Genomic DNA, 55758 nt, shown 5'->3' with positions numbered 1-55758 from the left:
GGCAAAGGTGTTCAGCCGTCCCAGGGGAAAGCGCACCCAGCTGTTTTCCCAGACGGCATCCGGACCGGCCTCCAGATAGCGTTCAAGCTCAAGGAGCGTATGGCTCGACGTGTCCCCGGCCACGGTGCGCCGGGCCACGTTCTGATAAAAGCTCGATTCCCGGATTCTGAGCGGCAGGTCCACGCAATCCGGGCTGCCCATGACCGCGACCTGCAACTCGCTCTCGCTTCCGGCCGTGGCGTCGTCAGGACCGAAAGGGAGCACGTCCAGGAGGCGGTCGTTCCACCCGCCTTCAAAACCCATCTTGTCGGCCAACCGCCCTTCCATGCCCGCCTGCATCGTTGTTGTATCGAAAAACATGCACACCACCTTGTTTGAATGCCTTGAACAAACGAACATGAAGAGGATGCGAAGAATTCGTGACCGCCCGGTGACAGCTTTCGGGGCGCCCCATGGCGAAGGGCCCGGGCTGTCACCGAAGCGTCACCTGTCCGTCACGGGCAGGTTTGAGGCTCGCGGCAAAGACAGGTCATGGATATGAACACCATTACTCAATATGGCCCCCTGGCCATCGCACTGGGCGCTTTTGTGGAGGGGGAAACGGCGGTGCTTCTGGGCGGCGCGGGGCTGGCCCTGGGGCTGTTCGATTTCTGGACCGTGGTGGGGGCGGCCTTTGCGGGCAGCATGGCGGGAGATCAGTTCTTCTTCTGGCTCGGCAGGCTCAAAGGGTCCGCATACCTTGCGGGACATCCGCGCTTCGGGACCAGGGCCGCCCGCGTCGGCGGCCTGCTTCTGCGCCATCGCCTGCCGCTCCTTGGCACCTACAGGTTCATTTACGGCATGCGCGGAGTCATCCCCTTTGCTTTTGGCGTCTCGGATCTGTGCTGGCGCTTCTTTCTCGCCGCCAACCTTTTCACGGCAACACTATGGTCTGCGCTCATCACCCTGCTCGGACTGCATGCCGGAAAATTCCTGACCGATCCGTCCGTCGTTGCAAGATTGCCGCTACTCGGCGCGGTCGCGGCCCTGCTTTTCGGGCTGGGGATGCTGGTGCGCGGTCACTTCAAGGCCCGGCCCTGAACGCGCGGGGGCCTCGCAATGCATGGGCCATCGAAGCGTGATGGCGGCTCAGGACTCGGCTTCGGTCGAAACAAGAAGCGCGGGCGCGGCCTGACGCGGCGCGAAGCGCGCCAGTTTTTCCGCGCGCATGGGTTTGGTGCCGTCAAAGAAGTCACAGGCCATGTAGTAGCGAAGGTCGGAAAACCAGAGGCCGGGCAGCTCCGGGCGGGATGAGAACCTGCGCATCACTTCCAGAGGATTGGAGAGCGCCATCCCGAAGGGCCCGAGCAGCTCGGACGGGTCCCGGAAGCATTCCCAGTCGCAGCGCCGACAACCCGGCTCGCCGTCGGGCAGATCCTGCAATTCCCAGAAAGGCCCAAGGTCCTCAGCGCTGCGATAGCCGCACGGATAGGCGTGTCCGGCCGTGGCATCCACGAAGAAGAAATCCAGGCCTCCGCGACAGGCATATGTCTGTCCGGCCTCCCCGTCGGCCTGCCGCACCAGGGCGTCCAGGGAGGACAGCGGCGTGAAGAGGCGGATGCGCGACCTGAAATCCGGCACCACATCCTTGAGCGCGAGCAGCATGGCCCTCTTCTCCTCGGGGCTGAAACGGATGAACGGATCCGAGGAGGTGGCCTGGTAAACGGCGAGGTCTTCGTCGCTCATGGGGTAGCAACAGTTGGCGATGGTAAAGCCGAGTTCCGTCGCAAACGTGAAAAAGCGGGTGAAGGCCTCGGAAAAACCCTGCCGAAAACCGTGCGCATCGAAGGGGGCCTGCAAGGCCGGAATGCGCCCGCCGCAGAGGCGATTGATGCCCAGATTGACCGATGGGTAAAGGCCGCGTTCGTGAAAGATGGGCACAGCCTTGGCCATGCCCCGCACCACGCCGGGCAGGCCCCGGTTTTTCTCATGGATGTCCGGATCGCTTGAATCGAGGCTGATCCAGAAATTGCGGATGCCGCTCTCAAGCAATTCGTCGGCCGTGCGGCGCATGCGATCCGCAAAATCCGGGGCCTCATGGCGCTGAAAGATGAACCCGTTGGTGCCGGTGCGGATGTAGGGGATGCCGAGCTTCTTGGCGCGGCGGATCATGCCCGTCAGGCGCCCGAGATCCAGCAGGGGCTCCCCGCCGGTGAAGGACACGGCCTGCATCCCAAGCCTGGCCACGGTATCGAGAACGCGGTCCACGACCTCGGGGTCAAGACTGTGGCGGGCAAAAGAATTGTCCGCACTCATGCCGCATTGCACGCACCGGGCGTTGCAGCGGGTAGTGATCTGGATCACGGCCTGGCCGGGAAGGCGCCCCCGGAACAGCGCGCGACAGGTGGAGAGAAACTTCATGAAAGGCTCCTTTGGCCGAAAATTTCCGAGACGCCGCCGCGCAAGTCATGGGTTCAGCAGCTGCCGCAGTCCCTTTGCCGCCTTGAAGTGAACCCGCCTGCGCGCCGGAATGGCGATGCTCTCCCCGGTACGCGGGTTTCGACCCATGCGCGCGGCATGAAGCGTCACGGAAAAAGAGCCGAGCCCCGGCAGAGAAATACCCTGATCCAGGGTCAGGGCCTCGCGGATGACCGCATAGAGGGCCTTTTGCGGGGAAGAATGGGAAGTATGGGTCGTATAGGGCTCATGGGACGTATGGGTTGCAGGAAGTTCTGTGTTTTCGTTCGTCTCATTCGGCCCATTCGTCCTATAGGTCCCATAGGTCCTATCTTCTTCCGCTTCTTCCCCTTCTGCCGCTTCTGCCGCTTCCTTCAGCTCATTTTTTTTTTGCTTCGTCACCCAGGGGAGGCGAAGACAGGATTGGGGCTTCAAGTTGTGTTGCCACCGGGGTCAGCGGCTGCATCTTGTTAGGCACCCAGGAGAGCTTGAGTTCAAGCTTCTCCTTGTCGCTTTTCTGCTTTATTTCGAGCTCCGCCTCGATGCTGTCCGAAGGCCTTAAAATCAGAGGCCTTTCTTCGTTGTCGAGGATGAGCGTGCCCTGTTTCAGACCCGAGAGCACGGTTTCAAGATACGCGACCAGATCATCCCTGGTCATGATGTTCTTGGATTTGAGCTTGTCTTTTCCCATGAGAACCTCCTTTTAAATATCACGCCAGGGAGATGAGGGCCTGGCAGAGCAGGTGCGGGTCGATGGCGCCGGTTTTCGTGTCGGTCAGGGGAGTCTTGATGATCTGGACGCCGAGGGATGCCAGCTCCCGCTGCGGATTCTTTGCGTCCGGATAGCTCACGGACGGATCAAGCAGTACAAAGTCGAGAACATCGCTGATGGCGATGCTGTCCGGGGCGTCGGCGCGCAGGTGCCGCAGCAGGGTCCTGACCTGGCCCGCCAGGGACAGGCCCACGGATTCAGGGTCGCTGAACGTGTTCGGGATGAAGACCTTGGGACAGGGCGTCTGACTCACGGCCTGCCCCACTCCCCGGGGCAGCAGGTTGGCGACGATGGAGCTGTAGAAGCTGCCCACCGGATAACAGATGAGGTCCGCGCCCTGGATGGCCCTGCGGATCTTGTCGCGGATGAGCGGGCGCACCGGCGCGTTGCCCTTGGCGGGATCGACGAGGGACAGTTCGGACACGGCGCGGGTCAGGGGCAAAGTCTCCTTGCCTGTCAGCAGATGCTGGCCGACAAGGTGGCCGCCGCCTTCGAGCACGGCCCGAAGTTGCAGGTTGGAATTGATCAGCAGGCGGACTTCCCCGCGCACCTGGACCAGTTTGGAATAGATGTAGACGATGGGATCGATGTGCCGCCTGTTTTCAAGATATCCGGCGGTCAGGATGAGATTGCCGACACTCGCCCCGCGCAGGTCGAAATCCGGGCCGATGGATTTCTCGAAGAGTTGCAGATGATGGCGGATGATCTTGCGCATGGGGTCCGAAACCCGGGTAATGAGCGGATGGCTGCCTGCGACCAGGGCGGAGAGTTCGTCCAGCAGCTGTCCGGAACTTGCGGTCTTGGGCAGACGGTGGGCAAAAAGCTCGAAAATCTCTGGGTATCCATGCAGGGTGCGATCGGCCAGGGCCATGAGCCGGTTGCGCAGATCACCCACGGCCGGCATGTCGAAATAGCGGCGCAGCACGGCCGAACTGCCCCCCGAATCAAAGGGCGTGACCAGGTGCACGGAGTTGTGGGTGTACCCCACCAGGGCCTGGCTGGTTTCCTTGAGAGCCGTGCCGCCGGTGAAAAAGAGGATTCGCGGCCCAAGGTCGGGACTGCGCAACGACCTGGCCACGCGTACCGGATCCGGAACGTTGACCTCCCGGGTGACCCGTATGGCCGTCATGCCTTTTCCAGCAGCCGCAGACAGCCATCCGCGGCCTGGTCAAAGTCCACGCCTCCGCTGATCTCGAACACCCTGCACCCCGCCAGCGCCTTGGCATAGTCGTCTTGCGTCGGGGCATAGCCGTTTTCGGCGGTGAAAAAAAGGCCGGTGTCCTTCATGAAGGCTTCCAGCAGATCGTGCCGTGCATTGATGTCGATCTCCTCGAAGCGCGTGGGCGAGCCGTCCCGGTGCCAGTTCAGCAGCACCAGATAACGCATGGGGCACTGCAGGATGAACCTGTCCGGGCCAAAAAGCTGGTCGATGAGGGCGTCGTATTTGTGCTCCAGACTCCAGAGTTCCTCCGGTGGCAGGCTCTGAAAGTGCGCCGTGTCCTCGGGGGAGATTATGCCTGTCAGATCGGGATTGTGCAGGGCCGTGCCGGGATTGATGCGCGGGTGCTTGGCCACGCCGAACATGACCGGGCCGGAGCTTGCAGGACTGATCATCAGGCGGTCGTTGCTGACAAAGGTCACGCCCTTGCTGACCAGATGCAGGGCCAGGGTCGATTTGCCCATGCCCGAAAACCCGGCCATGGCCATACCGGTCTCGCACACCGCCACTCCGGCGGCATGCGCCAGAAGACAGCCTTCGTTCAACTTGCGCTCGATGAAACGGTTGTTGATGAAATTGACGACCTGGTTGGGATTGGCCTCGCAGTCCCCCACGGCCAGATTTTCCCCGTTTCCGAAGAGAAAATGCATGCCGGTCAGACGCTTGCGGATGACCCGCCCGCCTTCGATGTCGGCCCACTCCTCTTTTATCTTGGTCTTGCCCGGGTCCGGCTCCTTGACCTGAAAAATCAGCCCCAGATCAGGAACCTCGCCCTGCAGGGCCGTGATGGATATGTCCGCCTCCGACCCGGAGTTCAGGAATGGCGCGAAATATCTGGTCAATTCCCGGGCCAGATTCCCGGAATTGGTCATGACCCGAAAACGGCAGTCGCCCACGCTCAGGCAGACCTGGTGCGGTGTCGCGACGCCGGCGCTCAAAAGATGCACGAGTCCGCGCAGAGTGCTGTCATTATTCACGAATCTTCTCCATGACATAATCGGTGTACATGGCCGCGGCATCAAGACCGCAGGCATCCTGGATGCCACGGAACCCGCCGAAGGCCGAAACCTCGAAGACCACTGGCCCGGTGGCGGCTTCCACCACATCGACACATGTGAAATCGAGATTGAACAGGGCCTGGGCCGCCTCGGCCGTGCGCATGGCCTCGGGCGAAGGCGTGGCCGGGGCGTATTTGCCTCCCGACTCGGTGGTCGTGTTCCAGGCCCCCGTGCCGCAACGGGCGTAGGTGGTCAGGTACTTGCCGCCCAGAAAGACGATGCCCAGATCCTGCCCGGGCAGCTCGATCTTCTGCTGCATGTACATGATGGGATTTTCCGCGTGAAAGGCCTCGATGGCGGCGCGCGCCCCGGCTCCGTGGTCAATGACCGTCATGCCCCGGGCCTTGGAGGTGAAAAGCGGCTTGAACACGGCCGCGCCATAGCGTTCAACCGCGCCCAGCGCCTCGTCCACGGACTCGGTGATGGTCGTCGGCGGCATGGGGATATTCCCGAGACGCAGGGTCACGGTGCAGCTGAGCCTGTCCAGGACGCGCATGATGGACATGGGCGAGGAAAAAATGGGCAGCCCGCGCTGTGCCAGAAAGCGCAGCACCTCAAGCCTGTCGAGAAGATCCGGAGAATAGCGCGCGCCGATCTTCTTGATGATGAGGCCGTCAAGGCCGCCAAGATCGACCCCTTCGGTCCAGACCTTGCCGCTGTCCAGGTCCATGCAGACCTGCTCCATGTCCACCAGCAGGCGAAATCCGGTCTTGGCGGCCACCGTGTCCGCAAGAAGTTCCGAAGACCACCCACCGCGCGTTCCGACCACTCCTATCTTCATAAAAAAATCCTAATAGTTGAGTATTTCCAAGGGGAAAGAAAAATCAGCCGGAGACTTCAGTTCATGTTCCGTGAGCCGCTCCATGAGAAAAAGACAGCGATTGTACATGGCATGGGCAAAGGCCCGGTTCAGCTCGAAACGGGTCGAGGTATAAAACGACCTGGCCACACCGAGCCCGAGCCGGATGTCGAAGCTCTCGTCGCCATGGGCCCGGGCGAAATTCCTGGCGAACTTGTAGAAGCTGGTGATGGTTTCGCTGATGCGTTCGCGCGATTCCCGGTCAAAAGCGGGCAAGCGGAAGTTGGAGACGAGAAAGACCGAGACGTCCTGCACGTAGTCGGCATGCTGGGAGCGATACAGATCTATGAAATAGACCTTTTGATCCAGATGACTGTAGATGACGTTGTTGATGTTGAAGTCGCCGTGGATGAAGACCGAAAAAGGCGCCGGAAATCTGGCCTCGATGTCCATGCAGCCCTTGATCAGTTCCCCGGCCGAGGGGATGGCGATGGAGCCTATGCCCATCGCGGGGCGCATGAGCTCCGGATGGACCTGCAGGATAGAGGACATGCGGTCCAGGGCCTGACGCATCATGTTCGTGGACAGGGCGTGCTCGCTCATGGTCTGTTCCCAGATGTGCTGCACGGTCTGCTCGAAGATGAAGAGGGCGTTTTTGAGGATCTCCCGGTCCGGATTGAAAATGGTCTCATCCAGGGTGCAGCCGGACAGGAACTCTGTCAGCAGCGACGCATTCTCCCCGTCTTCCTGATAGCTGAAAACCCTCGGTACCAGCCCGGGAAATATTTCGTTCCAGCATTCGAGGTTGATCTTCTCCTGACGGATCTTGCGCAGGTTGCCTTCCTTGAAGATGGAATCCCGGGCCTGGGGGGATTTCTTCTCTTCCACGCGAGCGATGCGGCAACCGGAGCGCGAGCCCCAGATTCCCTGGAAATCCACATCCGTGACGTCCCCCTGCATGCCCGACTTGTTCAGGTTGCGTTGCAGGGCCTGGAACTGCTGGATCTTGATGCGTTCGCCGATGATGACGAAAAGCAGCGCCTCCCCGATGTTGAGCAGGCTGTCCCCGATGCGCTCCATGTACCGGATGATGAAAAGCGAAGTGATGTGATCCTCCACGTTGCGACCGATGCGCAGGTGGATCATGATCTTGTCAAAATTTTCCTTGTACATGGTATCGAGCTCGTCCTCCATGCGGCAAATGGACAGCGCGCCCGACAGGTTGGCCTTTTGCAGCACGGGAAGAATCTCGCTCACCGTATCGTGAATTTTCAGGAAGCTATCTTTATAGTCGAAATTCTCCAGAAAGCGAGGGGTGGACAGATAGCCCATCTGCTTGGCGATATTCACGCAATAGTCGCCGATACGTTCAAGGTTGATGCTGATGACATGCACGGCCCGCAGGCACTTCATCTGATCCGGAGCCAGCTTGGTCTGGTTCAACGTGGTGAAGCACTTGTTCTCTATGACGTTCTTCAGGTTATCGATGTAGTCGTCCTTGCTGAAGATCTTGTCATAGGTCGCCGGAGTCGGCTCCAGCAAAAATTGGAAGGTGGCCTTAATCTGGTTCTGCACTTCCATGATCAGGAACCTGAAATTCTCATCGAGCCCTTCGAAACTTTTGAGCATGACGCGTCCTAGGAAGTGATGGAAATGGTGCTGGATGCCGGGGATTCGTCGCTCTTGTCCTTCCAGGCGAACTTGACGGAGAGCTTGTTTTCAGAGCCCTTTTTCTTCACCGAGACCTGAAATTTCATGAAGCCGCTCGGGTGCAGACATATTTCCGACCCCTCGGAATGAAGCACTATCCGCCCCTGCGCGAAGCCGTCCTGCAAGGCCTGCAGATATTTCTGGATGGTCTGGCTGTCCTGTACGGACTCGAATTCAAATTTGTCGTCTTGAGACATGATCATTCCTTGTTTCAGCCCAGCAGGCGGTCACGATATTCCCGGATGACGATTTCCCGGCTCATGCCCGAAAGGATGAGCCGCTTGGAGATCTCCAGATCGTCCCAGGCGGGTTGATACCCGATCTCACGGTTCGCTTTTTCCGAATTGCGCTGTGAGACGTCCTTCACTTTTTCGCCCATGTGCGTGTCGTCGCCCATGAAGACCAGCTTGCGGCGCTGGGACAGACCCGCGCAGGCGTTGGCCCTGCCCACGACCGTGATCAGAAAATCCGTATAGCGCTGGGACTGAGGATTCCAGACCTCGTATCCGTCCACGTCGTAATCGGCCAGGAGGATGGGCCAGAACTGTTCGGGATGCGGGATGATGATCCCGCCGCCAAGGGCGCGGACCTCCTCGATCACTTCCGATGTGCGGTAGAAATAGCGCAGCGAAAAATGGATTTTGACGATGGCCTTGACCGCCGAAAGATACGTTTGGATGCGGTCGATGAGCTCGCTGTCGTACACGGGGCGCAGCGCGTTGAAATAGTTACGCAGCAGCTTGTTCTTGAGGGCGTCCTGGGGAAGGCGCGCGTGGTTGTCCTCCACCATGCGCTGCACCTTGGTCACATGATGGCGCACGAATTCGACCAGATCCAGATCGGCCCCGGTCTCCCGGGCGGCCTGTTCGATGCGGTCTTCCAGCGGGGCCGTGATGGTGTGCATGAAATCAAAGAGCTGGGAAGCGCGGTAGGTCAGGGTGTGCCGGAGCATGGCGCGCAGCGTGTGGGCATGCTCCAGACGGGCCGAGGCAAAGTGCAGCAACAGCTGCACTTTCTGGTTGAAACCGTGGGAGTAGCAGTCCACCTCCACGCCGCTGAAATCGCCGTATTCGAGAATTTCGTTGTGCTGAGTCGGGATGATCAGGCTCTCGGTCATGCCCGGAAACATGTTGTGAACGCGTTGTTCAATGACCGGCATGGGCACGAATTCAGGGTGCCAGTGCACGGCCATGACGCTCTGCTGAACGGGAAGGGTGAGCGACGGCGAGACCAGTTCCTTCAGTTTTTCATCATTGAGATCCGTGCTGATCACGCGCTCGAAAACAGCGAGATCCTGCTCGGTGATGGCCGGGTCCCAGGCCGCCGGATTCATGGGATCGAGAGAACGCATTTGCAAAGCCTATTTGTATCGGTCGTGGCAGGATTTTTTGGACTGGATCAGCTCTTCGACCACGGCGACGGTCGCGGCCTGGTCTTCCTGGTCGAAGGCCAGGCGCAGGCGCTCGCAGATTTCCGCATACGCAGGATAGTATTCGTCACCGTAGCCGTGATATGACATCATTCTTTCGGAATCCGAGAGAAAAACCGAGACAATCTCCCGCGAAGGCATCTCGCCGTTGGCGATGCTTTCCCGCATGGCCTTGAAGTAGATCTGCATCCGCTTCTTGAGTTTCGAGTAGCTCTCGCACACGACTCCCGATCCGCAGGGGTCTTCGGCTCCGCAAACCTTGATGCCCTTGCCCGTGAATTTGACCTCCAGCGCGTCCTCATGCCCCAGATCGACCTTGACCTTGAATTTGACAAGTTCCGCCAGGCTGATCCCGTATTCGGCCAGATCATCGGACTCCTGCTCCAGGGTATCCGCCAGTTTGCGAAGCAGATCCGCCGCTTCCGCGCGTGAGAGCAGCCAATTGTGTTTGAGTTTCGAGGCCATGCACGCTTCCTTGGTGAAAAGTGATATATAAATGCGGATTTTGTCTGTTAACAGCGCCATAAAGTCAATTCCCATACTGTGACATTTGCGTCACAGCTTTGTGACAGCCCTACCCCGGCCTTTCATGAACTCGATATCTTTATTGAATTGTCATGACCGCGTAACAAAAATGACGTCCATGCGGGATAACGTGCTTAAACCACAACGAGGTACGCATATGATCCCACAGCGCAAGGCGGACATGCATGTTCATTCCAAGTTCTCCAGCAGGCCGTCACAATGGATTCTACAGAAGCTCGGCTGTCCGGAAAGCTTCACGGAACCTGCCTTCATTTACGAGCGGGCCAAGGCCGCGGGCATGGACTATGTGACTATCACCGACCACAACGTCATCGACGGAGCGCTACAGATCGCCCATCTGCCGGGAGTCTTCGTGAGCGAGGAGGTCACCACCTATTTCCCCGAGGATCGCTGCAAGCTGCACGTCCTTGTCTATGACATCACGGAATGCCAGCATGTGGAGATCCAGCGCCTGCGGGAAAATGTCCATGACCTGTGCGGCTACCTGCGCAGCGAAAACCTGGTGCACGCGCTGGCCCATCCCCTGTTCGCGGTCAACGACAAGCTGGACATCGACCATTTCGAGCAAAGCCTGCTGCTCTTCGACATCTTCGAATTGAACGGTTGCCGGGACGATATGCAGAACACGGTGCTGCGAAAAATTCTGGCCGATCTGGACCGATCCACCATCGAAATCCTGGCCGACAGGCACGCAATGGCGCCGCAGGGCCGCAAGCCCTGGGAAAAGGGGCTGATCGGCGGCTCCGACGATCATTCGAGCCTCAACATCGCAAGCATGCACACCCTGGCCAGGGCGGACGGTCCGGACGATTTTCTGGAAGCGGTGCGCGACAGGAACTCCCTGCCGTCTGGACACGCGGCCACCGGACATGCGCTGGCGCGCAATCTGTACGCCATTGCCTACCAGTTCTACCGCGCCAAGACCCGGCGCTCGCGTTCCAAATTAGTCTGCATGCAGTTCGCCGACCGCATGCTCGGTGCCAGCGAAACGTCCGGGGACGGCTTCCTGGCCCGTCTGCACGCGGCCATCGGCACACGCAAGAGCAGCACCTACCTGCGCCTGGCCGACGCCGAAGGGATCAAGGCCGTGCTCCTGAAGGAGGTGACCCGAATCATCGAGAACGACCCCGTGTTCACGGCCATCGCCAGGGGCGAGACGGGGGCGGATCTCGACCAGGAATGGTTCCGCTGCGTCGGGCAGGCCTCGGACAAGCTCATCGCCACCTTCCTGGACCGCCTGCTCACCAGCGCGCTCGGCGCCGACATCTTCGACATCTTCAGCACCATCGGCACGGCCGGGTCGCTGTACGCGCTGCTGGCCCCTTATTTCGTGTCCTTCGGGCTCTTTGCCCGGGAAAGATCTTTCAGCCGCAAATGCGCCCGCGCTTTCGGACAGGCCAGGCCCCGTCCCCTCGCGCTCCTGCATTTCACGGACACCTTCGAAGACGTGAACGGCGTCTCATGGACCATCCGCCAGCAGCTGGACATGGCCCTCGAACACGGCAAGAACATGACCGTGATCACCTGCGGACAGGGCGAGAACGCGCCGGGCCTCCAGGTCTTCGACCCCATCGGCACCTTCGCGATACCCGAGTATCCCGAACTTTCCGTTTCCTACCCACCGTTTTTGCGCATGCTCGAATACACCCTCGAAGCGGACGCGAAGCTCATCCTGGCCGCCACGCCCGGTCCCGTCGGCCTCGCCGCGCTGGCCATAAGCAGAATTCTGCAGATTCCCATCCACGGCACCTATCACACGGCCTTTCCCCAATATGTCGCCTCCCTGACCGGCGATTCCGGCCTTGAAGACCTGACCCGCAAGTACATGGCCTGGTATTACAAGCAGATGGACGTCGTTTATGCCCCGTCCCAGGCCATCGCCGATGAATTGACGTCCTTCGGCGTGGAGCGCGGGGCCATACGGGTTTACCCTCGCGGAGTGGACACCGCGCGCTTCGATCCGATCAAGCGCAACGGATTCTTCAAGCGCTGGCGGGGCGTTGACCAGTTCAAGCTCATCTATGTCGGGAGAGTCTCACGGGAAAAGGATCTGGACATCCTCTGCGAGGCCTTCAAGTCGGCCCACGAGGCGTTACGCGGGCACGGGGTCAGCCTCGTCATCGTCGGCGACGGGCCGTATCGGGAGGAGATGGAGCGGGAACTTACAGGACTGCCGGCGCTCTTCACCGGAGTCCTGCACGGCGAGGCCCTGGCCGAGGCCTATGCCTCCGCCGATCTTTTCGTCTTTCCATCGACCACGGACACTTTCGGCAATGTGGTCCTGGAGGCCCAGGCCTCGGGGCTGCCGATCATCGTCAGCGACAAGGGAGGACCCATGGAGAACATCGATCCCGGCAAGACCGGACTCATCGTTCCCGGACGGAACGCAAAGGCCCTGGCGCAGGCCATGATCGAACTCTGCGGCGACCCATGCCGGGTCAAACGCATGGGCGAAGCGGCGCGCAGCTTCGCCGAGGAGCGCAGCTTCGGCTCCGCCTTTCTGGCAACCTGGGAGCTTTGCAAGGACGCGACATCGCCTGCCGCGTGAGGGAATCTCACACGCGGCAGACGGGGTATAAAGATTTGTGGGGAAAGGACCGGGCCGTTGGCGCCCGGAAAATCAGAGCCCAGTCTTGATGACCATGTCCGTGATGGGCCCACGCGAGCGTTCGCCCTTGAGGACGATGTGCCCGTATCCAGGCAGCCCTTTGAGCATCTTCACGGTCCAGTTCAGACCGTTGTTGGATTCGTTCAGATAGGGATTGTCGACCTGGCGCGTGTCGCCAAGGCAGATGCATTTCACGTTTTCGCCCATGCGGGTCAAAAGCGCCCGAGTCTCCGTGCGCGAAAGGTTCTGCATCTCGTCGATGATGACCACCGCGTTCTCAAGGTTCATGCCCCGGATGAAGGCGATAGGCAGAATCTCGAAGCGTTTGGGATTGTACCTGAAATTGCCGCTCTCGCTGTCGGCGAAGATGCGGTTGGCCGGGCGCAGGTCGTGCAGCTTCATGAGCAGATCGCCGATGTAGCGCACGTAGGGAGCCATCTTTTCCTCAAGATCGCCGGGCAGATAGCCGAGCTTGGCGCCGATCTCGATGACGGGTTTGACAAGGTAGATCTTGCGGTATGGATTGTCCTTCTTCTCAAGGGCCATGAACAGAGCTGCGGCCAGGGCCAGGAAGGTCTTGCCGTATCCGGCCTCGGACTGGATGGTGACCAGGTTCACGGCATCGTCGAGAAGCAGTTCCAGGGCCAGGTTCTGATAGACGTTGCGCGGCCGCACGTTCCAGACGTTGTGCTGAAAATCGATGAAGCGGGGCCCGGAGGTGGCGTGCATGTACGGCTGTCCGCCAACCCAGGCGAAGCTGTTGGCAATGGGCGGCTCGCCCTCGCGCACAAAACCGGTGTAGGACTGGGATTCGGAGCGGAAGGGATTTGAATCGCGGTACCCCTCGCTGGCGATGGCGTGGATGCGGGCCTTGAGCTGAAGGATGCGGTCGTTGGTGACCAGGATGGGCGCATCCACTCCGCTGTCTTTGAGTTCGTCAAGAATCAGGTCATCGCCGCTCTTGCTTTCCGCGTCCGTGAACGTCCGGGGCGGGAGGAACAGGACATCCGGGTCGTCCTGCAGGGCGGCAATGGCCTGGGCCACGATGTGGGCCACACGCGGCTCGCGCTTGAGCTTGTCCAGCTCTCGCAGAACGGTGTACGGCAGGATGACCCGGTTTTCCTGGCCGTTGCGCAGGGCGCGGATGCATTGGGGGTTGTCAATGAGCACATTGGTATCAAGTACGTAATTCTTCTGCATGGACGGCTCAATCCTTAGGGGCCGGTGGCCCCGGTCCGGACCATTGACGGGAGAGGGCGGCCGATCAGACTGCTGCCAGAACCCCGTCCCCAAGTCCGGTGCGTCCGAATTCTCCGGGATGCCTGTCGATCATCTCCTGGCACTCTATGCAGAAGAGCGCGCTCGGTATGGCCAGGAGCCTGCGGTCGGCAATATGCTCTCCGCACATTTCGCAGATCCCGTAGGAATCGTTGTCGATGGCCTTGAGGGCGACGGTGATGTCCCTCAGCAGCTTAACGTTGCGATTGTAGCGTATCATGTTCCAGTCCTGGGAGGAAGCGGTGCTGGCCTGATCCGCCAGATCCGGCTCAAGCTCCCGGTCCTGGCACATGGATTCCCGTAACCCCTCGTTTTCCCTTTCGATCTTCCTGAATTTTTCCCGCAGCCGAATCTCGATGTCCTGATGGATATGACAAACACGCGACATGGATACCTCCATTGTGTGTGGCAAGTCGGTCCACCCGGAACACCCGGATTCGAACTTCTTGCCGTTGAAGCACACTAGGATCCGCGTGTTTCGTACCGGAGACGAAGGCGAGGAGGTTTCATGACAGAGTCATCGGCCCGCATCCGCCAAAAGGCGATCAACTATGAGGCGCTCAAGGGCGGGATCGTCCTGCAGGGTCGGCTGGAGCACGAACTCGACCCCTGGAAATTCCTCCCGCAGGGCGGCGATCATTTCCGGAATGTCCTGCTCGATATGCACCCCGTTGTAGAGAAAGTACTGCATGACCACGATCCTGTCGCAGCCCTGCAAGGCAAGGGCGCGCACCTGGTCGGCCAGGGTCGGTTCGCCCAGGGAAAAAAAGGCCGGCAGGACCGGCGCGCCGCTGACTTCCCGCGCGACCCGCTCCACCATGGCCGTGAACTGCAAGGAAACCTCCCTGCGCCTGCTGCCGTGCCCAAGCACGATCATTCCGGTTTTACGCACGCACCCTCCCTGTAAACCTGTAAAGATGAAAAAAGGCCCCCCACTTGTTGCAGGCGGCCCTTGAACCGACGCGCTTCCGTCGATACTAATGCTTGTGATCCTCATGAGCTGCTGGAGGCTGCTCGTCGTGGACATGGTCGTGATCATGGTCATGGGGATGACTGTGGGTCAGATCCCCGTGGGTGTGTTCGTGCTCATGCTTGACCACGGTCGTGGTGGTCTTGCCTCTCAAACATCCGCAACCCTTGCACATACGGACCTCCCTTACGCCTTGAAGCAGGCTGTTTGCGATAAATATGGAGGTAAAGGTAATCCTTTCCCCGGCAATGGCAATACCGGGAAAAATGCAATATATTGCACATGCACACGTCTTGTGCAGCAACCGGCACGCAAATCTCCTGCAGGACGCACGACCACAAATCTCAACAAGCTGAAATAAAACAACTTAAGCTTTTGGCACGACGCCTGCTATGTGAGGTCCAACCAAAGACATTCCACTACCTCCAGAATGTAATTGCAAAGGGAGCCTTAAAATGTACCTGAAACACCTCATAATCGCCGCCTCGTTGGTCCTGGCCCTCGCAGCCGGAGCCCAGGCCTACAAGAGCGGCTGTCCGGGACAGGGACACTACCAGGACTTCATGTCCGGCCTGACCCCCGAACAGCAACAGAAAGTCCAGGCAGTGACCGACGAACACCACAAGGAACTCTTTGCCCTCCACAAGGAGCTCCTTGCCAAGCACGAAGCCATGGAAGCCCTGTTTGCGGCAACCCCGACCGACAAAGCCGCCATCGACAAGGCCGTGGCCGAAGTGAGCGAACTGCAGGCGAAAAAAGAGAAACTCAATGCGGACTACCGCGTGGAGTTGACTGAAATCGCCGGTAAGCCCGTTCCCATCGAATCCGGCAGAGGCTGCGGACGCATGTCCGGATGCGGAGCACACTCCAGCGGCGCCACCCCAGGCGTCGGCTCCGCTCCCGGATGCCCAGCCGCACAAACCATGTAAAACCTTCTCTCTCCCTCCCTTGAAAAGGGCAAAGGCCGTACCCCCTGCGGCCTTTGCCTTTTCCTTGAGAAAGGCAGGCCATGGAACTCGTTCTCCCGTCTCGCAGCGATCGCACCATCATGATGGCCACCATGGCCGTGTTTGTCCTTGGTCTGGCGCTGAGCTTCTCCACATGGCGCAATCTGCGTCAGCAGCAGGAATCCTTTCACGAGCACGCCCTGGTCACGGCGCGCGCCATCGCCACCGGGATCGAAATCAATCTGCGCCGGGAACTGCAGTTGCCCGCGACCCCCGAACACACCAACACGCTTCTGCACCTCCATCGCACCCTGGCCAAGGAACTGCTCCAGGACTACATCAAGCGCACCGACGCACGCTTCATCGGCCTCTACAACCCCCTCGGGCACATCCTGCTCTCCTCGCACAATGATCCAAAGGCGATCCAGGGCCAGCTGCCGACCATCGCCTGGGCGAGCATCGGCAACGCCGGGGAATGGAGCGGCGAAATGAACTTCGAAGGTCAGCCCATCATGGTCCTGGGACGCATCTCGCACCTAACTACCGCTCCCGCCTGTCCCGACGGCCAGTGTCCGCCGGACAAGCAGCCGCCGCTCCTGCTCATCGGCGTCGACATGACCCACCATCTGGCGGCCTTCGGCAAATACAAGCGCACGGCCATCCTGCAGACCGGGTACATCCTGGCGGTGACCATCGTCTTCTGGATTCTGCTCCTGGGATTTCTGCAACGCAACGAACAGCACAGACGCCTGCAACGCCTGGAATCCTTTAACGCCCGCCTGCTGGACAACATGCCCGACGGTCTGCTGACCCTCTCCGCCGACGGCACGGTCGTGGCGGCCAATCCGGCGGCCACAAGCCTCATGGGCGGACTCGGCCTCGTGGGGCAACCGCTCTCCAGCATTTTCTCGAACCTGGGTCTGACGCCGGACAGGCAACCCGGACAGGACTGGAGCACCCTCAAGACGGCCGATCGGCATCTGGAAATTTTGCAACTCCCTTTGAAGGATGGATCGGAGCAGCGCCTCGTGCTGATTCGCGACCGTACGGAACTGGCCGGTCTTGAGCGGGAGCTGCACCGCAAAGAAAAGCTGGCCGCCATCGGCCGCATGGCGGCGGGTGTTGCTCACGAGATTCGAAATCCGCTCTCGGCCCTGCGCGGATTCGCCCAGTTCTTCGCCAAGAAGCTTGCCGGACGCGACCCCGAAGAGCTGTATGCACGGACCATGGTCCAGGAAGCGGACCGCCTGAACCGCGTCATCACCGATCTGCTCTTCCTGGCCAGGCCAAGGCAGCTGAGCTTCGCCCAGGTGCCCCTTGCAGAGATTTTCCGGGAAGTGCATACTCTCTTGTCCATGGATGCAGGCGCCAGAAACGGTCGCCTGGAACAATGAACGGATGCCCAAACCGTGCAGGCCGACCGGGACGCCCTGAAGCAGGCGATCATCAACCTGCTCATGAACAGCGTCGAGGCCCTGCCCGAGGAAGGCGGCCTGATCGAACTCTGGTCCGAGCCCGCCGCGAGCGGGACGTGGATTCGCGTCCGGGACAACGGAACAGGCATGAGCCCTGAAGAGCGCGAGCACGCCCTGGAGCCGTTCTTCACCACCCGGAACAAGGGCACCGGCCTTGGCCTGGCCATCGTCCACACCATCATGCAGGAGCATGGCGGCAGCATCCAGATCGAAACGCCGGCGACCGGAGGCACCACCGTCTCCCTTTTCTTCCCCGCCAACCAAACCGGGAGCAGCACATGACCTCACAGTCCACAGTCCTCGTGATTGACGACGAACCGGCGCACAGGCTCATGGTCCGCGTCGTCCTCGGCGACGCGGGCTTCAAGGTGCTGGAGGCGGACAACGGCTCGTCCGGCCTGGCCACATTGCGCGCCAGGCCCGTGGACGTCGTCCTTCTGGACATGCGCATGCCGGGCATGAGCGGCCTTGATGTGCTGCAGAAGATGCACGAGGAAGGGATGACGACCCCGGTGATCATGCTGACAGCGTTCGGCAACGTCAGCAGCGCCGTCGAATCCATGAAGATCGGGGCCTGGGATTATCTGACCAAGCCCACGGACAATGACGAATTGCTGGCCGTGGTCAAAAAGGCGGCGGAACACGTGCGCCTGACCCGCGAAAACCGCGACCTCAAAAAACAGATCGGCCGGTTGCAGGATACCAGGATCATCGGCAACAGCCAGGAAATCCGCAAGGTCGTGGAGCTCATCGAACAGGTGGGCCCAAGCGAAGCCAACGTGCTCATCCTCGGGGAATCGGGCACGGGCAAGGAACTCGTCGCCCAGCAACTGCACGATCAGAGCACGCGCGCCAAGGGTCCGCTGGTCAAGGTCAACTGCGCGGCCCTGCCCGAGAACCTGCTCGAAAGCGAACTTTTCGGCTATGTGCGCGGCGCCTTCACCGGCGCGGCCCAGGACAAACCCGGACGCTTCCAGCTGGCCGGGGGCGGCACTCTCTTTCTCGATGAAATCGGCGAACTGCCCCTGACCTTGCAGGCCAAGATCCTGCGTGCCCTGCAGGAACGCATCGTCGAACCCCTCGGCGGCGTGACCCCGGTCAGCATCGACGTGCGCTTCATCGCGGCCACCAACCGCGACCTCCCGGCCATGATCGCCGAAGGCAAATTTCGCGAAGACCTCTATTACCGACTGAATGTGCTCGAAATACGCATTCCGCCCCTGCGCGAACGCATCGAGGACATTCCCCTGCTCGTGGATTATCTGCTGGACAAGCTCGGCCGCAAAAACAACCGCCCGATCCGCACCGTCAGCCGGGAATTCCTGGACGCGCTGGGCCGTCACGAATGGCGGGGCAACGTGCGCGAGCTTGAAAACGTCCTGGAGCGCGCGCTCATCCTCTGCCGCGGGGACATCCTGGACCTGCGGGACCTCCCGGATCACCTGCTGGCTCCCGCCCCGGCCGCCCGCCCGGCGCAGCTCGTCCAGCCCGGGGAAAGCCCGCTGGAGACCGCCGAGCGCCAAGCCCTTGAAGAGACCCTGCGCAAATATGCCGGACACCGCGAGCGCACGGCCCAGGCGCTCGGAATCAGTCGGCGCACGCTGCAATACCGCCTCAAGAAATATGGACTGACCACCAGATGAAAAAGGCCGGCCCCCTTCGCGGGGAGCCGGCCTTTTCATTTCTCATGAACGCAGCGATCAGATGCCGCAGGCATCCCGCAGATACTTCACACGCAAGTTCCGCGTGACCAGCACGGGGCAGTTTGCACCTTCGAGCACTCGCGTGACCACGCTGCCCATGATCACGTTCTCAAGCACCGACAATCCGCGCGAACCGATGACGATGAGATCGCAGTCCAGCTCGTCCTGGACATTCAGGATGACATAGTCGGGACGTCCGCTGCGCGAAATCAGCTCCACTTCCATGCCGCAGGGCTCCAGCATCTTCTTGTACTCTTCCAGGATCGCCATGGACCTGGCCTCGGCGTTGGCACGCAACTTCTCGGCCATGTCTCCGCCGATGGTCATGGTGACGGGCTCCCAGACGTTGAGCAGATATATCTTGGGGTGTCTGGAATTGACCAACTGCGTGCCGTATTTGGCCGCGTTTCTGGATGAATCGGAACCATCCACCGGAATCAAAACACGTTCAACCTTTATCATGGCAGTATCTCCGTGGCGGCAGGGCCGCCTCTTTGCTTGCGATTAACGGAAGAAAAGGAAGGTCATGAGCACGAAACAGGGGACCAGAATACCCACGGACCAGGCCATGTAGCCAAAGAAACTGGGCATCTTGATTCCGCTTGATTCGGCGATGGACCGGACCATGAAGTTGGGGGCGTTGCCGATGTAGGTATTGGCACCCATGAACACCGCACCCGCCGAAATCGCCATGAGGGTGTGCACGTGCTCCATCAGGAATTGCGCATCGCCACCGGCGGTGTTGAAGAAGACCAGATAGGTCGGAGCGTTGTCCAGGAAGCTCGACAGTGCGCCGGTCAGCCAGAAGTACATGGCGTTGTTGGCCACGCCGTCCACGGAGACCATGGCGATGAGGCCCGACAAGGCGCCGTCCATGCCCGCGCGCAGGATGGCGATGGCCGGAATCATGGTGATGAAGATACCGGCGAAGAGCTTGGCCACCTCGACGATGGGCTCCCAGTTGAATTCGTTGCGGCGGCGGATTTCAGCGGCCGTGGTCTTGAGACTCACCCCGGCCAGAACCAGCAGCAGCACGTCACGGGCGATGTTCTGCAGCTCGACATGCACGTGATAGATCACCACGCCGCCCTCGGGCTTCCACATGCCGCTCATGAGCACGCCGCCGACCACGCCGGCCAGCAGGAGCAGGTTGAAGGTGCCTTCCAGGCGCAGCTTGCCGTCCTGGCCCGCATCAGGCGACTCGGGGCGTCCTTCCTTGCTGAAGAGCACCGTGTCGATGACGAAATAAAGCGTCAGCAGAATGATCGACATGACCACGAAAGGCACAAACAGATGCTTTGTGGTCCAGAAAAAGGACACGCCCTTCAAAAATCCCAGAAACAGCGGCGGATCGCCCAGGGGCGTGAGGCTGCCGCCGATGTTGGCGACCAGAAAGATGAAAAATACGATGGTGTGAACCTTATACTTGCGGTGCGAGATGGCGCGCATGAGCGGACGGATGAGCAGCATGGCCGCGCCGGTGGTGCCCATCCAGCTGGCCAGCAGGGTGCCGATGAGCAGAATGACCGTGTTGACCACCGGCTTGCCCACCAGGGAGCCGCGCAGGCAAACGCCGCCAGCGATGGTGAACAGGGAAAAAAGCAGGATCAGAAACGAAACGTACTCCAGGGCGATGGTGTGCACCACGGAATACAGCGCCAGCTCGTAACCGTGGCCGATGGCGAAGGGAACCAGGAACGCCACGCTCCAAAAAGCTGCCACCTTGCCGTAATGATGGTGCCAGAAGTGCGGCACGGCCAGAGGCATGACGGCGATGGAAAGAAGCATGCACGCAAAGGGAACCACCCAAAGCACGCCCAAATGCTTGCCGATCTCCGCAGCCTCATGGTGCAGATCCCCCCCGGAGGCCCAAACATCCGGCAAGACGCCAAGAACCCCCAGCCCGATGACCGCCAGGCAAAAAAACCAGACAGAACTTTTTCGCATCCGATGTTCTCCTTATTGACCACCACCGGGAGGTGGCGACCAGTTCGCTGACATGAAAGGCGCCACGAAGACGCCCAGCCTCTCCCCTTTATCCCTTGCAAGCGAAAAAGCAGACCCGTCTCCGACGCGTGTCATCTCCGGACACCGAAAAAGATGAAATAATGAACTCTGCGGCCCTGTCCGGAACATGATTGCCCGGAAACGGAGGCGGTCGGTCGGCACGCCGCGACCGCCAAAGACCTGATTTTTCGCACGGCGGGTCAATATGCCATATCGCCGCACGCGGCAAGACCCCTGCAAAACCCCCTGCCTGTCTATGTAAGCGGGCAGTCCGCGTCTTCCTCGCGCGCCCTGCGAAGGAGGTCCTGTTTTCATTGACCAATTCGTACAAAAAAGATTCGGATTGAATCGCCAGGAGCGCACAAAAAAACCGGCCCCCTTGATGAGGGCCGGTCCTGATTCGATGTTGAAGAGGAGGTTGCCGGTCGTATTACAGCCCGCAAGCGTCCTGCAGATACTTCAGGCGCAGGTTACGTGTGACCAGCACGGGGCAGGTCGCGCCTTCGAGCACGCGGGTGACCACGCTGCCCATGATCACGTTCTCGAGCACGGACAGGCCTCGCGAACCAATGACAATGAGGTCGCAATCAAGCTCGTCCTGAACGTTCAGAATGGCGTAGTCTGGCCGACCGCTACGCGAAATCAGTTCCACGTCCATGCCGCAGGGCTCAAGCAGTTTCTTGTATTCCTCGAGCACGGCCATGGATTTGGCCTCGGCGTTGGCGCGCAGCTTTTCGGCCATTTCGCCGCCGATGGTCATGTTGATGGGCTCCCATACATTGAGCAGATAGATCTTGGGGTACTTGGAATTGACCAGATGCGCGCCATACTTGGCCGCGTTTCTGGAAGAATCCGATCCATCGACCGGAATGAGTACACGTTCAACTTTGATCATAGTCATATCTCCACGGCGGATATTCCCGCCTCAAAGGTCTTGATTAATGGAAGAAGAGAATGTTCATAAGAACGAAACACGGCACCAGAATGCCTGCGGACCAGGCCATGTAGCCAAAGAAGCTGGGCATCTTGATGCCGCCCGTTTCAGCGATGGACCGGACCATGAAGTTGGGGGCGTTGCCGATGTACGTGCACGCCCCGAAGAAAACCGCGCCTGCTGAAATGGCCAGCAGGGTTCCCACTTCGGTCATGAGGCGCTGCGCATCGCCGCCGGCCGTATTGAAGAACACGACATAGGTCGGGGCGTTGTCCAGGAAGGCGGACAGGGAACCGGTCAACCAGAAGTACATGGTGTGGTTGTCGAGGCCCTCGGCGGTCTTGACCATGGAGATGATGCCGTTCAGGGCGCCGTCCATGCCCGCGCGCAGGATGGAGATGGCCGGGATCATGGAGATGAAGATGCCGGAGAAGAGCTTGGCCACTTCCCGGATGGGCTCCCAGTCAAACTCGTTGCGACGGCGGATCTCCGGGGCCGTGATCTTGAGGCTCACGAAGGCAAGGGCCAGCAGCAGCACGTCGCGCAGGATGTTCTGCAGTTCAACGTGGACTTCATAGACGGTGATTTCAACGCCGGGCTTCCACATGCCGCTCATGAGCACGCCGGCGACCACGCCGCCCAGAAGCAGCAGGTTGGCGGTCCCTTCAAGGCGCAGCTTGCCATCCTGGCCTGCGTCGGGAGACTCGGGGCGACCTTCCTTGTTGAAGAGCACCGTGTCGATGACGAAATAAAGCGCCAGCAGAATGGCCGACAACACAGCAAACGGGATGAACATGTGCACCGTGGTCCAGAAGAAGGACACGCCCTTCAGGAAGCCCAGGAACAGCGGCGGATCGCCCAGGGGCGTGAGGCTGCCGCCGATGTTGGCGACCAGGAAGATGAAGAACACGATGGTGTGCACCTTGTACTTGCGGTGCGAGATGGCGCGCATGAGCGGACGGATGAGCAGCATGGCCGCGCCGGTGGTGCCCATCCAACTGGCCAGCAGAGTGCCGATCAGCAGGATAATCACGTTGACCTGTGGCTTGCCCACCAGGGAGCCGCGCAGGCACACGCCGCCGGCGATGGTGAAAAGGGAAAAGAGCAGGATGATGAAGGAGATGTATTCCAGAAACAGGACATGCAGCACATTGTAGACGGCCAGATCGAAACCGTACACCAGGGCGTATGGCACGATGAAGGCCGCGCCCCAGAAAGCGGCGACCTTGCCGTAGTTGTGATGCCAGAAATGAGGGATCGCCAGCGGCATGATGGCGATGGACAAGAGCAGGCCCGCGAAGGGCACGACCCAGAGCACGCCCATCTGCTTGCCGATTTCGTCCGCCGCATGATGCAGTCCCCCGGCAGCCCAGACTTCAGGCAAGACGCCAAGCACTCCCAGGCCCATGACTGCCAGGCAAAAAAACCACACAGAACTTTTCCGCATCCGATGTTCTCCTTCTTGTGTTGCCGCCAACGCGGCAGCCGGTCGTTTGTGATCAAGACTAAGGGGCATCAACAAAAATGCTCCGCCACAACCTTGATCAAGGATTTGGTCAAAAAGGCCAGGTCCTGGTCATCCGTGATGTATGGCGGCATCACGTACACCAAACGGCCAAAGGGACGAACCCAGACGCCCTCCTCGACAAAAGCGGTCTGAATTTCGGCCATGCGCACCGGATCCTTGAGCTCCACCACTCCGATGGCGCCAAGGATGCGCACGTCCGAAATGTAGGACAAATTTCGACACGGGGCAAGGCCGATTGTCAGCAAACGCCCGATCCGCGCCACTTGCGAGGCCCAATCGTTATCAAGAAGCAGGCCCAGGGACGCCCTTGCCACGGCGCAGGCCAGAGGGTTGCCCATGAAGGTCGGGCCGTGCATGAACACTCCTGGCTCTCCCGAGCAGACCCCCTCGGCCACGCGATCCGTGGCCAGAGTCGCGGCCAGGGTCATGTAGCCCCCGGTCAGGGCCTTGCCCAGGCACATGATGTCCGGGCTGATCCCGGCGTGCTCGCAGGCGAAAAGCTTTCCCGTGCGCCCGAAACCCGTGGCGATCTCGTCGGCGATGAGCAGCACGTCGAAGGCGTCACAGAGTTCTCGCACGCGCTTGAGGTACATGGGATGGTAGAAGTACATCCCCCCCGCCCCCTGCACCACGGGTTCAAGAATCACGGCCGCGATCTCGTCATGATGGCGCTCAAGGGTTTCGCGCATAGGGATGATGTCGCTTTCGTCCCACTCGTCGCCGAAGCGGCAGCGGGGACGCTGCACGAAATGGTGCCTGGAAAGAACGCCCGAGAAGCTCTCGTGCATTCCGTTCACGGGGTCGCACACGCTCATGGCCGCAAACGTGTCGCCGTGGTAGCCGCCCCGGATGGTCAAAAGGCGGTTCTTCCCTTCCCGGCCTCGGCAGATCCAGTACTGGTAGGCCATCTTGATGGCGACCTCGACGGCCACCGAGCCGGAATCGGCCAGGAAAACCTTGGTCAGGGGCGCGGGCGTCAGCTCGACCAGGGTCCGGCAAAGCTCGACGGCCGGCGCATGGGTCAGGCCGCCGAACATGACATGGGCCATGCGGGAGAGCTGGTCGGTGACGGCGGCGTTCAGAACGGGATGGTTGTAACCATGGATGGCCGCCCACCACGAGGCCATGCCGTCGACGAGCTCCCGGCCGTCCGCGAGCCGAAGGCGCACGCCGCGCGCGGAGACGACCTCGTGCACGGGCAGGGGATGAGTCGTCGAGGTGTAGGGATGCCAGATGTGCTCGCGGTCAAAATCAAGGATGTGGTTGGTCATGGGTTCGCCGGTGAGGTTTTGCACTGTTCGGAGGAATTGCGCTTCGCCGTGGCTTGGGCTAGCAGCACGTGGACACGAGGACAAACATGACTGCTATTCCACCGGAATTCAATCTTCAATCATATGATTTCGACCTGCCCGAGGCCCAGATAGCCCAGGACCCGACCGAAAAGCGCGGGGCCTCCCGGCTGCTGGTGCTGGACCGGGACAGCGGCGAAGTGCGCGACGCCATGTTCGCCGACATCCCGGACCTTCTCCCGCCGGGCGCGCTGCTGGTGGTCAACAACACCAAGGTCCTGCCCGCCAGGCTCATCGGACGCAAGGAGTCCGGGGGCAAGGTCGAGTTCCTGCTGCTCACGCCCCTGGCGCTCATAGAACCAGGCGCAAACGCGGACGGCACCAGGACCGCCGAGGTCGAAGGGCTGCTCAAGGCGTCAAAGGGACCGCGCCAGGGGGACCGGCTCCTTTTCCCGGGCATCGAACTGCGCGTGCTCGAAAAGGGCGAGTTCGGCAGGGCGAAGGTTTCGATGCGCTGGGCCGGCGACCTGGCCGAACATTTCCTGAAGCAGGGTCACATCCCCCTGCCCCCGTACATCCACCGCAAGGACAAGAGCGAGGATCGCACCCGCTACCAGACCGTCTACTCCCGGGAAGACAAGCTCGGCTCCGTGGCCGCGCCCACCGCCGGCCTGCACTTCACCCCGTCGATCATGGACGCCCTGGCCGCGCGGGACATCCGGATGGCCGAAGTCACCCTCTACGTCGGCTACGGAACCTTCAGCCCGGTGCGCGCGCACGATATCCGCGAGCACGTCATGCACGCCGAATACGCCGAAGTGTCCGAGGAAACGGCCCGCGCCATCGCCACGGCCAAAAGCGAAGGACGCCCCGTCGTCGCCGTGGGCACGACCACCTCCCGGACGCTGGAGAGCATGGCCACGGCCCTGGGGGAAATTGGTCCCTACAAGGGCTGGACGGACATCTTCATCCGCCCCGGCTATGGCTTTAAAGTCGTGGACCAGCTCATCACCAACTTCCACTTGCCCCGCTCTTCCCTAATCATTATGGTCTGCACACTCGCGGGCAGGCAACAGATTATCGATGCCTACAACCACGCGGTGCGGCAGGGTTTTCGCTTTTTTTCGTACGGCGACGCCATGCTCATCCGCTGATCCGCCCGACAGGAAATTCTTGATCATCAACACTATCCCCCCGTGGAGGTATTCCATGTCAAGCAGAGTCGAGTTCCGGGAAGACCGCTGCAAGGGCTGCCTGCTCTGCACCGAAGTCTGCCCGACCGGCATCATCCAGCAATCGAGTCGATTCAATCAGAAGGGATACAAGGTGACCGAAATCGCCCCCGACATGATGAGCGAATGCAAGGGCTGCGCCTTTTGCGCCATGATGTGTCCGGATTATGCCATCAACGTGTACACGACGAAGTCGGCCAAAGGAGGAGGAAAATGAGCACTCCCAAACGCATCTTCGTCAAGGGCAACGAAGCCATCTCGCGCGGTGCCCTGGCCGCCGGGGTGAAGTGCTTTTTTGGCTACCCCATCACCCCCCAGAACGACATCCCCGAATTCATGTCCACGGCCATGTTCGAGGCCGGCGGACAGTTCGTGCAGGCCGAGAGCGAAGTGGCCGCGGCCAACATGCTGCTCGGAGCGGCAGGGTGCGGCATCCGGGCCATGACCTCGTCGTCGAGCCCCGGCATGTCCCTCAAGCAGGAGGCCATTTCCTACATGGCCGGCAGCGAGCTCCCCGGCGTGCTGGTCAACGTCAGCCGCGGTGGCCCCGGCCTCGGGGACATCGGCCCCTCCCAGGGCGACTACTTCCAGTCCGTCAAGGGCGGCGGACACGGCGACTACAAGCTGCTGGTTCTGGCGCCGGGCACGGTGCAGGAAGCCTACGACCTGACCATCAAGGCCTTTGACCTGGCCTTCAAGTACAGAAATCCGGTCCTGGTGCTGGCCGACGCCATCATCGGCCAGATGAAGGAGCCTGTAGTACCGTGGGTGCCCGAGAACCTGGACCCAAACGAAGGTCAGGACTGGGGCCTGCAGGGCGCCAAGGACCGCGATCCGCGCCTTCTGAAATCCCTCTTCCTCGACGACGGCGCGCTGGCGGGACAGAACCAGAAGCTTCAGGCCAAGTACCAGGCCATGCAGGCCGAAGTGGATCAGGAGCTTTTCCTGACCGAAGACGCCGAGCTTGTCGTCGTGGCCTTCGGATCCATCGGCCGCATCGTCAAGAGCACGATCCGCAAGCTGCGCGCCCAGGGGCACAAGGTCGGGCTGGTGCGGCCCATCACGCTCTTCCCCTTCCCCTCGGAAGTGCTCCTGAACCTGGCCAAGGAAGGCAAGCGCTTCCTGACCATCGAGCACAACATGGGCCAGATGGTGGAAGACGTGCGCCTCTCCATCCGGACCGTGGCCGATTCGGCGTTCCATGGCCAGCTGCCCGGCAATCTGCCCACGCCGGATGATTTCGAAGAACCCATTCTGAAGGCGCTGGAGGGATAAGCATGACCCAGGAAATTCGCGTCACCAACTATCCCGAGGTCCTGACCGACCGGGCCTCGCATTACTGTCCGGGCTGCCATCACGGCACGGCCCACCGTCTGGTGGCCGAGGCCATCACGGACCTGGGCCTGGTCGACAAGACCATCCTCGTCGGTTCCATCGGCTGCTCGGTCTTCATTTACAACTACCTCACCCTGGACGCCATCGAATCGCCCCACGGCCGCGCTCCGGCGGTGGCCACAGGCGTCAAGCGCGCCCGGCCGGACAAGATCGTCTTCACCTATCAGGGCGACGGCGACCTGGCCTCCATCGGCATGGCCGAGATCATGCACTGCGCCAACCGGGGCGAGAACATCACCACGATCTTCGTCAACAACACCGTGTACGGCATGACCGGCGGACAGATGGCCCCCACCACCCTGGTCGGCCAGAAGACCACCACCTGCCCCGGCGGACGCTGCAGCGAGAACGAGGGCATGCCCATCCGCATGACCGAGATCATCGCCTCCCTGGGCGGCGTGGCCTTTGCGGAACGGGTCGCGGTCAACAACATCAAGAACATCAAGAAAGCCCGGAAGGCCGTGACCAGAGCCTTCGAGTATCAGACCAAGGAAGCCGGCTTCTCCTTTGTGGAAATTCTGGCCACCTGCCCCACCAACTGGCGCATGACCCCGCTTCAGGCCAACAAGCGCATTGAAACGGAAATGATCCCCTACTTCCCTCTGGGCAACTTCAAAGACGTGCTGGCAAAGGAGGAGAAATGAGCATTTACCAGGATGCAATCATCGCCGGATTCGGCGGCCAGGGCGTCATGCTCATCGGCAATCTCCTGGCCTACGCGGGCATGAACGCAGGGCTCAACGTGACCTACATTCCCGTATACGGACCGGAAATGCGCGGCGGCACTGCCAACTGCACCGTCGTGGTCTCCGATGACGTCATCGGATCGCCCATCATCCGCTCGCCTGTGAGCCTGATCATCATGAACGGCCCGTCCCTGGACAAGTTCCAGCCGCAGCTGCAGGACGGCGGAGTCCTGATTCTGAACTCCTCGCTCATCGACCCGGCCCAGACCGACAAGAACCGGGTCAAGGTCTACGCCGTTCCGGTCAACGAGATCGCCGACGGCCTGGGCAATACGCGCATGGCCAACATGGTCGCCATCGGCGCCTACGTGCAGGCCACGGGCATCATGCCGGTCAAGCAGGTGCAGGACAGTCTCGATTCGGTCATCTCCTCGCACTACAGCCACATGATTCCCAAGAACGCGGCGGCCATTCAGGCCGGCGCGGATTACGTCATCGCCAACGGTCAATACGCTTAACGATCCCCGGGGCCCTCGCGGGCCCCGTTTTTTTCCGCACCCATCCTCCACCTGAACCGTCCGAGGTGCGACCATGCTTCTTCTAGGCATCATCGGCCACCCCCTCGCGCATACCCTGAGCCCCGTCCTGCACAACTGGGGCTTCCGGGAGCTGGGCATAAAGGCCTCCTACCACGTCTGGGATACGCCCCCCGAAAAACTCGCCGCCTTCATGGCCGCCCTGCGCACCCTGCCCATTCACGGGGCCAGCGTGACCATCCCGCACAAGGAGACGGTCATGCCCCTTGTCGACAGGCTGACGGACAACGCCCGCGACATCGGCGCCGTGAACACCCTCTACTGGCAGGACAAAATGGTCTGGGGCGACAACACCGACGTGACCGGGTTCATGGCGCCGCTCCTCGAACGGGGTACACCCCCCGGCACGGCCCTGGTCCTGGGCGCGGGAGGGGCCGCCCGCGCTGCGGTCTGCGGCCTGCGCCAGGCGGGATGGAAGGTGCTTCTGTCCGCGCGCACGGGAGGCCGGGCCGACCGCCTGGCCCAATCGTTTCAGGCCGAGCATGTGCCCTGGGCCGACCGGCACGACGTGCGCCCGAGCCTGCTGGTCAACACCACCCCGCTTGGCATGTCCGGTCCCTTCCAGGCCCTTTCACCCTGGAAATCGTCCCTGACTGGCATCTCCCTGGTCTACGACCTGGTCTACAACCCCAGGGAAACCCAGCTTCTGGCCCAGGCCGCCCGAGAAGGCGCGGCGACCATCCCCGGCCTGCCCATGTTCGTGCACCAGGGACTGGCCCAATTCGAACGCTGGACCGGTCAGCGCTTCCCCATCCCGCGCGCCGTCTCCCTGCTGGAAGAGACCCTGGCCGCCCGGGGCAAGGCATGATCCGCTGTCCCTGGCTTGATCTCTCAAAGCCCGACTACGTCCGCTACCACGACGAGGAGTGGGGGGTGCCGGTCCGCGACGACCGCGTTCTTTTCGAGTTCCTCATCCTTGAATCTGCACAGGCCGGGCTGTCTTGGTACACGGTGCTGCGCAAGCGGCAGGGATACCGGGCCGCCTTTGCCGGATTCGATCCTCAAAAGGTGGCGCGGTTCACCGCCCAGGACGTGGATCGGCTGCTGCTGGATCCCGGCATCATCCGCCATCGCCGCAAAATCGAGGCGACCATCGCCAACGCCCGCGCATTTCTGGAAGTGCAATCCCGCTTCGGCACTTTTGCGTCCTATCTGTGGGACTTCGTCGACGGCCGCCCCATTGCCCACGACATCCGGGCCCTGGCCGACTACCAGACCACCTCGTCCGAGGCCGACGCGCTGGCGCTGGACTTCAAGCGACGCGGCTTTTCCTTTCTGGGCGGGACCACCTGTCATGCCTACATGCAGGCCGTCGGACTGTTCAACGATCACAGCCGGGACTGCTTCCGCAGGGAGGAAGTGGCCCGACAGGCCTGAGCAGCAGGACTTGTCGCCCCCGCTGGCCTTCGTCTTTTGCTCCCGGAGCAAAAACGCGCAAGCCAACTTATTCTGGCACATCAAGCCGTACCGTGCTAAAAATAAGTATTGGGCAATTCATCCAAAACGCTCTTGGGGGAACAGCATGAACTTCACCGATCTGCGCAAATTCGTCGCTCCGGAAACGATTTTCGGGGTGGGCGCGGTGGATCTGGCCGGGCAGTACGCAGGCAAATTCGGCATCACCAGACCCCTTGTCGTCACCGACGCAGGCGTGCTCGCTGCCGGATGGGCCACAAGAGTCCTGGAGAGCCTCGCCGCCTTCGACATCGAGGGCGTCATTTTTTCGGACATCACCCCCAACCCCAAGACCGCGGAGGTCATGGCCGGTGTCGCGGCCTATGAAGCGGGCGAATGCGACGGCATCGTGGCCGTGGGCGGAGGCAGTCCCATGGACTGCGCCAAGGGCATCGGGATCGTCGTCTCCAACGGCGGGCACATCCTCGACTACGAAGGCGTGGACAAGATCATCGTGCCCATGCCCCCGCTCATCTGCATCCCGACCACGGCGGGCACTTCGGCCGACGTGTCCCAGTTCGCCATCATCAACGACACGGACCGTAAGACCAAGATCGCCATCATCAGCAAGACCATCATCCCCGATGTGGCCCTCATCGACCCTCAGACCCTGATGACCAAGAGCCCGTACCTCATCGCCTGCACGGGCATGGACGCGCTGGCCCACGCCATCGAGGCCTTTGTCTCCAGCGCGCATTCGCCCATGACCGACGTGCACGCCCTGGAAGCCATCCGCCTGGTTCACGGCAATCTGCTGGAATCCTTTCTGCATCCCGAGGACATGGAACTCAAGGCCAAGACCATGCTCGGCAGCATGCAGGCAGGGCTGGCGTTCTCCAACGCAAGCCTTGGCGCGGTGCATGCCCTGGCCCACAGCCTGGGCGGCTACAAGGACCTGCCCCACGGCGAATGCAACGCCCTGCTCCTGCCGCATGTGGTGGACTACAACTTTTCGGCGGCGCCCGAACGATTCCGGGTCATCGCCGAAAACATGGGGCTCGATTCCCGGGGCATGGGCGCCTCGGAAGTGCGCGCATGGCTCATCGAATCCATGACCGGCCTGCGCAGCGCCCTCGGCATCAGGGACAGACTGGCCTCCAAGGGCATACGCGCCAGCGACATCCCGGTGCTTTCGGACAAGGCGATCCTTGACCCCTGCCTTGTCACCAACCCCAAGACCGCCAACAAGCGCGACATTCAAGTCATCTATGAAGAAGCAACCTGAGGAGGGCGTGACCGGTACCGCATCGCTGCGCGACAAGATCGTGGGTCTTAGCGAGTCTTCAGGACGCAAAAGCTACTACCCCATGCTGCAGCAAAAGATCCGGGAGCTGCAGGGCGAAATCGCCGATCGGCACCGAGCTGAAGAGACGCTGCGCGAAACCCTGAAGCGCATCGAACGGCAGCAGGCCGTCATCGCTGAAATTTCGACGCATCCAACCGTTTTTCATGGCCTTCTGCAAGAAGCCGCCCCCATGATCACGGCCCGGATGACCCACGCCATGGACGTGGCCCGGGCCAGTCTGTGGATGATGCAGGCCGACAGGCTTTGCTGCATGGACAAGTTCGACGCGCCAGGAGGGGAGCACACTTCCGGGACCTGCCTGGAGTGCGGCAGGTTCGACACCTATTTCGAGGCCATCAAAAAAGGCCCCGTCATCGTGACCGACGCCCTGCAGGACCCGCGCACCCGCGATTTTTCCCCGAAATATCTCGAAGCCAACGGAATCGCGTCCATGCTCGACGTGCCGGTGCTCATCGATGGAGAACTGACCGCCGTCATCTGCTTCGAGCATGTCGGAGAGCCACGTGCGTGGCAGCCGGACGAGGTCACTTTCGCCAGCCGCATCGCCGATCAGGTCGCGCTCATCCTGGCCGGCCAGCGCCGGCGCATAACCGAGGAGCAGCTGCAAAGCGCCCACACCGACCTGACGCGCAACCTGCGCTTCACCGAGGTGCTGCTGGACGCCATTCCCATCCCGATCTTCTACAAGGACTCGGAGCGGCGCTATCTGGGCTGCAACCAGACCTTCACCGACATCATGGGCATTACCTCCGAGGCATTGCGAGGCAGGACAGCCCGGGAGTTATGGCCGGACCTCGCCGATGCCTACGACAACAACGACCAAAGCCTGCGTCAGGACACCCGCAAAAGCACGTACGAATCCAAAGTCCGCGACAGGAATGGCGACCTGCGCGAAGTCATCTTCGCCAAACAGATCTTTTTTGATGAATTCAAGAACGCGCAAGGCATCATCGGATCCTTCGTGGACATAACCGAACGCAACCGTACCGCCAAGGAAACCCAGCGCTTGCGCACCCTGCTCGCCAACATCATCAACTCCATGCCGTCCATGCTCATCGGAGTCGATGCCGACGGCCGCATCGCCCAATGGAACCAGCAGGCAGCGCTGGTGACCGGCGTGAGCGAAGCCCAGGCCCAAGGCCGGCCTCTGGGACAGGTGGTACCCTGGCTTGGCTCCGAAATGAGAAAGATCCGCCAGTCCATCGCCAGCAAGAAACCCTTGTTTGAAGGCAAACTGAGCAGGGTGGAGCATGGCGAGACCATGTACGAAGACGTGACCATCTACCCCCTGATCACCAACGGCGTGGAAGGCGCGGTCATCCGCATCGACGACGTGACCGAAAAGGTCCGCATCGAGGAAATTCTGATACAGTCGGAGAAGATGCTCTCTGTCGGCGGACTGGCTGCCGGAATGGCCCACGAAATCAACAATCCTCTGGCTTCGATCATGGGCAACGCCCAGGTCCTGGAAACCAGACTCCTCCTGCCGTTGCCGCAAAATGAATTGGCGGCGCAGGAAGCGGGCATCACCCTTGAAGCACTGCAAAGCTATCTTGAGAAACGGGGAATTCCGAAAATGCTGAACTCCGTGCGCAGTTCGGGGGCACAAGCCGCGCAGATCGTAAGCAACATGCTCAGTTTCAGCCGCAAGAGCGAACCGGTGCTGGCCCCGGAAAACATCGTGGAACTTCTCGGCAAGACACTGGAACTTGCCCGCACCGATTACGACCTGAAGAAAAATTACGATTTCAAAAAAATCCGCATCGTCCGCGAATACGAAGACAATCTCCCCAAAATCCAGGGCTCGGCGAGCAAGCTGCAGCAGGTCTTCCTGAACCTGCTGCGCAACGGAGCCGAGGCCATGGGCGACAAGATCTACCCGGCGGAACAGTGGCCGCAATTCACGCTGCGGGTGAGAAGAAATGCACCGTGGGTGCGCATTGAACTGGAAGACAACGGACCAGGGCTTTCGGAATCCGTGCGCAAACGGGTGTTCGAACCATTCTTCACCACGAAGTCCGTGGGCAAGGGCACGGGGCTTGGACTCTCCGTTTCCTACTTCATCATCACCGAGGAGCACGCAGGCATGATGGCCGTGCAGACGGCCGAGGGAGAATGGACCAGGTTCATCATCGACCTGCCGGTCGCGATGTCGTCAAAATGAACACGGCAGGCCCGGGAGCCTGCCGTTTGAATGAGTAAAGGACGCGAGTATCAGCGGTAGACCTTGAGCCGGTCTCCCGGACGGATATGACCATTCTTCGCCAGGTTGTTCCAGGCCAGCAAGTCGGAGGGGGTCACCCCGAAACGCTTGGCAATACCCCACAGACTATCCCCCGGTCGAACCTTGTAGTTGACCAGCCTCGTGCGCACCGCATCAGCACTGGCCTTGGCGATCTTGACTTCGGCGCTGCCGGCATCGGGCACATAGAGCTTCTGGCCGACGCGCAGCACCGCGGAACGCTGGATGCCGTTGGCCTTGCTCAGTGAAGCCGGATCGGTCTTGAACTGTTTGGCGATGGACCAGAGCGTGTCTCCCTCGCGGACCAGATAATTGGCTCTTTTGGAGGCCCACTTTCTGGCATCAGCCACTGAATCGGAATCGGACGCCGGACCCTGACCGGGTATGCGCAACGCCTGTCCCACCTTGAGAGCCTTGGTCCTGCTGACATCGTTGACTTGCTGCAAGACCGCCACCGATACATTGTACTTTCGGGAAATTCCCCACCAGGTGTCCCCGGGCTTGACCCTGTGGGATGCGTAGCGGACCTGCCTTGCAGTCACGGGGCGTTTCAGGAAATCCTGGGCCTTGGCCACGAGATGGCCGGGGACCGCGACCTTGACGGACCTTCCGGGGGGCGATTCCTGCTTGCGAAAAGAGGGGTTGAGCTCCCGAAAAGACTTCCAGTCCATGCCCACGCTTTGGGACAGCGCCAAAAGATCCGTTTCCGGCTTGACTTTGAGCATGACCGGAGCAGCGGAACGTTTCTCCATGTCCAGAGGTTCAAAACCCAATTTTTCCAGATTCCTGGCAACCTTGACCAGGGCAAGAAACTTGGGAACGTACAGCTTGGTTTCCTTCTTCAGATCCTCGGAGGCCTCGCACAGGCTGAAAAAATCCTCGGTGCCCGTCTTTTTCAGGGCGCGGCCGATGGCGCCTTCGCCTGCATTGTAGGCGGCCAGGGCCAGGGACCAATCCCCGAAATCCCCGTACAGCTTCTTCAGGTAGGCAATGGCGGCCTCGGTGGATTTGTGGGGATCACGGCGCTCGTCCACCCATTTGTCCACGGTCAACCCGTAGTTGATGGCGGTCCGGGGCATGAATTGCCACACGCCGCACGCTCCAGCGTGGGATTGGGCAAAAGGATTGAAGCCGCTCTCGGCAAAAGGCAGATAAATGAGGTCCTCGGGCAAGCCCTCGGCCAGAAAGCGCTCCCGGATGTGCGGCAGATAGAGCTGGGCCCGCTTGAGCCAACCCGTCATCGTGCCCCGCTGAACGTGGGTGTAGTAGTGAAAATAGCGCTGGACATCCTCGTTTTCCTCGGTATCCAGACCGATATGAAAGGATATCTGCGTATCGAGGATTTTCTGCTCCTCGGCGGACAGGGATTCGGCGTCGGGAAGTTCTTCTCCATCCGGCAGGACATCGAGCGGGTCGACATTGTCGACCGGACCACAGGCCTCCGGAGCGCCTTCCTTGACCGCAGCATCCTGCGGCGGCATATTTTCGGCGTTCTGACTCGCCATGCCGGAACCGTCCGGGAACGGTCCCTGGGCTTTCTTGACGGGCATGCAACCCGCCAAGACCAGCATGATAAGGAGCAGAACTCCACGTATATGAAATGTCAAAACAATCTCCTGGTCACAAGTTGGCCACTGGCCCGAGCAAAACGGGCGAGCGAGATCGAGCATTTTGACCTGCTACAGAAAAAAAAATCAAATTGCAAATCCGAACCAGGGACTCATCATGGATCAACAACCACACGAAAAATCCGACACCAATGCCCACCTGACTCCCGGCCGCAAACCGGTCCTTGAACTCCTCGCCTCACGGCCAGAAGCCCTGGACACGGTGTTCCTGTCCGAAGATGCCGCGGGCCTTGGCGACGTGATCGGCAAATGCCGCGAACTCGGGGTACGCTTCCGCAAAGTGCGGCGCCCGGACCTGGACCGCATGTATCCCGGAAATCACCAGGGAGTGGTAGCCCGCCTGCGCGGCCGACAGCTCGTCGAATTGGAGGAACTGATCGCCCGGGCCTGCCGGAGCACGTTTCCGCTCATCCTGGCCCTGGATCAGGTTCAGGACCCGGGAAACGTGGGCACGCTGGCGCGCACCCTACTGGCCCTTGGCGGGGCCGGTCTGCTCTTTCCCAAGGATCGCACGGCCTTCATCGGCCCGGCGGCCGCCAAAGCCGCTGCAGGGGCGCTCGACAGCCTCCCTCTGTGTCAGGTGGTCAATCTGGCCCGGGCACTCGATGCGTGCGCCGAGGCCGGACTTGCAATCTATGGATCGGGCACCGGACCCGAAAGCCGGGACCTCTTTCAGGCCCGTCTGCATTTCCCGGCGGTGCTGGTACTCGGCAATGAGGACAAGGGCATGCGTCCCAATGTGGGCAAGCGCTGCACGGAAAAGCTGTCCATTCCCATGCAGGGCGGATTCGATTCGCTGAACGTGGCCCAGGCCGGCGCCATGATCATGACGGAAATGTTGCGGCAGAGGCTGTAGGGGGGCGGGCTATTTGATGTATTGAGGAAAATTCAGGAAAATCTCCTGGGTGTACGTGATCATCTTGTCCATGATCCAGGGGAAGGATATGAGCAGCGCCAAAAAAACGGCGATGATCTTGGGCACGAACGTCAGGGTCATTTCCTGAATCTGTGTCGCGGCCTGAAGTATGCTCACGAAAACACCCACTCCCAGTCCCACGCCGAGCATGGGCAAGGCGATGACCAGAGTCAGTTCAATGGATTGCCGTGCGAAACCGATGACAAATTCGGGGGTCATGCTCCACTCCTGATCAGGGGCTAGATAAAACTGTTTACAAGAGAGCCTATTATCAGATTCCAGCCATCCACCATGACGAACAGAAGAATCTTGAACGGCAGGGAAACCATGACGGGCGGAAGCATCATCATACCCATGGAAAGAAGGATACTGGCCACAACCATGTCCAAAATGAGAAATGGTATGTAAATCAGAAATCCAATCTGAAATCCCGTCTTGAGCTCGCTGATCACGTAGGCAGGCACAAGAACCATGGTCGGCACTTCATCTTTGTTCTGCGGCCTCTCAAGACCCGTTATCGAGAAAAATACCGAAAGATCCTTTTCCCGGGTATGCTTGAAAAGAAAAGTCCGCAGCGGTGTTTCAGCCCGCTGCAAGGCTTCCCCGTAGCCAATCTCTTCCTTGAGATAGGGTTGCAGGGCCGTATCGTTGATGGTGCGTCCCGTAGGCATCATGATGACCACGGTCATGAAAATGGCCAGGGAGGCCAGCACCTGGTTGGGCGGCATCTGCTGGGTTCCCATGGCCTGACGCAGAAAATGGAAGACGATGATGATGCGGGTGAAGGACGTGACCGTCAGCATGAAGGCCGGAGCCATGGACAGCATCGTGAGCAGGGCCATGATCTCCAGAGCAACGGCCACTTTCTGGGGCTCGGCCTGTCCGCTGGAAAGCTGCAAGGAAAGAGATGGAAGATTGGGCCCGTCGGCGGCCAAGAGCAAAATAGGAAAAAAACAGAAAATCAGGCTAGGAAGGAGTATCCTCCCCAGTTTCCTGGTCCAGTGTGGTCTGAAAATCCGGGATCGGTTCATTGTCTGCCTGGTGCTCCGCTATCAAGTTGATTCCGTTGTCGGTGACGCCCAACACCAGAAGCTTATTCAAGAAGCGGACCACCACCAGCTGCTTGCGCGGACCCAGGGCAACTCTTTCCTCCACCCTCAGGGCGCCGGAACCCCGGCCCTGCAGCCGTGCCGCCAGCCCGAAGCGCTTCAGGAGCGCGAGCGCAAGGAAGATGAGCCCCAAAATAAGTAGCAACGCCGCCGCCATTTTGACCGATGCAAGTCCTAGTCCCGCACCGGCGCCTGTCAAAGTCGCGTTATCCAAGTTGCTTGACCCTCTCGATGGGGCTGATGATGTCGGTCAGACGCACCCCGAACTTTTCGTTGATGACCACGGCCTCTCCGCGCGCCACGAGCTTGCCGTTGACCAGTATCTCAAGAGGTTCGCCGGCCAGCTTGTTCAATTCTATGACCGAGCCCTGCCCGAGCTGCAGCAGTTCATTGATGAGCAGCTTGGTGCTTCCGAGCTGGGCCGAGACCTCAAGCGGGATGTCGAGGATGAAGTCAAGGTCCTTGCGCAGCCCTTCGGGCCTTGGCGCCTTGGCTTCCGCCGTCAAATCTTTGTAATCGAAATCCTTGCTCTGGGCGGCGAGCTGCTTCTGCTTCTTCTCATGCTGAATCTTGGTCTCCTCCTCGTCTGCCAGAGCCTTGGCCCATTCGTCGGCCAGGGCCTGATCGGACCCGCCGGAGTCCTGTTCCTGCAACGCCGAACTCCAGGCATCGGCCAGGTCTTTCTCGGCCCCGCCGCCTTCAGCCTCCGCCTCACCCTGCTGTTCCAGGGCCGCGGCCCATTCCGCCGCCAGCTTGTCCTGATCTTCGACCATACCGTTCCCCTAGTAATTGAGTTCCTGTTCTTTGACGATCTTGAACGCCTTGTTTCCCTTGACAAAACCCGGAAGTCCGAAAAATTTGAGTATCCCGTGGATCCGGCCCGAAAGCATGTCGTCCTCGTCCTGGTCCAGCATGAGTATGTCGCCGACCTTCATGTCGAGAAGCTGACGTCCGGTGATCTGCGTCGTGCCGAACGTGACGTTCAGATCGACGGGCGTCTCCATGAGCCGGTCCCGGAAACGGGAAATCCAGGCATGGTCGATTTCCAGACGCTCGGTCTGGAAGGCGGCGTACAGCTTCGACCTGATGGGCTCTATGGTGGCATACGGCAACGCCAGAACCATGGACCCCAGGGCGTTCTCCAGTTCCACCTCGAAAGAGATGACCACGACCACGTCACTGGGAGGGACGATGGTGGCGAACTGCGGGTTGATCTCGGAGCGCAGCAGCTCGATGCTGACCTCGTGCACCGGCCGCCAGGCGTCTTCCAGGTTGGCCAGGATGATCTTGACCACCTTGACGATGATGGACTGCTCAATGGGCGTGAAATCGCGGCCCTCGATCTTGGGCTGACTGCCCGCGCCGCCAAAAAAATTCTCCACCAGGGAAAACACCAGCCTGGTGTCGACCACCAGCAGCGCGTTGCCGCGCAGGGGGTCGATCTTGAAGATGTTGATGCTCGTCGGCACGGGCAGCGAGCGCATGAAATCCCCGAACTTGGACATGTCGATGGAGATCGGGTTCACATCCACCCGCTTGCGCATGGTGTTGGCCAAGGCGCTGGTGCAGAGTCTTGAGAAGCGGTCGTTTATGATCTCAAGCACAGGCATGCGACCGCGGATGATCCGGTCCTGATTGGCCAGATCAAAGGCCACGAAGCCCTTCGTGTCAACGGCCACCTCTTCTTCGGTCTCGATCTCCCCGCCCGAGATTCCCCGGAGCAGGGCATCGACCTCGTCCTGATTGAGGATCTTGCTCATATGCTGCCCACCAGTCGCTTACTGGACCACGAATTCCGTAAAATAGACATTGCGCACCTTGTTCTTGCCGATAATCTGGTTCAGTCGGCTGACGATGTCGTTTTTCAGCTCGATCTTCTTGTCCATGCTGCTGATATCGGCAAAGGACTTGCTGGAAAGCAGGAGCAGCAGGGTATCCTTGACCTTGGGCATGGCCGCGGTCAATTCCGCCGCCACCGCCGCGTTGGCCACTTCAACATCCAGCGTGGTTTTCAGGTATCTACGCCCCATGGGATCGGACAGGTTGACCACAAAAGAGTCAAGAGTCACCAATTGTCCGCCCTGCTCGGCCTCGGCCTTGTGTTCCTCGGCACCTTCGGCGGTTGCGTTCTCGGCGGTTTCCCCTGCCGTCTTCGGCTGCAGAAAGAACTTCCACGCCGCAAAACCACCCCCACCCAGAACGCCAAGGACAACGAGCGCTATGATAATGAGCTTGAGCTTGCCGCCCTTTTTCTTTTCAACCTTTTCCGGTGTCGCCGCTTTTTTTTCGGCCATATATTCCTCCTTTTTGATCCATGCGAAAAACGGGCCTAAAGATACGTTCTTCCCGTGGTTTTGAGTAAAATCTCCACTCTCCTGTTCTTGGCCCGGCCTTCCGGAGTGGTATTGTCACCCAGGGGAAAAGCCTCGCCGTAGGCGGAAACGGAAAAACGCCCGGGATCGAAACCCTGCTGCAAAAAGAAACTCAGCACGGACATGGCCCGCTCCGAGGACAGCATGTAGTTGTCTTTTTGACCCGCCGGGACGTTGTCCGTGTATCCAGCCACATTGATCGGCATGGTCACGGTGGCCAGAAAGCGGGAGAACTCCGACAGAAGCTTGCGGCTGTCCTGGGTCAAGGCACTTTCTCCAACGTCAAAAAGGAGACCGTCGGAGAGAACGAGAGCGATTCCCTCGGGCCTCACCAGAATTCGCAGATTCTCGTCAAGGGTGCTCCTGGCCATGCCTTCGGGCATGACCTCGTCCGGAAAAAGCAAATCCTTGATGCGTTGCGGATCGTGCAGGGCTTCGGCCGGGTTCTCGATGATCACATTCATGAACTCGAACCGGGTCGTCAGCTTGCCCGCCCCTTTTTTCGGAGCCAGCCCCATGTCGCCCACGAAGTGGGAGACCACGTCGCGCAGTATGGACTTGTCCATGGACGACATGGACAAAAGCAACACAAAGAAACTCAGCAGCAGGGTCATGAGATCCGCAAAGGTGACCAGCCAAGACGATCCCGGCGAATCGAGTTCGGCGCGTTTTTTCCTGCGTGCCATCAGGGTTTTCCCGGCAGGTCGAAGCGGAACAGAAAATCCTTGATCCGGTAGCTGTCCGTAGGCTTTTGAGCGGAGTCTTCGCGCACGGCCTGGGCCGCCATCTCATGGCTCCAGCTGCCGATACGCCGATCCAGGGTGATTTCAACCCGCCGATTGGTCAGCCTCTCGCCAGGGTCCTCGGTGGTCACGCGTGGCCGAAAACGGCCAAAAGCCTCCAGGCGCAGCTTCTCGGGCTCGACGCCCGTCTCGACGAAATACTTGTACACGGCCATGACCCGCGCCAGGGAGAGCTCCCAGGAAAAATCGACCTTGATCCACGGCTTGGCCAGATAGTCAGGGCCAAACTCGTCCATGCCGTCCGAGGCGTGCCCAGACAATCCAAGCGGATGAGCGCTTTCCATGACCACGGGACGCAAACGGTCCAGAAGCGACCGCCCTTTCTCCGTGAGTTCCGAGGAACCTGGGGCAAAAAGGGCATCGGCCCCGATGGACAGCCGCTGCATGAAGCGGTTGGATTCGAAGCGCAGATCCTTGTCCGGGTCTTCCCAAAGATGCTCCTTGACCGGCGAGAGATCCTTGAAAACGTTGATGGGCCCGGGGTCGACCTGGGTCCTGGTATCCACCGTGGTCAGATCGCTCATGCTCGGCGCACCGGTGCCGAAGGTACCGGAAACGGAACCGATGGCGACTTTGCGTTTATAGATGTCCGTGAGGGAGGCCATGGACACGAGCACAATGAAAAACGTCATCAGCAGGGTGACCAGATCCGAAAAAGTGATCATCCAGGACGGAACCCCCGGTTTCGACTGCTCGGTTTTCGCCCTCTTACTGATCATGCTCTTCCCCCGTCCAGGTTCAGGACCTGACCTTGCGCTCCTTGGGAGGCAGGTAGCTGTTCAGCTTCTCTTCGAGAATGCGCGGGTTCTCCCCCCTGGAAATGGACATGATCCCTTCCAGGATCATGGTCCGGATCAGGACTTCCTCGCGGCTGCGGGCCCGCAGTTTGCCGGCCATGGGGTTGAAAACGAGGTTGGCGAGGATGGCGCCGTAGAAGGTGGTCAAAAGGGCCACGGCCATGGCCGGACCGATGGTGCTCGGGTCGTTCATGCGCTTGAGCATGAGCACAAGGCCTATGATGGTGCCGATCATACCCATCCCGGGGGCCAGGGTTCCAAAAGTCAGCAGTATCTCGGCGCCTTTCAGGTGGCGCTCCTCAAGACACGAGATTTCGGTCTCCATGATTTCCTGGATGAGCTGCGGATCAAGGCCGTCCACGGTCAATTGCAGGCCCTTGCGCAGAAAATCATCGGGAATGTTCTTCAGGTGCGCTTCCAGGGACAGGATTCCCTCGCGCCGGACCCGGGTTGCGTAGTCGACAAACTGGGCGATGAGCGCCGCCGGGTCGTCGGCCTTGGACATGAACGTCTTCCTGATGATGCGGGCCACGCCAAGAACGCTCTCCAGGGGATGGGTCACCAGCACCGCGCCGATGGTGCCACCGACCACGATGAGCAGTGAGGAAAAATCCAGAAAAAGAAAGCCGTCACCACCCAGAGCGGCGATGACCAGCCCGAAGGCGACCAAGATTCCGATGATTGTGGCCAGATCCATAAAACATCCGTCCCCAGGGCCGTTAGTTTGAGCCGCGTTCTCCAAATATTCTGGTGCCAATGCGCACCAAGGTCGCTCCTTCCTCGATAGCCGCCTCGAAATCCCCGGTCATGCCCATGGACAATTCAGGCAGGGCAAGGCCGAAGCCTGTGCGCAAGGTTTCGGCAAGTTCCCTCAAACGGGCGAAATAGGGACGCGCCCGATCAGGATCGTCAAAAAAAGGAGGCATGAGCATGAGTCCCCGCCAGCGCAGATTCGTGCCGCGCGCCAGAAATTCCGCCAAAGGCGGCAGCTCCGACTCCAGAATGCCGCTTTTCTGCTTTTCCTCGGCCAGATTGACCTGCACCAGCACGTCCTGGACCACATCCATCGCTTCGGCCTGACCATGCAACGAGCGGGCCAGTTTCAGGGAATCCACCCCGTGAATGAGGTCGAACCGGCCGACCACGCTCTTGACCTTGTTGGTCTGCAGATGCCCGATGAGATGCCAGGAAATCTCACGCGGCAGGATGGCCATCTTGCCGAGGGCCTCCTGCACGTAATTTTCGCCGAACATGGGCTGTCCGGCCTCGAAAAGAGTCCGGATGTCGTGGGCGGAATGCAGCTTGGAGACGGCCAGCAGACGCGCGTCGGCCGGGTCCCTTCCGGCCCTGCGGGCGGCCGCGGCCATCTGCTCCAGAACTTTTTGCCACCGGTCGGTGATGCCTGGCTGATCCATGGATGCTCCCCCTGCCCTAGGACCCAAGGCCCAGGGAAGTCATGAACTGACCGTCCTCGGTCCAGCCTTCGCGCACCTTGACCCAGAGTTCCAGATGCACCTTCGTGCCGAGCAAGGTCTTGAGTTCCTGCCGGGCCTGCTGGCCGACAACTTTCAGATTCTGCCCCTGCTTGCCCACGATCATGCCCTTGTGACTGTTTTTTGACGTATAGATCATGGCCCCGATCATGGTCATGTTCTGTTCCGGCAATTCTTCCCAGGTTTCGATTTCGACGGCCACGTTGTAGGGCAGCTCCTGGTCCAGAGCCAGGAAAAGCTTTTCACGGATGATCTCCGAGGCCATGAACCGGACCGACGCCGTGCTCAGCTGATCTTCGGGAAAGAGCGCCGGACTGAGCGGCAGGAAGTTGCGGATCACGGCCAGAAGGGCGTCAACGCCAACCCCGGTGCGGGCCGAGATGGGCACCAGTTCCACTCCGGGCCAACGCTCGGCGCAGTCGGCCAAAAGTCCGAGCAGGCGCTCCTTGGGCTTGATCTGGTCGACCTTGTTCAAGGCCACGGCCATGGGCACGCCAAGAGAACCGATCCGGGCGGCCAGGGGACGCAGGTCACGCTCCAGGGCTTTTTCGTTGCCCGCGTAGCGGGAGCCGTCGAGGAACAGGATGACTCCGTTGGCCTCCTGCAAAGCGCCCCAGGCGGCATCGACCAGAAAACGGTTCAGCTTGCCGCGCGCGGTATGGACGCCGGGGGTGTCCAGAAAAATGATCTGCTCTTCGGCGGTGGTGTGAATCCCGGTGATGCTGGTGCGGGTGGTCTGGGGCTTGGGAGAGACAATGGCGATCTTTTCGCCAAGGACCTTGTTCAAAAAAGTGGATTTTCCCGCATTGGGAGGCCCGACTAGGGCGATGAATCCTGCTCGATAGGTAGGGGACATGGGTTCCATATGATCTTTGTAAAAGGATACCGACGGGTTGAAATTCAGCCTCGGGGAAGCATTCGGGATTTGCGGGAATTATCCCTTGCCCTGCGCTTCGGAATCTGGATATAGCCCCCAAACATTATGGGCAAGGACTTAATCATCGTAGAATCACCCGCCAAAATCAAAACCATCAAAAAGTTTTTGGGCGGCGGGTATGAAGTGGAAGCATCCGTGGGACACGTGCGTGACCTGCCGACCAAAACCCTGGGCGTTGACGAAGACAACGACTTCGCCCCGGACTATCAGATAATCCCTGGCAAGGCCAAGGTCGTCAGCAAGCTCAAATCCGCCGCCAAGGCCGCGGACACGGTCTATCTGGCCCCGGACCCCGACCGCGAGGGGGAAGCCATCGCCTGGCACGTGGCCGAGATCATCCGGACGGCCAACCCCAACGTGAAGCGCATTCAGTTCAACGAGATCACGGCCAAGGCCGTCAAAGAGGCCCTGGCCAACCCCACGGAACTGCGCAAGCCGCTTTTTGACTCCCAGCAGGCCAGGCGCATCCTGGACCGCCTGGTAGGCTACAAGATTTCTCCGCTGCTCTGGAAAAAAGTCAAACGCGGTCTGTCCGCCGGGCGTGTCCAGTCCGTGGCCCTGCGTCTCATCGTGGACCGCGAACGTGAGCGCCAGGCCTTCATCTCCGAAGAATACTGGCTCTTCAAGATCACGGTCCAGGGCGAAACGCCCCCGCCCTTCGATGCCGACCTGTGGAAAGTGGACGGGGAAAAGCCCGTCATCGGCGACGAAAAGACGGCTCTGGCACTGGAGAGCCGTGTCAGCGGACTGCCCTACGTGGTCCAGAACATCGTCGAGAAGGAACGCCAGCGCCACCCGCGCCCGCCGTTCATCACTTCCACCCTGCAACAGGACGCCAGCAACAAGCTCGGCTTCAACGCCAAACGGACCATGTCCGTGGCCCAGCGCCTCTATGAGGGCGTGGAGCTTGGCGAACGCGGAACCACGGCGCTCATCACCTACATGCGTACCGACTCGGTGCGCATTTCCGATGAAGCCCGGGACGGCGCCCGCGAGTGGATCATCAGCACCCTTGGGCCGGAATTCTATCCCGCCGAGGCCCGGGTCTACAAAAGCAAGGGCAGCGCACAGGACGCGCACGAAGCCATACGTCCCGTCGATCCGAGCCTGACTCCCGATTCCATCAAAAACAACCTGCCGCCCGAACAGTACAAGCTCTACAAGCTCATCTGGGAGCGCTTCATGGCCTCGCAGATGGCTTCCGCACGCTTCTGGGACACGGTAGCCACCATTGAGAGCGGCCCGGTCCTGTGGCGCGCCAAGGGCGAGCGGCTCGTCTTCCCCGGATTTCTGAGGATCTGGCCCCAATCCTCGGACAGCCAGAGCGCCCTGCTGCCGAAACTTGTGGCCGGGCAGGAACTGAGCCTTGAGAAACTGCACAAGGAACAGAAATTTACCCAGCCCCCGGCACGTTTCTCCGAAGCGTCCCTGGTGCACAAGCTCGAAGAACTGGGCATCGGCCGTCCCTCGACCTATGCGGCGATCATCTCGACCCTGACCGAGCGCGACTACGTCCACATCGAGGAAAAACATTTCCAGCCCACGGATCTTGGCGTCATTGTCTGCGATCTTCTGGTGGAGCATTTCGCCCACCTCATGGACGCCGGATTCACGGCGCGCATGGAAGAAAGCCTCGACCATGTCGCCGAGGGCGAATCGGACTGGGTCGCCCTGCTCCGGGATTTCACCCTGGACTTCAACCCGACCCTGGACAAGGCCCGCGAGAACATGACCCAGGTCAAGGCCGGCATGGACACCGGCCTGTCCTGCCCGCAATGCGAGGACGGACGACTGGTGGTCAAATTCGGCAAGAACGGAACCTTTCTGGGCTGCGCCAATTATCCCGCCTGTTCCTTCACCAGCAACTACATCCGCAACAGCGCCGGAGAAATCGAACTGGTCAAGGAAGAGGCTCCCGAAGAACTTGGTCCCTGCCCCAAGTGCGAAGACGGACGGCTGGTGGTCAAAAAAACCAAGACCGGCGGCAGATTTGTGGCCTGTTCCAACTATCCCGCCTGCCGCCACACCAAGTCCGTAAGCACCCACGTGGCCTGCCCCAAGGACGGATGCGACGGCGAGCTGGTCGAAAAAACCAGCCGCCGCGGAAAGCCCTTCTATTCCTGCAGCAAATATCCCAAATGCGATTACGCGGTCTGGGACTTTCCTGTAGCCAAGCCCTGTCCCCTGTGCGAATCCAAGATTCTGGTCCGCAAGGAGACCAAGGCCAGAGGAGTGCACCTGGCCTGCCCGGTCAAGGATTGCGGATACTGGGAAAAAGAGGACTAGCTTAGGCCGCCGCGCATGCAGACCCTGTATTTCTTCAGAAACTCCACCGGGTTGTAGCTGAGCTTGGCCTTGCGCAGCCCTTCGTCGCCAAGGTCCTGCTCACGATTCACGATCTGAAAACCCTGGCAGCACCGCTCCAGAAAAATCTGGTTGATGGCCTGGTACACCCCCTTGAAATTGGGGCATCCCTTCTCAAAATGGATGACCACGGTCGTATCGTCCAGAGCCTCCGCGATGGTGTAGGCGATCATCTTTTCATCGACCACAAGTCCGCCGCCGATAAGTCCTTCCAGCCTTGACCAGTCATGCATGACCTTGACGATGGCCCGGTTTTCCGCGTCCAGGGTCTGATCGTTTTCGCTGTTGCGCCACAAGAACCAATCCGTCTGCAGGGCCAGAGCGAATTCCACGGTTTTTTCATCCAGAGGCACGAACTTCGCGTCATGGTCGCGCATGAACTGGTTGAGCAGATTCTTCTTGTTGTGGAATTTTCGGCCCTTGAGTTCGGTCAACTCACCAACATCATACAGATAATCCCAGTGTTCCCGGCACTCCTCCACCTCAACCCCAGGCAACCGCTGCTCCCAGATGAGCTTCAATTCCTCGGGGATGCGGATGAAACAGGTGCTCTGCGGCAGATCGTCCTGCAAGGCGGCCCAGTCGGCCTTCTCCCAATCACCGACCGGAGCCCAGTACATGGTCTGCGGAAAAGTCTGCCTGATGAGTACGTAGTCATCCCTGAAAGACCACTCCAGGCCGTACTCCCGGCCCCAGCCCCAGAGGTTGATGAAACTGTAATCCGACGGCTTCTGGGCGCACTGCGCCAGACGCCGGTTATATTCTTTCTGCCCGTCAAGAGTGATGGGGCGAAACGATTTTTCCATGGGTCCTTCCGATATAAGTTACGCAACAATTACGGTCATTTTGATCAGATTTAAAAACTCAAGAAATCAAAGCTCTTGCAGTTGAGGAAAAAACAATTATACTTTGTAACCCGTGGATGTCAAAGCACGTCACCCCAATTTTCCGGAAGCATGAAACTTATGTCAGATACCCAGGCCGCCTGGAAACTCAAAGCTCCGGCTCCCGAAGCCGCTCAAAACCCCGCCCAACAGCGAGACATCGCCGAACGCCTTGAAGTGAGCCCCCTGCTGGTCCACCTGATGTCCCTGCGCGGTCTGGCCAACGAATCCGACATGGACAAATTTCTGAGCCCCGGGCTTCGCTATCTGCATCCGCTGGACAAATGGCCCGGCATCGAAGCCGGGGCGGCTCTGATCTGCAAGGCCGTCGAGGAAAACCGCAGGATCGCGGTCTGGGGAGACTACGATGTGGACGGAATCACTGCCACAACGCTGGTCAAGGACTTCATGGCCCGGCGGGGCGTTGAAATCAGTCATTACATCCCCGACAGACTGGACTTCGGTTACGGGCTGCATGTGGATGGCATCCGCGAGTTGGCCGCCCAAGGGATCGGACTTCTGCTGACCGTCGATTGCGGCATCGCCAACAACGAGGAGATTCGCGAAGCCAGGGCGCTTGGGATGCAGGTCATCGTCACCGACCATCATCTGCCCGGCCAGGAACTGCCCGAAGCCGAAGTCATCATCAACCCCAAGCTCGAAGGATGGCCCACTCAGAACCTTGCCGGAGTCGGAGTGGCCTTTCTGCTCATGGGCGCGGTCAACCGCCTCCTCCCCGGGGCCGCGGCGGACATCCGCGATTTTCTTGACCTGGTCGCCCTGGGCACAGTCGCCGACGTTGTCCCCCTGGATGAACAGAACAGAATTCTGGTCAAGAACGGCCTTCTGCTGATCAAGGAAGGACGCCGTCCCGGCATCCAGGCCCTGAAAGAAATCAGCGGTCTTGCGCCGGACGACAATGTGGGTACGGGCTCCATAGGCTTTGCTCTTGCGCCCCGCATCAATGCCGCGGGACGCATCGGCGATCCGGATCTTGCCGTCCGCATGCTGCTGGCGAAAGATCCGGAAGAAGCAAGGCAACTCGCCACAAAGCTCGACAAGCTCAACGCCAAGCGCAAACTCGAAGAACAGCGCATCCTTGAAGAAGCCATCGCCCAGGCCGAGTCGCAGCTTCACCTGCCTGGTCTGGTGCTGCATTCCGAACACTGGCACTCAGGCATCATCGGCATCGTGGCCTCGCGCATCGTGGAGCGCTTTCATCGCCCGTGCCTGATCCTGACCAAGGAGAACGGAATCTTCAAAGGCTCTGGCCGTTCCACTCCCGCCTTCGACCTGTACCAGGCCCTCTTGTCCTGCAAGCAGTGCCTCTACAAATTTGGCGGACACCGGCAGGCAGCGGGACTCAAGCTGGAACCCTTCCAACTGGCGAATCTGAAAAACCTTTTTGCCTGGGCCGTGGAAGAGCAACTGGGATCCAACCCGGCCCCGCCGGTCCTTGAACTGGACGCGGAACTGCCCTTCGCCCTGATCACGGCCACATTGCTCAAGGAACTCGAACTGCTTCAGCCCTTCGGCCAAGGCAATCCCAGACCCATTTTCCTTTCCCCGCCCCTGAACATCCTCAAGCATCGTTTTTTCAGCCAGAAAAAACATCTGGAGCTGCACTTGTCCGACTCCAGTGACGGCACAAACATGCGCGCCGTGGCCTGGAGACAGGGCGAACGCTGGCAGGATGCCTCTTTCACGGGCAGGCAGATTAAAATCGCCTACACACCGCGCCTGTCGAAATTCAACGGCTTGCAACAGATCGAACTGGCCGTGCAGGATATCCTGTCTCTGGAATGAGCGCGCTTTTCTTTATCCCCAAAAACACGTAGACAGCAGCGAAAATCACGGAGGAACATATGAAAGCCCTCAAAAATTTATTGATTATTCTCGTACTGTTAAGCACTGGATGTGCGGCATTGGTAGTCGGAGGGGCGGCAGCCGTCGGAACCTATACGTATGTCGCGGGAATGTTGCAGCGAACCTACAACGCCAATCTGGACACCACGTATCAGGCCACGCTGGCTGGTTGCGAAGCTCTTGGACTGCCCGTTCAGGACAGGCAAAAGCAGCTCAGCAAGGCTTCGGTCAAGGTCGTGGACGGGGACCGGGATGTCTGGATATCGCTTACCGCCCAAAGCTCCACCACCACCGAAGTCTCGGTCCGGGTCGGGTATCTTGGCGACGAGCTTGCGTCGCGGCGCATTCACGAAGCAATTCAGGCCCGATTGTAAAACGAAAGCCCCCGATCACCGGGGGCTTACCTGAACCTTTCGCCGCTTCGCCCTTCAAACCCAGGCAAAACGCATGGCCTGCATGAAGTCGGATCCGAAATCCTCCCTTTCCACCAGACCTTCAACAACCACCCGGCCGGGCAAACAGGCCAGCCAGGCACGGATATCCTCCCGCTCCAGCGCCAGAACAGTTCCGGCCAGGGCCGTGTTTCCGGCCACCTCGATTTTTTCGCGCCAGGCCTCCGGCAAGAACCCAAGCGTAATCAAGTCAGAGGGCTCTGCGTGTTCTCCCAGCGCCCCGGCCAGATAAATCCGCGCCACGTCTCCTTCCAGCAATCCAGCGCGCCGGACCAAGCTGCGCAGGGCCACGTTGACTCCCGCCTTGGCTTTGAGAAATTCTTCGATATCACGCTCCGCCACGAATACCCCCGGCTCAAGGTCAAGGATACGACCGAGCCGGTGCGTACGAATGCGTTCTGATATCTTGCGGGCCAAAGGCATCGTCGCGGCTTGAAAATGGCCGGCCTCATCGAGCACGCCAAGACGCCGCAGCAAAGCCAAGATCGAGGCGTAGCCAGTTCCGGAGATCCCGCTCAAGGGCGTACCGACCCATTGCATCCCCGAGGGGCCGAGGGCGACGCGACTGAGCACACGTTCACCGGCCGTGGCTCCGCAGCACAGACCCACGCCTTCGATGGCCGGTCCCATGGGAACGCTGCATGCAAAAAAATGCTCTGCATCAAGCGCCAGAACGAATTCCCCGTTCGTGCCAAGGTCGGCAAGGAGAAACGGATATTCCGGCTCAAGAGTTGAAATATAGGCCAGACCCGCGCTGATGTCGGCCCCGATAAAAGGGCTGAGCAATGGCGGGATATAGGCGGCAGGCAAGTCGCCATCAATGCTGACCGTCTCGCCGCCCTGCCAGGGCAGGCTGTAGGGTGCGTAGGCCAACCCACCGAGCGGAACATCCAGAAGAGTCGCGATCATGGTGCTGTTGCCGCACACGGCCAGAGAAACGGCACCGCTGCGACGCACCAAATCCCCGAGAACCCGGATGACCGACTGACGCAGATGGGCGCGTGCCGAATCCGAAGAGAGCGCGTATCTGAGCCGGGACATGACTTCGCTGCCGACGCCCATCTGCGGATTGATCGTGGCAAACTCAGGACTGTGCCCAGCCTTGGAACTCAGCGACCATTTTATGCGAGTCGTGCCGATATCAACGGCCAGGGACTCACCTCGCGAGCCGGCAAGCGTCGCTGGAGCAAAGTCGGGCACCTCGATGCCGCACGACTCCAGCACCACATGCTTGCAGGACAGGCGCCAACCTTGCGACAGTTCTTCGGAGTCAAGCCTCGCCTGATCATCCGCGCACGGCGCGGGAGGGGAGTCCAGAAAGCGGATTCTGCACTTGCCACAAAGCCCCGTGCCTGCGCACAGCTCACGGCCCTGGCTGATGCCGGTCTCAAAAAGCAAGTGCAAAAAAGACTGCCCAGGCTTGGCCTGAGCGGCAACCGCAATTGCTCCGGCCTGATGGATAACAACTTTCAACACAGCAAAAGCCGTTTCCCATCGCCGCGCGGCGGCTCCACGACCCCGATCTCGGCCGCCATTTCGCCGCCATCACGCAGCCACGCACGCACGTCACCGAGCAACTCAGGCGGCACGCCAAGGAGCATTCCGCCTGAAGTCTGCGCATCATACATAAGATCAAGCAACACGGGATCAAGTGCGGACGAGGCTTCAACCGTCTTGTGGCAAAAATGCTTGTTGGCGTGACTGCCAAGGGGCAAAAGACCTACCCGGGCCAGATCAAGGGCGTGATCCATGATGGGCACGGAAGAGACGTCTATCGATATGGAACAATCCGAGGCTGTGGCCATCTCAAGAGCATGCCCCCCAAGACCGAAACCGGTGATGTCCGTTGCGGCCTTGAGCCTGAATCTGGCAACCGCTTCACCCGGAACACGGTTGAGACGTGACGCCCAGCGGTACACATCATCCTCAAATCCGTCACATCCCTCCCAATTCCCTTTGATGGCCGTTGCCAAAACGCCTGTGCCGATGGGCTTGGTCAAAATAAGGACATCTCCAGGGCGCAGGCCAGCGTTAGTGGCATATCTGTCGGGATCGACAAAACCTGAGACCGACAATCCGTATTTGATCTCTTTGTCCTGGACGCTGTGTCCGCCAACCAGCATGGCTCCGGCCTCCTGGACCTTGAGCAGCCCGCCGCGCAGGATTTCGCGCAGTATGGAAACATCCATGGTCGCAATGGGAAAACACACGATGTTCATGGCCACATACGGAACACCGCCCATGGCATAGACGTCGGAAAGCGAATTGGCCGCCGCGATTTGGCCGAACCTGAACGGATCGTTCACGATAGGCGTAAAAAAATCCAGAGTCTGAACCAACGCCTTGCCGTCGGGAAAACGCACGATGGCTGCGTCCTCGCTGTTTCCCATTCCGGCGAGAATCCGCTCATCACTCTCGAAATTCAGTCCAAGCAATGCCTGCTCCAAGTCCCCTGGAGCCAATTTGGCAGCTCAACCTGCTGCGCTTACCGTTTGAACCAGTGGCGTATTTTTCACGGTTTAGACCTCACAGCGATGTTCTGGGCGTTGTTCTTTAAAAATTCTATCAGCTTGATGGCAGCAGGAAACAGGGATCTCTTCCTGTTGAAAACGACATGGAAGGACCGCTCCATCTGCAAACCGGGAAGGTCAACGGCCACCAAGGCTCCTGTCGCAAGCTCGTCGTGGATGGTGATGGCGGAGGTGATGGAAGCGCCCATGCCGGCAGAAAGACAGCGAGACATGGCACCGGCGTTGCGAACCATGATGACCGTCCGCAAGGAATGAATGTCGATACCGAACTTGGCGATGCTCTCGGCCATGGCCACGCGCGTCCCGGAGCCTTCCTCGCGCATCACCCATGGCAGGGCTCGCAAAAGATCATCCTCCGAAAGATGGCGATGTTTTGCGTAGAGTGCCGGAGTCATGGCCAGGACAAGGGAATCGCTCGCAATCTTTTCATAGTGAAGGTCGGGAGATTCAAAAACAGCGCCGACCACCCCAAGCATTAGTGCGTTGTCACGTACTTGCGTAACGATATCCTCGGAGTCGCCTATGCGCAAATCCATTATCACTTCCGGGTAATTCTGCCAAAATTTTGCAAGAATTTCCGGCATGATGTAATTTGCAGGAATGGTGCTTCCGCCCAGATCGAGTTTGCCGGTAATGCGATCCTGGAGTTTTCTAAGCTCGGAAATCGCCAATTCGGAGGCTTCAAAAATCTTCTTGGCATGCTCATAGAGCACTTCCCCGGCTTTTGTAGGAACGACACTGCGGCCGATTCGGTCAAAAAGCTGCACTTCAAGTTCCTGCTCCAGCGAAGCAACATGAGCACTGATTGTCGGCTGAGAAAGGTACAGCGACTTTCCCGCCTTGGAGAAACTGCAGTGTTCGTAAACCTTTGAAAATGCCTCAATTTTGCGAATATCCATATATACCCATTCCTAGTATAGATAAAAACAATGCATCATGGCAAAAAATAAGGCAGCCAGGCTGCCTTACTTATTTATGTCTGTCTAAGCTTCTTCAGTAGCTTCCGGGGTTGCGGCCTCGGAACCGGCTGTTTCAGCAAACTTGTCGCTCAAACGGGTGAATTCGATAAGAGCCATGGGGGCGCTGTCGCCAACACGAGGAATACCGAACTTGACGACTCTGGTGTAACCGCCAGGAACTTCCTTGAAGCGGGGACCAATTTCATCGAACAGCTTTTTTACACTGTGATGGCTTCCCAGAACCGTAAAGGCCTGCCTGCGAGCATGCAGGGTATCCTGAAGTGCCATCGTGATGAGCTTGTCAGCAAAGATGCTCAGTTCCTTGGCTTTGGCTTCAGTCGTACGAATCCGCTCATGTTCTACCAAAGAGCGAGCCATATTTTTCATCAGGGCCTTGCGGTGCTCCCACGTGCGACCCAGTTTTCGACCAGCTTTTCTATGCCTCATCTTCTTCGTTCCTCTTTAACCAATCCTGGTACAATTCGTCAAAATTATCGACTCTGATTCCGAAATCCAGTCCCATGCTCTCAAGAACCCGGCGAATGTCTTCAAGAGACTTGCGACCGAAATTCTTGGTCTTCAGCAGATCAGCCTCGGTCTTTTGAACCAGTTCGCCAACAATATGGATGCCGGCGCTTTTGAGGCAGTTGCTAGCTCTTACGGGAAGTTCAAGATCTTCGATGTTCTTGAAGAGATTTTCGTTGATCTTGTCCTGGGGCTTGGATTTGGCCTTCTCGATATCAGCCGAGCCTTCATCGAAATTGATGAAAACAGTCAACTGCTCTTTCAGAATCTTGGCACTGAAAGCCAAGGCATCATCCGGAGTGATGGAACCGTCGGTCCAAACCTCGATGATCAATTTGTCATAATTGGTCATCTGCCCGACACGAGCCTGCTCCACTGCGTAAGCAACCTTACGGATGGGAGAAAAGCTCGAGTCTAGGGTGATAACACCGATCTCGCTGTCCAAGTCCTCGTGCATCTCGGCGGGGACATATCCCTTGCCCATGCGAAACTCGAGGTTCATGACCAAATCGATATCTTCGGACAGAGTCGCGATATGCAACTCAGGATTGAGTATCTTAATATGCTGATTTTCAACAATTGCAGACGCCGTGACTTCGCCTTTGGCATTGGCGATGAGCTGAACCCGCTGTGGCTCGGGAGTGTTCATGGCCACACGCAATTGTTTCAAGTTCAGAACTATGTCGGTGACGTCTTCATTGACGCCGGGAATGGTTGTGAATTCATGCTGAATGCCCTGAATATTGACCGACACCGGAGCCGCGCCCTGAAGAGAAGAAAGAAGAACCCGACGCAATGCGTTTCCAATCGTGGTGCCAAAACCTCTTTCCAGAGGCTCACACACGAATCGACCGTACATATCATTGCACTTCGGATCTTTTTCAAGTTGTTCCGGTCTGACAAGCTCTGCCCAATTTCGGACGTAAACTTTTTTGTCTCCGCTATACGTAGAACTCATGTTTACCGCCCTTTATTTGGAGTAGAGTTCGACAATCAACTGCTCTGTCATGGGGAACGTGATATCTTCCCTTGTGGGAAGAGCCTTTACGGATCCCTTGTAGGCAGGAGCATCAATCTCAAGCCATGCAGGTACGCCGCGACGCGCGACAACTTCCAAAGCTTCGGTGATGACAAGGTTCTTCTTGGTACGATCCCGCACCTCGAGAACATCACCGGACTTCATCTGAATCGAAGGCACATTAACGCGACGTCCATTGAGCGTGAACAGACCATGGCGAACCATCTGGCGAGCCTGGCTGCGCGAATTGGCGAATCCGAGCTTGTAAGCAACGTTGTCGATACGCGTTTCAAGCAACATCAGCAAATTCGTACCGGTGATTCCCTTGCGACGCTCTGCTTCCTCGAAATATCTGCGGAACTGACCTTCAAGGATACCGTACATCTTCCTTACTTTCTGCTTCTCGCGAAGCTGCAAGGCGTAATCACTGGGTTTTTTGCGAGCCTTTCCATGATCGCCGGGCGCGTAGGCGCGACGTTCGAAAGCACACTTATCAGTATAACATCTATCGCCTTTGAGAAAAAGCTTTCCGCCTTCTCTACGGCATATTCTGCACTTAGGGCCTGTATATCTAGCCAAGGTAAATTCCCCCTATACTCTACGACGTTTGGGCGGACGGCAGCCGTTATGCGGAATGGGAGTCACGTCGCGGATGAAAGCGACACGCAAACCTACAGCATTGATTGCACGCATTGCGGACTCGCGTCCAGAGCCAGGTCCCTTCACAAGAATGCCAACAGAGCGCATTCCGCACTCCATGGCCTTGCGGGCGGCAGTTTCAGCGGCCTTCTGGGCAGCGAAAGGGGTGTTCTTGCGGGAACCCTTGAAACCGGAAGCGCCGGAACTCGCCCAGCTGATTACGTTACCCGTCGGATCAGTGAAGGTAATAATCGTATTATTGAAGGTGCTGTTCACATGAGCAATACCCGTAGGGATATTTCTCTTTTCCTTTTTCTTTATTACTCTCTGCGGTCTTGCCATTTGTCTGTCTCCACCCAGTTACTTTTTCTTCTTACCAACAATGGCTCTGCGTGGGCCCTTACGAGTGCGCGCATTGGTATGCGTGCGCTGACCACGACATGGCAAGCCGCGCCTATGTCTCAAACCTCTGTAGCAACCGATATCCATAAGACGCTTGATATTGGCCACGATCTCACGGCGCAAATCGCCTTCGACCTTATGACTGGTTTCCAATTCTTTACGAAGCGTGTTGATATCATCACTAGTGAGATCGTCACTGTTTTTAGTCCAATCAATACCTGTAGCATCAAGGATTTTAAGAGCTGTAGCTCGGCCGATGCCATAAATATATGTCAATGCAATATCTAGCCTTTTGTTTCTCGGCAAATCTACACCAACTAATCTTGCCACAATATCCCCCTATCCTTAACCCTGTCTTTGTTTATGCCGCGTATTGTCACAAATCACTCTAAGCACGCCTTTGCGCTTGATAACTTTGCATTTGGGACAAATTTTGCGAACTG

Annotated in this window: 61 protein-coding genes (2 of these 61 cut by a window edge); 19 read left to right on the top strand and 42 right to left on the bottom strand. The window is 59.5% G+C overall.

The genetic code is table 11. The features are described 5' to 3' along the window. Positions 1 to 360, bottom strand: partial view of a hypothetical protein gene (locus H4684_RS09165; RefSeq protein ID WP_192623502.1) — the 5' end (the start) only. It extends 1275 nt beyond the left edge of the window; only the first 360 of its 1635 coding nucleotides appear in the window; it begins with the start codon at positions 358 to 360; its stop codon lies beyond the left edge, outside the window. A 177-nt stretch (positions 361 to 537) separates the two neighbouring features. Here H4684_RS09165 and H4684_RS09160 point away from each other — a divergent pair, with 177 nt between their 5' ends. Then, positions 538 to 1080 (top strand): DedA family protein, encoded by a 543-nt coding sequence (locus tag H4684_RS09160; RefSeq protein WP_192623501.1) that lies wholly within the window; start codon positions 538 to 540, stop codon positions 1078 to 1080. A 48-nt stretch (positions 1081 to 1128) separates the two neighbouring features. On the opposite strand, the gene H4684_RS09155 is transcribed toward H4684_RS09160, so the two are convergent. Genes H4684_RS09155 through H4684_RS09110 form a run of 10 tightly spaced genes read right to left on the bottom strand, consistent with a single transcriptional unit; the run spans position 1129 to position 9888 of the window. After that, on the bottom strand, positions 1129 to 2400 hold the full coding sequence (locus H4684_RS09155; protein ID WP_192623500.1) for a radical SAM protein: 1272 nt from the start codon (positions 2398 to 2400) through the stop codon (positions 1129 to 1131). A gap of 45 nt (positions 2401 to 2445) precedes the next feature. Beyond that, positions 2446 to 2838: an HU family DNA-binding protein gene (locus tag H4684_RS09150; RefSeq protein WP_318779628.1), complete on the bottom strand. Its 393-nt coding sequence runs from the start codon at positions 2836 to 2838 to the stop codon at positions 2446 to 2448. Then, positions 2816 to 3127 (bottom strand): amphi-Trp domain-containing protein, encoded by a 312-nt coding sequence (locus H4684_RS09145; protein ID WP_092377098.1) that lies wholly within the window; start codon positions 3125 to 3127, stop codon positions 2816 to 2818. Before H4684_RS09145 ends, H4684_RS09150 begins: the two co-directional genes overlap by 23 nt. A gap of 19 nt (positions 3128 to 3146) precedes the next feature. After that, positions 3147 to 4337 (bottom strand): GAK system CofD-like protein, encoded by a 1191-nt coding sequence (locus H4684_RS09140; protein ID WP_192623499.1) that lies wholly within the window; start codon positions 4335 to 4337, stop codon positions 3147 to 3149. After that, positions 4334 to 5404 carry an HprK-related kinase B gene (locus H4684_RS09135; protein ID WP_192623498.1) on the bottom strand — a complete coding sequence of 357 codons (1071 nt, stop codon included), beginning with the start codon at positions 5402 to 5404 and terminating at the stop codon, positions 4334 to 4336. The genes H4684_RS09140 and H4684_RS09135 overlap by 4 nt, the downstream gene beginning before the upstream one ends. After that, positions 5397 to 6266: a GAK system ATP-grasp enzyme gene (locus tag H4684_RS09130; RefSeq protein ID WP_092190742.1), complete on the bottom strand. Its 870-nt coding sequence runs from the start codon at positions 6264 to 6266 to the stop codon at positions 5397 to 5399. The genes H4684_RS09135 and H4684_RS09130 overlap by 8 nt, the downstream gene beginning before the upstream one ends. Positions 6267 to 6275: 9 nt before the next feature. Next, the gene (locus tag H4684_RS09125; RefSeq protein WP_192623497.1) at positions 6276 to 7913 is read right to left on the bottom strand and encodes a PhoU domain-containing protein; all 1638 of its coding nucleotides are present in this window, start codon (positions 7911 to 7913) and stop codon (positions 6276 to 6278) included. A gap of 8 nt (positions 7914 to 7921) precedes the next feature. Next, complete coding sequence (locus H4684_RS09120; RefSeq protein ID WP_092190738.1) at positions 7922 to 8191, bottom strand: amphi-Trp domain-containing protein; 270 nt, start codon at positions 8189 to 8191, stop codon at positions 7922 to 7924. A 14-nt stretch (positions 8192 to 8205) separates the two neighbouring features. Further along, on the bottom strand, positions 8206 to 9345 hold the full coding sequence (locus H4684_RS09115) for a hypothetical protein (protein ID WP_192623496.1): 1140 nt from the start codon (positions 9343 to 9345) through the stop codon (positions 8206 to 8208). Between the two features lie 9 nt (positions 9346 to 9354). Then, the gene (locus H4684_RS09110; RefSeq protein WP_192623495.1) at positions 9355 to 9888 is read right to left on the bottom strand and encodes a GAK system XXXCH domain-containing protein; all 534 of its coding nucleotides are present in this window, start codon (positions 9886 to 9888) and stop codon (positions 9355 to 9357) included. A gap of 217 nt (positions 9889 to 10105) precedes the next feature. On the opposite strand from H4684_RS09110, the gene H4684_RS09105 reads away from it, so the two are divergent. Continuing rightward, complete coding sequence (locus tag H4684_RS09105; protein WP_192623494.1) at positions 10106 to 12517, top strand: glycosyltransferase; 2412 nt, start codon at positions 10106 to 10108, stop codon at positions 12515 to 12517. Between the two features lie 72 nt (positions 12518 to 12589). Here H4684_RS09105 and H4684_RS09100 read toward each other — a convergent pair whose 3' ends face one another. The 4 genes from H4684_RS09100 to H4684_RS09085 form a co-directional block, all read right to left on the bottom strand. Further along, entirely contained in the window at positions 12590 to 13777 is a 1188-nt protein-coding gene (locus H4684_RS09100; protein ID WP_092190730.1) for a PhoH family protein, read from the bottom strand. Positions 13778 to 13841: 64 nt separating this feature from the next. Then, entirely contained in the window at positions 13842 to 14243 is a 402-nt protein-coding gene (locus H4684_RS09095) for a TraR/DksA family transcriptional regulator (protein WP_192623493.1), read from the bottom strand. Between the two features lie 129 nt (positions 14244 to 14372). Continuing rightward, complete coding sequence (locus H4684_RS09090; RefSeq protein WP_192623492.1) at positions 14373 to 14747, bottom strand: sirohydrochlorin chelatase; 375 nt, start codon at positions 14745 to 14747, stop codon at positions 14373 to 14375. 85 nt (positions 14748 to 14832) lie between these two features. Continuing rightward, complete coding sequence (locus H4684_RS09085; protein WP_192623491.1) at positions 14833 to 15000, bottom strand: hypothetical protein; 168 nt, start codon at positions 14998 to 15000, stop codon at positions 14833 to 14835. 280 nt (positions 15001 to 15280) lie between these two features. On the opposite strand from H4684_RS09085, the gene H4684_RS09080 reads away from it, so the two are divergent. The 4 genes from H4684_RS09080 to H4684_RS09065 all read left to right on the top strand — a co-directional run bounded on the left by H4684_RS09080 (position 15281) and on the right by H4684_RS09065 (position 18890). After that, positions 15281 to 15754, top strand: coding sequence for a periplasmic heavy metal sensor (locus H4684_RS09080; protein ID WP_092190724.1), 474 nt, complete (start codon positions 15281 to 15283; stop codon positions 15752 to 15754). Between the two features lie 80 nt (positions 15755 to 15834). Beyond that, positions 15835 to 17166, top strand: a complete 1332-nt coding sequence (locus H4684_RS09075) for a histidine kinase dimerization/phospho-acceptor domain-containing protein (protein ID WP_192623490.1) — start codon at positions 15835 to 15837, stop codon at positions 17164 to 17166. A gap of 15 nt (positions 17167 to 17181) precedes the next feature. Then, the gene (locus H4684_RS09070) at positions 17182 to 17529 is read left to right on the top strand and encodes a sensor histidine kinase (RefSeq protein ID WP_192623489.1); all 348 of its coding nucleotides are present in this window, start codon (positions 17182 to 17184) and stop codon (positions 17527 to 17529) included. Further along, the gene (locus H4684_RS09065; RefSeq protein WP_192623488.1) at positions 17526 to 18890 is read left to right on the top strand and encodes a sigma-54-dependent transcriptional regulator; all 1365 of its coding nucleotides are present in this window, start codon (positions 17526 to 17528) and stop codon (positions 18888 to 18890) included. The genes H4684_RS09070 and H4684_RS09065 overlap by 4 nt, the downstream gene beginning before the upstream one ends. 57 nt (positions 18891 to 18947) lie before the next feature. Here H4684_RS09065 and H4684_RS09060 read toward each other — a convergent pair whose 3' ends face one another. From H4684_RS09060 to bioA, 5 genes are all read right to left on the bottom strand, one after another. Then, complete coding sequence (locus H4684_RS09060; RefSeq protein ID WP_092377057.1) at positions 18948 to 19412, bottom strand: universal stress protein; 465 nt, start codon at positions 19410 to 19412, stop codon at positions 18948 to 18950. A 42-nt stretch (positions 19413 to 19454) separates the two neighbouring features. Beyond that, the gene (locus tag H4684_RS09055; RefSeq protein ID WP_092190716.1) at positions 19455 to 20897 is read right to left on the bottom strand and encodes a sodium:proton antiporter; all 1443 of its coding nucleotides are present in this window, start codon (positions 20895 to 20897) and stop codon (positions 19455 to 19457) included. A gap of 490 nt (positions 20898 to 21387) precedes the next feature. After that, entirely contained in the window at positions 21388 to 21852 is a 465-nt protein-coding gene (locus tag H4684_RS09050) for a universal stress protein (RefSeq protein ID WP_092190714.1), read from the bottom strand. Positions 21853 to 21895: 43 nt separating this feature from the next. Then, positions 21896 to 23338, bottom strand: coding sequence for a sodium:proton antiporter (locus tag H4684_RS09045; protein ID WP_092190712.1), 1443 nt, complete (start codon positions 23336 to 23338; stop codon positions 21896 to 21898). A 68-nt stretch (positions 23339 to 23406) separates the two neighbouring features. After that, on the bottom strand, positions 23407 to 24690 hold the full coding sequence (bioA, locus tag H4684_RS09040; RefSeq protein ID WP_092190710.1) for an adenosylmethionine--8-amino-7-oxononanoate transaminase: 1284 nt from the start codon (positions 24688 to 24690) through the stop codon (positions 23407 to 23409). Positions 24691 to 24776: 86 nt separating this feature from the next. Between bioA and queA the strand changes: the two genes are divergently transcribed. The 9 genes from queA (at position 24777) to H4684_RS08995 (ending at position 33542) form a co-directional block, all read left to right on the top strand. Then, the gene (gene queA / locus H4684_RS09035; protein WP_092190709.1) at positions 24777 to 25862 is read left to right on the top strand and encodes a tRNA preQ1(34) S-adenosylmethionine ribosyltransferase-isomerase QueA; all 1086 of its coding nucleotides are present in this window, start codon (positions 24777 to 24779) and stop codon (positions 25860 to 25862) included. A 55-nt stretch (positions 25863 to 25917) separates the two neighbouring features. Then, positions 25918 to 26157 (top strand): 4Fe-4S dicluster domain-containing protein, encoded by a 240-nt coding sequence (locus tag H4684_RS09030; RefSeq protein ID WP_092190708.1) that lies wholly within the window; start codon positions 25918 to 25920, stop codon positions 26155 to 26157. Beyond that, a complete protein-coding gene (locus H4684_RS09025; RefSeq protein WP_092190706.1) occupies positions 26154 to 27215 on the top strand; it encodes a 3-methyl-2-oxobutanoate dehydrogenase subunit VorB in 1062 nt (353 codons plus the stop codon). Before H4684_RS09030 ends, H4684_RS09025 begins: the two co-directional genes overlap by 4 nt. A 2-nt stretch (positions 27216 to 27217) precedes the next feature. Next, entirely contained in the window at positions 27218 to 27979 is a 762-nt protein-coding gene (locus H4684_RS09020; protein WP_092190704.1) for a thiamine pyrophosphate-dependent enzyme, read from the top strand. Next, positions 27976 to 28539: a 2-oxoacid:acceptor oxidoreductase family protein gene (locus H4684_RS09015; protein ID WP_092190702.1), complete on the top strand. Its 564-nt coding sequence runs from the start codon at positions 27976 to 27978 to the stop codon at positions 28537 to 28539. Before H4684_RS09020 ends, H4684_RS09015 begins: the two co-directional genes overlap by 4 nt. A 73-nt stretch (positions 28540 to 28612) precedes the next feature. Next, positions 28613 to 29425, top strand: a complete 813-nt coding sequence (gene aroE, locus H4684_RS09010; RefSeq protein WP_092190700.1) for a shikimate dehydrogenase — start codon at positions 28613 to 28615, stop codon at positions 29423 to 29425. Then, entirely contained in the window at positions 29422 to 29994 is a 573-nt protein-coding gene (locus tag H4684_RS09005; RefSeq protein ID WP_192623487.1) for a DNA-3-methyladenine glycosylase I, read from the top strand. The genes aroE and H4684_RS09005 overlap by 4 nt, the downstream gene beginning before the upstream one ends. A 145-nt stretch (positions 29995 to 30139) precedes the next feature. Then, a complete protein-coding gene (gene ercA / locus H4684_RS09000; RefSeq protein WP_192623486.1) occupies positions 30140 to 31297 on the top strand; it encodes an alcohol dehydrogenase-like regulatory protein ErcA in 1158 nt (385 codons plus the stop codon). Then, a complete protein-coding gene (locus tag H4684_RS08995; RefSeq protein WP_192623485.1) occupies positions 31281 to 33542 on the top strand; it encodes a PAS domain S-box protein in 2262 nt (753 codons plus the stop codon). The genes ercA and H4684_RS08995 overlap by 17 nt, the downstream gene beginning before the upstream one ends. A gap of 50 nt (positions 33543 to 33592) precedes the next feature. Here H4684_RS08995 and H4684_RS08990 read toward each other — a convergent pair whose 3' ends face one another. Continuing rightward, entirely contained in the window at positions 33593 to 35170 is a 1578-nt protein-coding gene (locus H4684_RS08990; RefSeq protein WP_192623484.1) for a LysM peptidoglycan-binding domain-containing protein, read from the bottom strand. A 175-nt stretch (positions 35171 to 35345) separates the two neighbouring features. On the opposite strand from H4684_RS08990, the gene H4684_RS08985 reads away from it, so the two are divergent. Then, positions 35346 to 36104, top strand: a complete 759-nt coding sequence (locus H4684_RS08985) for a TrmH family RNA methyltransferase (RefSeq protein WP_092190902.1) — start codon at positions 35346 to 35348, stop codon at positions 36102 to 36104. A 9-nt stretch (positions 36105 to 36113) separates the two neighbouring features. Here the strand turns inward: H4684_RS08985 and fliQ are convergent, their stop codons facing one another. The 11 genes from fliQ to era all read right to left on the bottom strand — a co-directional run bounded on the left by fliQ (position 36114) and on the right by era (position 43594). After that, entirely contained in the window at positions 36114 to 36383 is a 270-nt protein-coding gene (gene fliQ, locus H4684_RS08980; protein ID WP_092190689.1) for a flagellar biosynthesis protein FliQ, read from the bottom strand. A gap of 20 nt (positions 36384 to 36403) precedes the next feature. Beyond that, on the bottom strand, positions 36404 to 37195 hold the full coding sequence (fliP, locus tag H4684_RS08975; protein WP_225940336.1) for a flagellar type III secretion system pore protein FliP: 792 nt from the start codon (positions 37193 to 37195) through the stop codon (positions 36404 to 36406). Next, positions 37131 to 37418 (bottom strand): flagellar biosynthetic protein FliO, encoded by a 288-nt coding sequence (fliO, locus tag H4684_RS08970; RefSeq protein ID WP_192623482.1) that lies wholly within the window; start codon positions 37416 to 37418, stop codon positions 37131 to 37133. Before fliO ends, fliP begins: the two co-directional genes overlap by 65 nt. 61 nt (positions 37419 to 37479) lie before the next feature. Then, entirely contained in the window at positions 37480 to 38046 is a 567-nt protein-coding gene (gene fliN / locus H4684_RS08965; RefSeq protein WP_192623481.1) for a flagellar motor switch protein FliN, read from the bottom strand. 9 nt (positions 38047 to 38055) lie between these two features. Beyond that, positions 38056 to 39033 carry a flagellar motor switch protein FliM gene (fliM, locus tag H4684_RS08960; protein WP_092190681.1) on the bottom strand — a complete coding sequence of 326 codons (978 nt, stop codon included), beginning with the start codon at positions 39031 to 39033 and terminating at the stop codon, positions 38056 to 38058. 18 nt (positions 39034 to 39051) lie between these two features. Continuing rightward, positions 39052 to 39567: a flagellar basal body-associated FliL family protein gene (locus tag H4684_RS08955; RefSeq protein ID WP_092190679.1), complete on the bottom strand. Its 516-nt coding sequence runs from the start codon at positions 39565 to 39567 to the stop codon at positions 39052 to 39054. 35 nt (positions 39568 to 39602) lie between these two features. Further along, the gene (locus tag H4684_RS08950; protein WP_092190677.1) at positions 39603 to 40331 is read right to left on the bottom strand and encodes an OmpA/MotB family protein; all 729 of its coding nucleotides are present in this window, start codon (positions 40329 to 40331) and stop codon (positions 39603 to 39605) included. Further along, a complete protein-coding gene (locus H4684_RS08945; RefSeq protein WP_192623480.1) occupies positions 40331 to 41167 on the bottom strand; it encodes an OmpA/MotB family protein in 837 nt (278 codons plus the stop codon). Before H4684_RS08945 ends, H4684_RS08950 begins: the two co-directional genes overlap by 1 nt. Positions 41168 to 41186: 19 nt before the next feature. Beyond that, on the bottom strand, positions 41187 to 41942 hold the full coding sequence (locus tag H4684_RS08940; RefSeq protein WP_092190673.1) for a motility protein A: 756 nt from the start codon (positions 41940 to 41942) through the stop codon (positions 41187 to 41189). A gap of 22 nt (positions 41943 to 41964) precedes the next feature. After that, a complete protein-coding gene (locus H4684_RS08935; RefSeq protein WP_092190671.1) occupies positions 41965 to 42660 on the bottom strand; it encodes a YggS family pyridoxal phosphate-dependent enzyme in 696 nt (231 codons plus the stop codon). A gap of 16 nt (positions 42661 to 42676) precedes the next feature. Next, complete coding sequence (gene era, locus H4684_RS08930; RefSeq protein ID WP_092190669.1) at positions 42677 to 43594, bottom strand: GTPase Era; 918 nt, start codon at positions 43592 to 43594, stop codon at positions 42677 to 42679. A 126-nt stretch (positions 43595 to 43720) separates the two neighbouring features. Between era and topA the strand changes: the two genes are divergently transcribed. Continuing rightward, complete coding sequence (gene topA / locus H4684_RS08925) at positions 43721 to 45961, top strand: type I DNA topoisomerase (protein WP_192623479.1); 2241 nt, start codon at positions 43721 to 43723, stop codon at positions 45959 to 45961. Here topA and H4684_RS08920 read toward each other — a convergent pair. After that, entirely contained in the window at positions 45958 to 46845 is an 888-nt protein-coding gene (locus tag H4684_RS08920) for a DUF2156 domain-containing protein (RefSeq protein WP_092190665.1), read from the bottom strand. The two genes, topA and H4684_RS08920, sit on opposite strands and share 4 nt — an antisense overlap. 150 nt (positions 46846 to 46995) lie before the next feature. Here H4684_RS08920 and recJ point away from each other — a divergent pair, with 150 nt between their 5' ends. Together recJ and H4684_RS08910 are read left to right on the top strand one after the other, a co-directional pair. After that, complete coding sequence (recJ, locus tag H4684_RS08915) at positions 46996 to 48729, top strand: single-stranded-DNA-specific exonuclease RecJ (RefSeq protein WP_318779627.1); 1734 nt, start codon at positions 46996 to 46998, stop codon at positions 48727 to 48729. A 59-nt stretch (positions 48730 to 48788) separates the two neighbouring features. Beyond that, positions 48789 to 49163, top strand: a complete 375-nt coding sequence (locus tag H4684_RS08910; protein ID WP_092190661.1) for a DUF3568 family protein — start codon at positions 48789 to 48791, stop codon at positions 49161 to 49163. A gap of 54 nt (positions 49164 to 49217) precedes the next feature. Here the strand turns inward: H4684_RS08910 and H4684_RS08905 are convergent, their stop codons facing one another. The 9 genes from H4684_RS08905 to rpmJ all read right to left on the bottom strand — a co-directional run. Then, positions 49218 to 50645, bottom strand: a complete 1428-nt coding sequence (locus H4684_RS08905; protein ID WP_192623478.1) for an ASKHA domain-containing protein — start codon at positions 50643 to 50645, stop codon at positions 49218 to 49220. Positions 50646 to 50710: 65 nt separating this feature from the next. Then, positions 50711 to 51757: a selenide, water dikinase SelD gene (selD, locus tag H4684_RS08900; protein ID WP_092190657.1), complete on the bottom strand. Its 1047-nt coding sequence runs from the start codon at positions 51755 to 51757 to the stop codon at positions 50711 to 50713. Then, on the bottom strand, positions 51754 to 52671 hold the full coding sequence (locus H4684_RS08895) for a selenium metabolism-associated LysR family transcriptional regulator (protein ID WP_192623477.1): 918 nt from the start codon (positions 52669 to 52671) through the stop codon (positions 51754 to 51756). The genes selD and H4684_RS08895 overlap by 4 nt, the downstream gene beginning before the upstream one ends. 84 nt (positions 52672 to 52755) lie before the next feature. Further along, positions 52756 to 53178, bottom strand: coding sequence for a 50S ribosomal protein L17 (gene rplQ / locus H4684_RS08890; protein WP_192623476.1), 423 nt, complete (start codon positions 53176 to 53178; stop codon positions 52756 to 52758). Continuing rightward, positions 53168 to 54214, bottom strand: coding sequence for a DNA-directed RNA polymerase subunit alpha (locus tag H4684_RS08885; protein ID WP_092190651.1), 1047 nt, complete (start codon positions 54212 to 54214; stop codon positions 53168 to 53170). The genes rplQ and H4684_RS08885 overlap by 11 nt, the downstream gene beginning before the upstream one ends. A gap of 12 nt (positions 54215 to 54226) precedes the next feature. Beyond that, positions 54227 to 54853 (bottom strand): 30S ribosomal protein S4, encoded by a 627-nt coding sequence (gene rpsD, locus H4684_RS08880; protein ID WP_092190649.1) that lies wholly within the window; start codon positions 54851 to 54853, stop codon positions 54227 to 54229. Between the two features lie 12 nt (positions 54854 to 54865). Then, the gene (gene rpsK / locus H4684_RS08875; protein WP_015774916.1) at positions 54866 to 55255 is read right to left on the bottom strand and encodes a 30S ribosomal protein S11; all 390 of its coding nucleotides are present in this window, start codon (positions 55253 to 55255) and stop codon (positions 54866 to 54868) included. 18 nt (positions 55256 to 55273) lie between these two features. After that, positions 55274 to 55645, bottom strand: coding sequence for a 30S ribosomal protein S13 (rpsM, locus tag H4684_RS08870; protein WP_092376959.1), 372 nt, complete (start codon positions 55643 to 55645; stop codon positions 55274 to 55276). A gap of 15 nt (positions 55646 to 55660) precedes the next feature. Next, a protein-coding gene (gene rpmJ, locus H4684_RS08865; protein ID WP_081434451.1) for a 50S ribosomal protein L36 crosses the window boundary here: on the bottom strand, positions 55661 to 55758 show its 3' portion. 16 nt of this gene lie beyond the right edge of the window; only the last 98 of its 114 coding nucleotides appear in the window; its start codon lies beyond the right edge, outside the window — the gene reads right to left on this strand; its stop codon occupies positions 55661 to 55663.

It is taken from the genome of Desulfomicrobium macestii (assembly GCF_014873765.1).
Lineage (GTDB): Bacteria > Desulfobacterota > Desulfovibrionia > Desulfovibrionales > Desulfomicrobiaceae > Desulfomicrobium > Desulfomicrobium macestii.
The sequence above is the reverse complement of the archived record's forward strand: the minus strand, read 5'-3'. Positions and strand labels throughout refer to the sequence as shown.

Coding starts and splice junctions, on each gene's coding strand:
- H4684_RS08990 (WP_192623484.1), bottom strand. CDS start 35,170: ATGCCCGTCAAGAAAGCCCAGGGACCGTTCCCGGACGGTTCCGGCATG.
- H4684_RS09015 (WP_092190702.1), top strand. CDS start 27,976: ATGAGCATTTACCAGGATGCAATCATCGCCGGATTCGGCGGCCAGGGC.
- H4684_RS09025 (WP_092190706.1), top strand. CDS start 26,154: ATGAGCACTCCCAAACGCATCTTCGTCAAGGGCAACGAAGCCATCTCG.
- H4684_RS09065 (WP_192623488.1), top strand. CDS start 17,526: ATGACCTCACAGTCCACAGTCCTCGTGATTGACGACGAACCGGCGCAC.
- H4684_RS09020 (WP_092190704.1), top strand. CDS start 27,218: ATGACCCAGGAAATTCGCGTCACCAACTATCCCGAGGTCCTGACCGAC.
- H4684_RS08945 (WP_192623480.1), bottom strand. CDS start 41,167: ATGATCAGTAAGAGGGCGAAAACCGAGCAGTCGAAACCGGGGGTTCCG.
- H4684_RS08940 (WP_092190673.1), bottom strand. CDS start 41,942: ATGGATCTGGCCACAATCATCGGAATCTTGGTCGCCTTCGGGCTGGTC.
- H4684_RS09045 (WP_092190712.1), bottom strand. CDS start 23,338: ATGCGGAAAAGTTCTGTGTGGTTTTTTTGCCTGGCAGTCATGGGCCTG.
- H4684_RS09055 (WP_092190716.1), bottom strand. CDS start 20,897: ATGCGAAAAAGTTCTGTCTGGTTTTTTTGCCTGGCGGTCATCGGGCTG.
- rplQ (WP_192623476.1), bottom strand. CDS start 53,178: ATGAGGCATAGAAAAGCTGGTCGAAAACTGGGTCGCACGTGGGAGCAC.
- H4684_RS08950 (WP_092190677.1), bottom strand. CDS start 40,331: ATGGCACGCAGGAAAAAACGCGCCGAACTCGATTCGCCGGGATCGTCT.
- H4684_RS09140 (WP_192623499.1), bottom strand. CDS start 4,337: ATGACGGCCATACGGGTCACCCGGGAGGTCAACGTTCCGGATCCGGTA.
- H4684_RS08895 (WP_192623477.1), bottom strand. CDS start 52,671: ATGGATATTCGCAAAATTGAGGCATTTTCAAAGGTTTACGAACACTGC.
- H4684_RS08920 (WP_092190665.1), bottom strand. CDS start 46,845: ATGGAAAAATCGTTTCGCCCCATCACTCTTGACGGGCAGAAAGAATAT.
- H4684_RS09060 (WP_092377057.1), bottom strand. CDS start 19,412: ATGATAAAGGTTGAACGTGTTTTGATTCCGGTGGATGGTTCCGATTCA.
- H4684_RS09080 (WP_092190724.1), top strand. CDS start 15,281: ATGTACCTGAAACACCTCATAATCGCCGCCTCGTTGGTCCTGGCCCTC.
- H4684_RS09050 (WP_092190714.1), bottom strand. CDS start 21,852: ATGATCAAAGTTGAACGTGTACTCATTCCGGTCGATGGATCGGATTCT.
- topA (WP_192623479.1), top strand. CDS start 43,721: ATGGGCAAGGACTTAATCATCGTAGAATCACCCGCCAAAATCAAAACC.
- H4684_RS09160 (WP_192623501.1), top strand. CDS start 538: ATGAACACCATTACTCAATATGGCCCCCTGGCCATCGCACTGGGCGCT.
- H4684_RS09155 (WP_192623500.1), bottom strand. CDS start 2,400: ATGAAGTTTCTCTCCACCTGTCGCGCGCTGTTCCGGGGGCGCCTTCCC.
- H4684_RS09145 (WP_092377098.1), bottom strand. CDS start 3,127: ATGGGAAAAGACAAGCTCAAATCCAAGAACATCATGACCAGGGATGAT.
- fliQ (WP_092190689.1), bottom strand. CDS start 36,383: ATGACCCCCGAATTTGTCATCGGTTTCGCACGGCAATCCATTGAACTG.
- H4684_RS08885 (WP_092190651.1), bottom strand. CDS start 54,214: ATGAGTTCTACGTATAGCGGAGACAAAAAAGTTTACGTCCGAAATTGG.
- H4684_RS08935 (WP_092190671.1), bottom strand. CDS start 42,660: ATGGATCAGCCAGGCATCACCGACCGGTGGCAAAAAGTTCTGGAGCAG.
- H4684_RS09100 (WP_092190730.1), bottom strand. CDS start 13,777: ATGCAGAAGAATTACGTACTTGATACCAATGTGCTCATTGACAACCCC.
- H4684_RS09030 (WP_092190708.1), top strand. CDS start 25,918: ATGTCAAGCAGAGTCGAGTTCCGGGAAGACCGCTGCAAGGGCTGCCTG.
- H4684_RS09115 (WP_192623496.1), bottom strand. CDS start 9,345: ATGCGTTCTCTCGATCCCATGAATCCGGCGGCCTGGGACCCGGCCATC.
- H4684_RS09110 (WP_192623495.1), bottom strand. CDS start 9,888: ATGGCCTCGAAACTCAAACACAATTGGCTGCTCTCACGCGCGGAAGCG.
- H4684_RS09120 (WP_092190738.1), bottom strand. CDS start 8,191: ATGTCTCAAGACGACAAATTTGAATTCGAGTCCGTACAGGACAGCCAG.
- bioA (WP_092190710.1), bottom strand. CDS start 24,690: ATGACCAACCACATCCTTGATTTTGACCGCGAGCACATCTGGCATCCC.
- H4684_RS08995 (WP_192623485.1), top strand. CDS start 31,281: ATGAAGAAGCAACCTGAGGAGGGCGTGACCGGTACCGCATCGCTGCGC.
- H4684_RS09005 (WP_192623487.1), top strand. CDS start 29,422: ATGATCCGCTGTCCCTGGCTTGATCTCTCAAAGCCCGACTACGTCCGC.
- H4684_RS09075 (WP_192623490.1), top strand. CDS start 15,835: ATGGAACTCGTTCTCCCGTCTCGCAGCGATCGCACCATCATGATGGCC.
- H4684_RS09085 (WP_192623491.1), bottom strand. CDS start 15,000: ATGTGCAAGGGTTGCGGATGTTTGAGAGGCAAGACCACCACGACCGTG.
- fliN (WP_192623481.1), bottom strand. CDS start 38,046: ATGGTCGAAGATCAGGACAAGCTGGCGGCGGAATGGGCCGCGGCCCTG.
- H4684_RS09105 (WP_192623494.1), top strand. CDS start 10,106: ATGATCCCACAGCGCAAGGCGGACATGCATGTTCATTCCAAGTTCTCC.
- rpsK (WP_015774916.1), bottom strand. CDS start 55,255: ATGGCAAGACCGCAGAGAGTAATAAAGAAAAAGGAAAAGAGAAATATC.
- fliP (WP_225940336.1), bottom strand. CDS start 37,195: ATGAACCGATCCCGGATTTTCAGACCACACTGGACCAGGAAACTGGGG.
- H4684_RS08910 (WP_092190661.1), top strand. CDS start 48,789: ATGAAAGCCCTCAAAAATTTATTGATTATTCTCGTACTGTTAAGCACT.
- recJ (WP_318779627.1), top strand. CDS start 46,996: ATGAAACTTATGTCAGATACCCAGGCCGCCTGGAAACTCAAAGCTCCG.
- H4684_RS08985 (WP_092190902.1), top strand. CDS start 35,346: ATGGATCAACAACCACACGAAAAATCCGACACCAATGCCCACCTGACT.
- era (WP_092190669.1), bottom strand. CDS start 43,594: ATGTCCCCTACCTATCGAGCAGGATTCATCGCCCTAGTCGGGCCTCCC.
- H4684_RS09095 (WP_192623493.1), bottom strand. CDS start 14,243: ATGTCGCGTGTTTGTCATATCCATCAGGACATCGAGATTCGGCTGCGG.
- queA (WP_092190709.1), top strand. CDS start 24,777: ATGACTGCTATTCCACCGGAATTCAATCTTCAATCATATGATTTCGAC.
- H4684_RS08955 (WP_092190679.1), bottom strand. CDS start 39,567: ATGGCCGAAAAAAAAGCGGCGACACCGGAAAAGGTTGAAAAGAAAAAG.
- H4684_RS09125 (WP_192623497.1), bottom strand. CDS start 7,913: ATGCTCAAAAGTTTCGAAGGGCTCGATGAGAATTTCAGGTTCCTGATC.
- fliM (WP_092190681.1), bottom strand. CDS start 39,033: ATGAGCAAGATCCTCAATCAGGACGAGGTCGATGCCCTGCTCCGGGGA.
- H4684_RS09130 (WP_092190742.1), bottom strand. CDS start 6,266: ATGAAGATAGGAGTGGTCGGAACGCGCGGTGGGTGGTCTTCGGAACTT.
- aroE (WP_092190700.1), top strand. CDS start 28,613: ATGCTTCTTCTAGGCATCATCGGCCACCCCCTCGCGCATACCCTGAGC.
- ercA (WP_192623486.1), top strand. CDS start 30,140: ATGAACTTCACCGATCTGCGCAAATTCGTCGCTCCGGAAACGATTTTC.